The organism is Streptomyces sp. NPDC002104 (genome assembly GCF_053593795.1).
Genome location: NZ_JBSFDF010000001.1, coordinates 1 through 55,246, shown reverse-complemented (window position 1 = coordinate 55,246; position 55,246 = coordinate 1). Strand labels below are relative to the sequence as shown.

53 protein-coding genes and 1 pseudogene (1 of these 54 cut by a window edge) are annotated in these 55,246 nt (G+C 73.7%); 23 read left to right on the top strand and 31 right to left on the bottom strand.

The features are described from left to right. Both ACWCP2_RS00270 and ACWCP2_RS00265 read left to right on the top strand, forming a co-directional pair. Nucleotides 1-598: the 3' portion of a response regulator gene (locus ACWCP2_RS00270; protein WP_450906323.1), read on the top strand. Its footprint begins 53 nt before the window's first position; only the last 598 of its 651 coding nucleotides appear in the window; its start codon lies beyond the left edge, outside the window; it ends in the stop codon at nt 596-598. A gap of 131 nt (nt 599-729) precedes the next feature. Then, nucleotides 730-1,887: an ROK family transcriptional regulator gene (locus ACWCP2_RS00265; RefSeq protein ID WP_450906322.1), complete on the top strand. Its 1,158-nt coding sequence runs from the start codon at nt 730-732 to the stop codon at nt 1,885-1,887. A gap of 139 nt (nt 1,888-2,026) precedes the next feature. Here ACWCP2_RS00265 and ACWCP2_RS00260 read toward each other — a convergent pair whose 3' ends face one another. Further along, on the bottom strand, nt 2,027-2,785 hold the full coding sequence (locus tag ACWCP2_RS00260) for a GntR family transcriptional regulator (RefSeq protein WP_450906321.1): 759 nt from the start codon (nt 2,783-2,785) through the stop codon (nt 2,027-2,029). 305 nt (nt 2,786-3,090) lie between these two features. Between ACWCP2_RS00260 and ACWCP2_RS00255 the strand changes: the two genes are divergently transcribed. From ACWCP2_RS00255 to ACWCP2_RS00245, 3 genes are all read left to right on the top strand, one after another. After that, nucleotides 3,091-3,930: an alpha/beta fold hydrolase gene (locus ACWCP2_RS00255; RefSeq protein WP_450906320.1), complete on the top strand. Its 840-nt coding sequence runs from the start codon at nt 3,091-3,093 to the stop codon at nt 3,928-3,930. A 137-nt stretch (nt 3,931-4,067) separates the two neighbouring features. Further along, nucleotides 4,068-5,666, top strand: coding sequence for an alkaline phosphatase D family protein (locus ACWCP2_RS00250; protein WP_450906319.1), 1,599 nt, complete (start codon nt 4,068-4,070; stop codon nt 5,664-5,666). A 187-nt stretch (nt 5,667-5,853) separates the two neighbouring features. After that, the gene (locus ACWCP2_RS00245) at nt 5,854-7,350 is read left to right on the top strand and encodes a GNAT family N-acetyltransferase (RefSeq protein ID WP_450906318.1); all 1,497 of its coding nucleotides are present in this window, start codon (nt 5,854-5,856) and stop codon (nt 7,348-7,350) included. Here the strand turns inward: ACWCP2_RS00245 and ACWCP2_RS00240 are convergent. Then, a complete protein-coding gene (locus tag ACWCP2_RS00240; protein ID WP_450906317.1) occupies nt 7,274-8,578 on the bottom strand; it encodes a trans-sulfuration enzyme family protein in 1,305 nt (434 codons plus the stop codon). The two genes, ACWCP2_RS00245 and ACWCP2_RS00240, sit on opposite strands and share 77 nt — an antisense overlap. Nucleotides 8,579-8,638: 60 nt before the next feature. Here ACWCP2_RS00240 and ACWCP2_RS00235 point away from each other — a divergent pair, with 60 nt between their 5' ends. Together ACWCP2_RS00235 and ACWCP2_RS00230 are read left to right on the top strand one after the other, a co-directional pair. Continuing rightward, entirely contained in the window at nt 8,639-9,121 is a 483-nt protein-coding gene (locus tag ACWCP2_RS00235; RefSeq protein WP_450906316.1) for an Lrp/AsnC family transcriptional regulator, read from the top strand. Between the two features lie 94 nt (nt 9,122-9,215). Continuing rightward, a complete protein-coding gene (locus tag ACWCP2_RS00230; protein WP_450906315.1) occupies nt 9,216-10,952 on the top strand; it encodes a DUF885 domain-containing protein in 1,737 nt (578 codons plus the stop codon). 113 nt (nt 10,953-11,065) lie between these two features. Here ACWCP2_RS00230 and ACWCP2_RS00225 read toward each other — a convergent pair whose 3' ends face one another. From ACWCP2_RS00225 to ACWCP2_RS00215, 3 genes are all read right to left on the bottom strand, one after another. Then, a complete protein-coding gene (locus ACWCP2_RS00225; protein WP_450906314.1) occupies nt 11,066-14,077 on the bottom strand; it encodes an AAA family ATPase in 3,012 nt (1,003 codons plus the stop codon). Continuing rightward, complete coding sequence (locus ACWCP2_RS00220; RefSeq protein WP_450906313.1) at nt 14,074-15,246, bottom strand: exonuclease SbcCD subunit D; 1,173 nt, start codon at nt 15,244-15,246, stop codon at nt 14,074-14,076. The genes ACWCP2_RS00225 and ACWCP2_RS00220 overlap by 4 nt, the downstream gene beginning before the upstream one ends. 154 nt (nt 15,247-15,400) lie before the next feature. Next, nucleotides 15,401-16,027 (bottom strand): YigZ family protein, encoded by a 627-nt coding sequence (locus tag ACWCP2_RS00215; protein ID WP_450906312.1) that lies wholly within the window; start codon nt 16,025-16,027, stop codon nt 15,401-15,403. A gap of 117 nt (nt 16,028-16,144) precedes the next feature. Here ACWCP2_RS00215 and ACWCP2_RS00210 point away from each other — a divergent pair, with 117 nt between their 5' ends. Next, nucleotides 16,145-16,549, top strand: coding sequence for a CoA-binding protein (locus tag ACWCP2_RS00210; protein ID WP_450906311.1), 405 nt, complete (start codon nt 16,145-16,147; stop codon nt 16,547-16,549). A 34-nt stretch (nt 16,550-16,583) separates the two neighbouring features. Here the strand turns inward: ACWCP2_RS00210 and ACWCP2_RS00205 are convergent, their stop codons facing one another. Then, on the bottom strand, nt 16,584-17,165 hold the full coding sequence (locus ACWCP2_RS00205) for a helix-turn-helix domain-containing protein (RefSeq protein ID WP_450906310.1): 582 nt from the start codon (nt 17,163-17,165) through the stop codon (nt 16,584-16,586). A gap of 103 nt (nt 17,166-17,268) precedes the next feature. On the opposite strand from ACWCP2_RS00205, the gene ACWCP2_RS00200 reads away from it, so the two are divergent. Then, nucleotides 17,269-18,138, top strand: a complete 870-nt coding sequence (locus ACWCP2_RS00200) for an EamA family transporter (protein WP_450906309.1) — start codon at nt 17,269-17,271, stop codon at nt 18,136-18,138. A 190-nt stretch (nt 18,139-18,328) separates the two neighbouring features. Here ACWCP2_RS00200 and ACWCP2_RS00195 read toward each other — a convergent pair whose 3' ends face one another. Further along, on the bottom strand, nt 18,329-19,087 hold the full coding sequence (locus ACWCP2_RS00195; protein ID WP_450906308.1) for an acyltransferase: 759 nt from the start codon (nt 19,085-19,087) through the stop codon (nt 18,329-18,331). A 125-nt stretch (nt 19,088-19,212) separates the two neighbouring features. Between ACWCP2_RS00195 and ACWCP2_RS00190 the strand changes: the two genes are divergently transcribed. Then, on the top strand, nt 19,213-19,758 hold the full coding sequence (locus ACWCP2_RS00190; RefSeq protein ID WP_450906307.1) for a gamma carbonic anhydrase family protein: 546 nt from the start codon (nt 19,213-19,215) through the stop codon (nt 19,756-19,758). 56 nt (nt 19,759-19,814) lie between these two features. Here ACWCP2_RS00190 and ACWCP2_RS00185 read toward each other — a convergent pair whose 3' ends face one another. The 4 genes from ACWCP2_RS00185 to ACWCP2_RS00170 form a co-directional block, all read right to left on the bottom strand. Continuing rightward, nucleotides 19,815-20,543, bottom strand: coding sequence for a DedA family protein (locus ACWCP2_RS00185; protein WP_450906306.1), 729 nt, complete (start codon nt 20,541-20,543; stop codon nt 19,815-19,817). Between the two features lie 60 nt (nt 20,544-20,603). Continuing rightward, nucleotides 20,604-23,123 carry a beta-glucosidase gene (locus tag ACWCP2_RS00180; protein WP_450906305.1) on the bottom strand — a complete coding sequence of 840 codons (2,520 nt, stop codon included), beginning with the start codon at nt 23,121-23,123 and terminating at the stop codon, nt 20,604-20,606. Between the two features lie 128 nt (nt 23,124-23,251). Continuing rightward, complete coding sequence (locus ACWCP2_RS00175) at nt 23,252-23,404, bottom strand: DUF2191 domain-containing protein (protein ID WP_450906670.1); 153 nt, start codon at nt 23,402-23,404, stop codon at nt 23,252-23,254. A 100-nt stretch (nt 23,405-23,504) separates the two neighbouring features. Further along, nucleotides 23,505-23,957, bottom strand: coding sequence for a DUF4442 domain-containing protein (locus ACWCP2_RS00170; RefSeq protein WP_450906304.1), 453 nt, complete (start codon nt 23,955-23,957; stop codon nt 23,505-23,507). A 95-nt stretch (nt 23,958-24,052) separates the two neighbouring features. On the opposite strand from ACWCP2_RS00170, the gene ACWCP2_RS00165 reads away from it, so the two are divergent. After that, complete coding sequence (locus tag ACWCP2_RS00165; RefSeq protein ID WP_450906303.1) at nt 24,053-25,111, top strand: hypothetical protein; 1,059 nt, start codon at nt 24,053-24,055, stop codon at nt 25,109-25,111. Between the two features lie 70 nt (nt 25,112-25,181). Beyond that, nucleotides 25,182-26,528, top strand: a complete 1,347-nt coding sequence (locus ACWCP2_RS00160) for an MFS transporter (RefSeq protein ID WP_450906302.1) — start codon at nt 25,182-25,184, stop codon at nt 26,526-26,528. 113 nt (nt 26,529-26,641) lie between these two features. Here ACWCP2_RS00160 and ACWCP2_RS00155 read toward each other — a convergent pair whose 3' ends face one another. From ACWCP2_RS00155 to ACWCP2_RS00140, 4 genes are all read right to left on the bottom strand, one after another. Continuing rightward, nucleotides 26,642-27,433, bottom strand: coding sequence for a spermidine synthase (locus tag ACWCP2_RS00155; RefSeq protein ID WP_450906669.1), 792 nt, complete (start codon nt 27,431-27,433; stop codon nt 26,642-26,644). 67 nt (nt 27,434-27,500) lie between these two features. Continuing rightward, entirely contained in the window at nt 27,501-28,412 is a 912-nt protein-coding gene (locus ACWCP2_RS00150; protein ID WP_450906301.1) for a patatin-like phospholipase family protein, read from the bottom strand. Between the two features lie 119 nt (nt 28,413-28,531). Then, nucleotides 28,532-29,713 carry an elongation factor Tu gene (tuf, locus tag ACWCP2_RS00145; RefSeq protein ID WP_450906300.1) on the bottom strand — a complete coding sequence of 394 codons (1,182 nt, stop codon included), beginning with the start codon at nt 29,711-29,713 and terminating at the stop codon, nt 28,532-28,534. A gap of 295 nt (nt 29,714-30,008) precedes the next feature. Continuing rightward, nucleotides 30,009-30,743, bottom strand: coding sequence for a DNA alkylation repair protein (locus tag ACWCP2_RS00140; protein WP_450906299.1), 735 nt, complete (start codon nt 30,741-30,743; stop codon nt 30,009-30,011). A 49-nt stretch (nt 30,744-30,792) separates the two neighbouring features. Between ACWCP2_RS00140 and ACWCP2_RS00135 the strand changes: the two genes are divergently transcribed. From ACWCP2_RS00135 to lnt, 5 genes are all read left to right on the top strand, one after another. Next, nucleotides 30,793-31,530, top strand: a complete 738-nt coding sequence (locus ACWCP2_RS00135; RefSeq protein WP_450906298.1) for a TVP38/TMEM64 family protein — start codon at nt 30,793-30,795, stop codon at nt 31,528-31,530. Nucleotides 31,531-31,578: 48 nt separating this feature from the next. Continuing rightward, a complete protein-coding gene (locus ACWCP2_RS00130; RefSeq protein ID WP_450906297.1) occupies nt 31,579-32,457 on the top strand; it encodes an undecaprenyl-diphosphate phosphatase in 879 nt (292 codons plus the stop codon). A 113-nt stretch (nt 32,458-32,570) separates the two neighbouring features. After that, the gene (locus ACWCP2_RS00125; protein WP_266876352.1) at nt 32,571-32,747 is read left to right on the top strand and encodes a hypothetical protein; all 177 of its coding nucleotides are present in this window, start codon (nt 32,571-32,573) and stop codon (nt 32,745-32,747) included. A gap of 69 nt (nt 32,748-32,816) precedes the next feature. Beyond that, complete coding sequence (locus tag ACWCP2_RS00120; RefSeq protein ID WP_450906296.1) at nt 32,817-33,296, top strand: nuclear transport factor 2 family protein; 480 nt, start codon at nt 32,817-32,819, stop codon at nt 33,294-33,296. Between the two features lie 102 nt (nt 33,297-33,398). Beyond that, complete coding sequence (lnt, locus tag ACWCP2_RS00115; RefSeq protein WP_450906295.1) at nt 33,399-35,093, top strand: apolipoprotein N-acyltransferase; 1,695 nt, start codon at nt 33,399-33,401, stop codon at nt 35,091-35,093. Here the strand turns inward: lnt and ACWCP2_RS00110 are convergent. Continuing rightward, the gene (locus ACWCP2_RS00110; protein ID WP_450906294.1) at nt 35,017-35,922 is read right to left on the bottom strand and encodes a Gfo/Idh/MocA family protein; all 906 of its coding nucleotides are present in this window, start codon (nt 35,920-35,922) and stop codon (nt 35,017-35,019) included. The two genes, lnt and ACWCP2_RS00110, sit on opposite strands and share 77 nt — an antisense overlap. 82 nt (nt 35,923-36,004) lie before the next feature. On the opposite strand from ACWCP2_RS00110, the gene ACWCP2_RS00105 reads away from it, so the two are divergent. Then, nucleotides 36,005-36,529: a DinB family protein gene (locus ACWCP2_RS00105; protein ID WP_450906293.1), complete on the top strand. Its 525-nt coding sequence runs from the start codon at nt 36,005-36,007 to the stop codon at nt 36,527-36,529. Between the two features lie 72 nt (nt 36,530-36,601). Beyond that, nucleotides 36,602-37,201 carry a hypothetical protein gene (locus tag ACWCP2_RS00100; protein ID WP_450906292.1) on the top strand — a complete coding sequence of 200 codons (600 nt, stop codon included), beginning with the start codon at nt 36,602-36,604 and terminating at the stop codon, nt 37,199-37,201. Nucleotides 37,202-37,256: 55 nt separating this feature from the next. Here the strand turns inward: ACWCP2_RS00100 and ACWCP2_RS00095 are convergent, their stop codons facing one another. From ACWCP2_RS00095 to ACWCP2_RS00045, 11 genes are all read right to left on the bottom strand, one after another. After that, nucleotides 37,257-37,757 (bottom strand): hypothetical protein, encoded by a 501-nt coding sequence (locus ACWCP2_RS00095; RefSeq protein WP_450906291.1) that lies wholly within the window; start codon nt 37,755-37,757, stop codon nt 37,257-37,259. A 97-nt stretch (nt 37,758-37,854) separates the two neighbouring features. Continuing rightward, on the bottom strand, nt 37,855-38,523 hold the full coding sequence (locus tag ACWCP2_RS00090; protein WP_450906668.1) for a uracil-DNA glycosylase: 669 nt from the start codon (nt 38,521-38,523) through the stop codon (nt 37,855-37,857). Between the two features lie 185 nt (nt 38,524-38,708). After that, the gene (locus ACWCP2_RS00085; protein ID WP_450906290.1) at nt 38,709-40,292 is read right to left on the bottom strand and encodes an ABC transporter substrate-binding protein; all 1,584 of its coding nucleotides are present in this window, start codon (nt 40,290-40,292) and stop codon (nt 38,709-38,711) included. Nucleotides 40,293-40,444: 152 nt separating this feature from the next. Further along, a complete protein-coding gene (locus tag ACWCP2_RS00080; RefSeq protein WP_450906289.1) occupies nt 40,445-41,206 on the bottom strand; it encodes an SDR family oxidoreductase in 762 nt (253 codons plus the stop codon). Between the two features lie 19 nt (nt 41,207-41,225). After that, nucleotides 41,226-41,987, bottom strand: coding sequence for a 3-oxoacyl-ACP reductase FabG (fabG, locus tag ACWCP2_RS00075; protein ID WP_450906288.1), 762 nt, complete (start codon nt 41,985-41,987; stop codon nt 41,226-41,228). A 120-nt stretch (nt 41,988-42,107) separates the two neighbouring features. Continuing rightward, entirely contained in the window at nt 42,108-42,491 is a 384-nt protein-coding gene (locus ACWCP2_RS00070) for a DUF3037 domain-containing protein (protein ID WP_450906287.1), read from the bottom strand. Next, the gene (locus ACWCP2_RS00065; RefSeq protein WP_450906286.1) at nt 42,488-43,327 is read right to left on the bottom strand and encodes a HipA family kinase; all 840 of its coding nucleotides are present in this window, start codon (nt 43,325-43,327) and stop codon (nt 42,488-42,490) included. Before ACWCP2_RS00065 ends, ACWCP2_RS00070 begins: the two co-directional genes overlap by 4 nt. 79 nt (nt 43,328-43,406) lie before the next feature. Beyond that, on the bottom strand, nt 43,407-45,554 hold the full coding sequence (locus tag ACWCP2_RS00060) for an MMPL family transporter (RefSeq protein WP_450906667.1): 2,148 nt from the start codon (nt 45,552-45,554) through the stop codon (nt 43,407-43,409). 329 nt (nt 45,555-45,883) lie between these two features. Further along, nucleotides 45,884-46,564, bottom strand: coding sequence for a permease prefix domain 1-containing protein (locus ACWCP2_RS00055; RefSeq protein ID WP_450906285.1), 681 nt, complete (start codon nt 46,562-46,564; stop codon nt 45,884-45,886). Continuing rightward, nucleotides 46,561-46,884 carry a PadR family transcriptional regulator gene (locus ACWCP2_RS00050; protein ID WP_450906284.1) on the bottom strand — a complete coding sequence of 108 codons (324 nt, stop codon included), beginning with the start codon at nt 46,882-46,884 and terminating at the stop codon, nt 46,561-46,563. The genes ACWCP2_RS00055 and ACWCP2_RS00050 overlap by 4 nt, the downstream gene beginning before the upstream one ends. Nucleotides 46,885-46,951: 67 nt before the next feature. Beyond that, complete coding sequence (locus tag ACWCP2_RS00045) at nt 46,952-47,566, bottom strand: cysteine hydrolase (RefSeq protein WP_450906283.1); 615 nt, start codon at nt 47,564-47,566, stop codon at nt 46,952-46,954. Between the two features lie 91 nt (nt 47,567-47,657). Here ACWCP2_RS00045 and ACWCP2_RS00040 point away from each other — a divergent pair, with 91 nt between their 5' ends. Further along, nucleotides 47,658-48,116: a pyridoxamine 5'-phosphate oxidase family protein gene (locus tag ACWCP2_RS00040; RefSeq protein ID WP_450906666.1), complete on the top strand. Its 459-nt coding sequence runs from the start codon at nt 47,658-47,660 to the stop codon at nt 48,114-48,116. On the opposite strand, the gene ACWCP2_RS00035 is transcribed toward ACWCP2_RS00040, so the two are convergent. Next, nucleotides 48,113-49,096 (bottom strand): LysR family transcriptional regulator, encoded by a 984-nt coding sequence (locus ACWCP2_RS00035; RefSeq protein WP_450906282.1) that lies wholly within the window; start codon nt 49,094-49,096, stop codon nt 48,113-48,115. The genes ACWCP2_RS00040 and ACWCP2_RS00035 overlap by 4 nt on opposite strands. Nucleotides 49,097-49,171: 75 nt before the next feature. Here ACWCP2_RS00035 and ACWCP2_RS00030 point away from each other — a divergent pair, with 75 nt between their 5' ends. Continuing rightward, the gene (locus ACWCP2_RS00030; RefSeq protein ID WP_450906281.1) at nt 49,172-50,194 is read left to right on the top strand and encodes an EamA family transporter; all 1,023 of its coding nucleotides are present in this window, start codon (nt 49,172-49,174) and stop codon (nt 50,192-50,194) included. Between the two features lie 84 nt (nt 50,195-50,278). On the opposite strand, the gene ACWCP2_RS00025 is transcribed toward ACWCP2_RS00030, so the two are convergent. After that, nucleotides 50,279-51,610: an aminotransferase class I/II-fold pyridoxal phosphate-dependent enzyme gene (locus ACWCP2_RS00025; RefSeq protein WP_450906280.1), complete on the bottom strand. Its 1,332-nt coding sequence runs from the start codon at nt 51,608-51,610 to the stop codon at nt 50,279-50,281. A gap of 37 nt (nt 51,611-51,647) precedes the next feature. Between ACWCP2_RS00025 and ACWCP2_RS00020 the strand changes: the two genes are divergently transcribed. Beyond that, nucleotides 51,648-52,373 carry a pyridoxamine 5'-phosphate oxidase family protein gene (locus tag ACWCP2_RS00020; protein ID WP_450906279.1) on the top strand — a complete coding sequence of 242 codons (726 nt, stop codon included), beginning with the start codon at nt 51,648-51,650 and terminating at the stop codon, nt 52,371-52,373. On the opposite strand, the gene ACWCP2_RS00015 is transcribed toward ACWCP2_RS00020, so the two are convergent. Beyond that, nucleotides 52,360-53,409 (bottom strand): DMT family transporter, encoded by a 1,050-nt coding sequence (locus ACWCP2_RS00015; protein WP_450906278.1) that lies wholly within the window; start codon nt 53,407-53,409, stop codon nt 52,360-52,362. The two genes, ACWCP2_RS00020 and ACWCP2_RS00015, sit on opposite strands and share 14 nt — an antisense overlap. A 164-nt stretch (nt 53,410-53,573) precedes the next feature. Next, entirely contained in the window at nt 53,574-54,536 is a 963-nt protein-coding gene (locus tag ACWCP2_RS00010; protein WP_450906277.1) for an EamA family transporter, read from the bottom strand. Between the two features lie 214 nt (nt 54,537-54,750). On the opposite strand from ACWCP2_RS00010, the pseudogene ACWCP2_RS00005 reads away from it, so the two are divergent. Then, a pseudogene (locus ACWCP2_RS00005) lies at nt 54,751-55,152 on the top strand (type II toxin-antitoxin system Rv0910 family toxin); the annotation flags it as partial. Nucleotides 55,153-55,246 lie beyond the last annotated feature (94 nt).

Here is a 55,246-nt window from a genome sequence, read left to right as displayed (position 1 = left end):
GCGCGCCGTCCTGGACGCCCAGCCCGACATCGAGGTGATCGGCGAGGCCGCCGACGGAGCCGCGGTGGTTCCGCTCGTGCGGCAACTGCGCCCCGATGTGGTGGCGATGGACGTACGGATGCCGCTGCTCGACGGGATCGAGGCGACGCGGGCGGTCCTGCGGAGCGTGGACTCCCCTCCGAAGATCCTCGTGGTCACCACCTTCGAGAACGACGAGTACGTCTACCAGGCGCTGCGGGCCGGCGCGGACGGGTTCCTGCTGAAGCGGGCCCGCCCCTCGGAGATCGTGCACGCGGTCCGGCTGGTGGCGGAGGGCGAGACGCTGCTCTTCCCCTCGGCGGTGCGCAAGCTGGCCGCCGAGTACGGCAACCGCCGGGCGCGGACGGCACTGGAACGGGCGGCGCTGACCGAGCGCGAGGAGGCCGTGCTCCGGCTGATGGCCAAGGGGCTGACCAACATCGAGATCGCCCGCGAGCTGATCGTGGGCACGGAGACGGTGAAGTCCCACGTCAGTGCGATCCTGGGGAAGCTGGGGGCGCGCGACCGCACCCAGGCCGTGATCAGCGCGTACGAGTCCGGGTTCGTCGCTCCCGCGTGAGCCGCCCCCGCGAGGCCACGAGGGGCCACGACGGGAAGGCCGGACTCCGGCCGACGGGGGCCGCTTCTCGCCGCCGCGGCCGGTGCGCAGTACGATCCGGCTGACAAGCTCGCTCGCTGGGAGGACACACGTTGGGGCAGCTGACCGGCGGGGACCCCTCTCTGCTGCGGCGGATCAACTCCGCCGTGGTGCTGCGGGCCCTGCGCGCGGCCGAATCGCCGACCCTCACCGACCTCACCCGGGTCACCGGCCTCTCGCGGCCCACCGTCGAGGGTGTCGTCGAAGGACTCATGGGGACGGGCCTGGTCGTCGAGGCGGACGCCGAGGAGGGTGCCCGGCGCCAGGGGCGCCCGGCCCGGCGGTTCCGCTTCCGCGCGGAGGCGGGACACCTGCTCGGCGTGGAGATCGGCGCGCACCGGATCGCGGTGCTGCTGTCCGGGCTGGACGGCCGGGTGATCGGCGCGGGCACCAAAGAGGTGGCCGAGACGGCCTCCGCCGACGAGCGGCTCGAACGGGTCCGCGGTGCGGTGGCCGACCTGCTGCGCCGTGCCGGGGTGCCCCGGGACTCGCTGCGGGCGGTCGGCGTGGGCAGCCCCGGGATCGTGGAGGCAGACGGCACCGTCCGTCTCGGCACGGCCCTGCCCGGCTGGACGGGGCTGCCGCTCGGGGAACGGCTCCGGCGCTCGTTCCGCTGCCCGGTGCAGGTGGAGAACGACGCCAACGCCGCGGCGGTCGCCGAGCACTGGAAGGGCGCCGCGACCGACACCGACGACATGGTCTTCGTGATGGCCGGGCTCAGCCCCGGAGCGGGCTCCCTGATCGGGGGCCGGCTGCACCGCGGTTTCGGCGGGGCGGCCGGGGAGATCGGCGCGCTGCACCTGCTGGGGCGCGAGGCCACGCCCGAGAAGCTGCTGTCGACGACGAGCGAACCGCTGCACCCGCTGGACGAGCGGGCGGTGGCGGAGGTCTTCGCGAAGGCCCGCCGCGGGGACGTGGGCGCGGTGGCGGCGGTGGAGCGTTTCATCCAGCGGCTGGTCCACGACGTGGCGGCGCTGGTCCTGGCCATGGATCCGGAGCTGGTCGTGGTCGGCGGCTGGGCCGCCGGGCTGGACGGCGTACTGGACCCCCTGCGCCGGGAGCTGGAGCGGTACTGCCTGCGCCCGCCGCGCGTGGCGCTGTCCCTGCTGGGTGAGGCGGCGGTGGCCACGGGGGCGCTGCGGCTGGCGCTCGACCACGTGGAGGAAGAGCTGTTCGCGGTGGAGAAGACGGTCACCGCCCGCCGCCGCTGATCCCCTCCGGGGCCGCGGGAGCACCGGCCGGGCACACGCACGAGCGGGGCCACCACGATGTGGCGGCCCCGCTCGGCAAAGGGTCAGGCAGCAGGTCCGACGGCGGTCCGACGGCGGTCCGACGGCGGTCGGACTGCGGTCAGGACGCGACCCGCGTGTCGTGCGTGATCTGCACGTCGCCCGAGTCGCCGAAGGTCAGCCGGCAGGTGTCCGCCCGGTAGGTGGCCACGGAAACGGCCGCGGTGCCCGCCGCCGTGAAGTAGCGGGTGGTGACCAGCAGGACCGGGGCGCCGGGCAGGCGGTCCAGTTCCTTCGCGTCGTCGGCGCGGGCGGAGCCGAGCTCCACCGAGCGGTCCTGTCCGTCGAGGGGCAGCTTCTGCAGCTCGCGCATGACGGCGCGGGCGCGGGCCGGACCGGCCGGGGTGTCGATCGCGGAGAGGCCCTGCACCGAGGAGGCCGGCACGTAGAGCAGCTCGGCCGCGAGGACCTGGCCCTGCTCCACGCGGCTGCGGCGCACCGCGAGCACCAGCTCTTCGGGGGCCGTTCCGAGGAGCTTGAGGACGGCGGCGGGCACGACGGCCTCCCCCGCGTCCACCGGCTCCCATCCGTCGACGCTCTCGCCGGGCCAGCTGTGCTGGGCGCCGCCCACGTCGACACCCACGCGCGGCGGGGCGACGGTGGTGCCGACCCCGCGGCGGCGCTGGAGGCGGCCTTCGAGCTCGAGCTGTTCCAGGGCCTGGCGCAGGGTCGCCCGGGCGACACCGAAGCGGGCGGCGAGCTCGCGCTCGTTCGGCAGGATCTCGCCCACGGCGAAGTCCTGGTCGAGCGCCTCACTGAGGACGGTCTTGAGGTGCAAGTACTTCGGCTCCGGCACCGATTCGAGCTGCATGGTCCCCACCCTGACTCCTCCTGCAATCGCCGCACTCGCCGTGTTCCAGCGTGAGTTCCGCGCCTTTGTTTATTAAAGGTTCCTGCACTATGCCTGCGACGATAGGACGGCGCATCCCCTTGGTCAAGACCAATGCTCAGCGCTTTACCGGGCAGATCGGGCATATGCATCAAGCTGTTCACGGGATGTTCGCGCGCGCCGCACGAGCCGAAGTTCTGCCTCCAGGGGCTACCGGTCGGTAACCGGTCGGGAGACACTACTGACAAGCCGTCTCACACGGCCGCCGAAGCCGCCCGACCCCGACGAGGAGCAGCATGACCGCCACGGTCTCCTTCACGATCGATTCGCCGCTGGGCCCCCTCACCGCCACCGCCGCGTACGAGCGCAAGGGCGCGGGCGAGCCGCTCCTGCTGCTCCACGGCATCGGCCACCACCTCCAGGCCTGGCACCCGGTGACCGGCATCCTGGCCGCCGAGTACGACGTGATCGCCGTCGACCTGCCCGGCTTCGGCGTCTCGGAGCCGCTGCCGCACGGGATTCCGTACGACCTGGACACCATCGCCCGGGCGCTGGGCGCGCTCTGCGCGGCGCTGGGCATCGAGCGGCCGCACGTCGCGGGCAACTCCCTCGGCGGACTGCTCGCCCTGGAGATGGGGCGCGTCGGCCTGGCCCGCTCGGTCACCGCCCTCTCCCCCGCCGGGTTCTGGTCGCAGAGCGAGCGCCGCTACGCCTTCACCGCGCTGCGCGCCATGCGCGCCGGCGCCGCCGCACTGCCCCGGTCCGCCGTGGAACGGCTCGCCCGCAGCTCCGCCGGCCGCACCGCCCTGACCGGCAGCATCTACGCGCGCCCGGGACGGCGTTCGCCCGGCTCCGTGGTCGCCGAGACCCTCGCCCTGCGCGAGGCCACCGGTTTCGAGCGGACCCTGGCCGCGGGCGGCTCCGTACGGTTCACCGCGGATCTGCCCGGCCTGCCGGTCACCATCGCCTGGGGCAGCCGCGACCGGCTGCTCCTGCGCCGCCAGGGCGTCCGCGCGAAGCGGACCATCCCCGGCGCCCGCCTCGTCAGCCTCCCCGGCTGCGGCCACGTCCCCATGAACGACGACCCGGCCCTGGTCGCCCGCGTCATCCTCGACACAACCAGGCTCGCCCGATGAGGTGTTGACCGGGCGTCAGCAACGCGCACCAGAGTTCACGCATGGTTCGCGTGCACGACGTGGGCGGTCCGGTGTGCGGCCGGTGTACGGCAGCACACTGGTCCGACCCGTCCCCGCCGGCCTCTGGAGACGCACCGATGGCACCTCTGCCGCACACCCGACGCTCCCTGCTCGGCGGTTCCCTCGCCGTTCCGGTGGGGCTCGCCCTGTCCAGCGCCCTCACGGGCGCCCTGAGCACTCCCGCCCGCGCGGCGGTGCCCGCCTTCGTCCGCTCGGACCGGCCGAACGCCTTCTGGGGCGTCCAGTCCGGTGAGATCACCGCCCACTCCGCCACCGTCTGGACCCGTGCCGACCGCCCCGCGCGGATGTACGTCGAGACCTCCCCGAGCGAGTCGTTCCGCTACGCCGTCCGCCGCCACCGCGGCCCGCTGCTCGGCCCGGACACCGACTTCACGGGCACCACCACGCTGCGCGAACTCCCGCCCGGACAGCAGGTCCACTACCGGGTGGTCCTCGCCGACCCCGACGATCCGCGCCGCAGCGGCGAGCCGGTCCACGGCACCTTCCGCACCACCCCCGCCTCGCGCCGCCGCGACGTGCGCTTCCTGTGGTCCGGGGACCTCGCCGGCCAGGGCTGGGGCATCAACCCGGAGCTCGGCGGCTACCGCGTCTTCGACGACATGCGGCTGCGGGACCCCGACTTCTTCCTCTTCAGCGGGGACACCATCTACGCCGACGGCCCGATCCAGGCCTCCGTGCCGCTGCGCGACGGAACCCTGTGGCACAACGTGACCACCGAGGAGAAGGCGAAGGTCGCCGAGACCCTCGCCGAGTACCGGGGCAACTTCCGCTACAACCTGCTCGACCGCAACCTGCGCGATTTCAACGCCCAGGTACCGGTCCTCGCGCAGTGGGACGACCACGAGGTGCGCAACAACTGGTACCCGGGCCAGATCCTCGACGACCCCCGCTACACCGTGAAGGACGTCGACACCCTCGCCGGCCGGGCCCGCCGGGCCTTCGGCGAGTACTTCCCGGTCACCGACCTGCGCGGCGGCCGCGCCGAGGGCCGGATGTACCGCGTGATGCGCTACGGCCCGCTGCTCGACGTCTTCGTCCTCGACATGCGCACCTACCGCAACGCGAACTCCCCCGGCCGCCAGAGCGACGACCCCGTCGGCATCCTCGGCCCCGAGCAGCTGGCCTGGATCAAGCGCGAACTGTCGCGTTCCCGCGCCACCTGGAAGGTCATCGCCGCCGACATGCCGCTGGGCATCGTGGTGGCCGACGGCACGGCGAACTTCGAGGCCGTCGCCCAGGGCGACCCCGGCGCACCGCTCGGACGGGAACTGCAGATCGCCGAGCTGCTGCGCCACGTGAAGCACCAGCGCATCACCGGCACCCTCTGGCTCACCGCCGACGTCCACTACACGGCCGCGAACCACTACGCGCCCGAGCGGGCCGCCTTCACCGACTTCGCCCCCTTCTGGGAGTTCGTCTCCGGCCCCGTCGGCGCGGGCGGGTTCCCGGCCGGCCGGCTGGACGCCACCTTCGGCCCGGAGACCGTCTACGTCCAGTCCGCACCCTTCGCCAACATGTCCCCGGCCGAGAACCCCCCGTACTACGGCGAGGTCGAGATCGACGGGGAGTGCGGCGAACTCACCGTCCGGTTGCGCCGCCAGGGAGGCGGCGTACTCTTCTCCCGGACCCTGCAGCCCGGGCGGGTGGGCCAGTAGGCGGCCCTCCGGCCCTTGCGGCCCTTGCGGCCCTTTCGGCCCTCCGGCCCTCCGGCCCTTACGGCCGCCGACCGGCCGGGATCTGAAATCGGCCGGAAAACAGGGCGAAATCGGCCAGATGGATCCTTAACCAGTCGGTCACAGATCGTTCGTGATCACGCAACACCCCTGGGTCACAGTGGTCTGCATGACTGAGCCCATGACTGCCTCCTCCCAGCGTCCCCACCGCCACCACTGGCGCCGCGACGTCGTCGAACTCGCCGCCCTCTTCTGCGCCGTCGCGGTCGCCGACGGCATCGCCAATCTCGTCGTGCACGGCCCCCGGGGCCCCGTCCTGCTCGTCGCCTCGGCCGTCGCACTCCTGGTCACGGCGGCGTTCCACACGTGGTGGGCACGCCGCCACAGCCATGCGCCGCCGCCCACGGACACCGCCGTCCCGGACCCGGCAACGGGTACCGGGACGGTCGCGGCCCTGGCCGCGGCCACGGTCACCGGGACCGAGCCCACGGCCGGTACGACCGACACACCCGGTACGGACGGGCCGCCGGCCGCCGCCCTGTGGCGGATGCGGACGACCGTGCGCGACGAGCCCGGCAGCCTCGCCGCGCTCTGCACGGCCCTCGCCGGCCGCGGGGTCGACATCCTGACCCTGCAGACGCACCCCCTCCCCGAGGGCGGCACGGTGGACGAGTTCCTGCTGCGCGCCCCGCAGCAGCTCCCCTCCGCCGACCTCACCCGGGCCATCGCCGGCGCCGGCGGCCACAGCACCTGGATCGAACGCGCCGACGCCCACGACCTGGTCGACACCCCGACCCGGGTCCTGGGCCTGGCCACCCGCACCGCGCTGGACGCCGCCGAACTGCCGCTCGCCCTGCGCCAGCTGCTCGGCCGCTGCACCATCCACTCGATCCCGGCGACCACCCTCTCCGGGCGGCCCAACGCCGGCGCCGACGCGCCCGTCGAAGGCGTCCTGGAAGCCACGGTCATGAAGCTGCGCGATCCCTCCGGCGGCGCCATCACCATCGAGCGGCCCTACCTGCCCTTCACCCCGACCGAGTTCGCGCGCGCCCGCGCGCTCGTCGAGCTGGACGCACGGCTCGGGCCGCGGGTCCCGCGGAGCCGGGACATCCTGACCCTCCCCGAGGGCAACGAGATCACCGTCCGCCGCGCCGACGGATCCGACCTGCCCGCGGCCCGTGCCATGCACGACCGCTGCTCGGAGCGCACCCTCGGCCTGCGCTACCACGGCCCCGTCGCCGACGCCGACCGCTACCTCGGCCACCTGCTGAGCCCGCGCTTCGGCCGCACCCTCGCCGCGACCACCGCCTCCGGCAAGCTCGTGGCCCTCGGCCACCTGCTCTGGGACGGCGACGAGACCGAGGTGGCGCTGCTCATCGAGGACGACTGGCAGCGCCGCGGCATCGGCTCCGAGCTGCTGGGCCGGCTGATCGGGATGGCCGTCGAGGCCGGATGCGACAGCGTGTACGCCGTCACCCAGGCCTCGAACACCGGCATGGTCGCCGCGATGCGCGGTCTCGGCCTCCCCCTCGACTACCAGATCGAGGAGGGCACCCTGGTGATCACGGCCCGGCTGGACGCGACCCCGGTCAGCTCCCGGCTCCCGTACGAGATGCCGTACGAGCTCCCGGGCGAGTCCCGCGGACTGCCCCGCGGCCGGCAGTGAGCCGGCCGCCGGCCCCGACGCCGACCCCGACGCCGGCCCCGACGCCGGTCCCCGTCTCCACCCCGGCAGGAGCCCCCTCCCGGGCCATCGCCCGGTCCAGCGCCTGGTCCAGATCGGCCCACAGGTCGTCCACGTCCTCCAGCCCGACCGACATGCGCAGCAGCCGGTCGCTCACGCCCGAGGCGTGACGGTCCCCCTCGGCCACGATGCGGTGGCTGATGGAGGCCGGGTGCTGGATGAGGGTGTCGACACTGCCCAGGCTGACGGCCGGGGTGATGAGCCGTACGGAGGCGATCACCTCGTGCGGGTCGCCGGCCGTCTCGAAGGCCACCATCGCTCCGCCGATCCCCGGGTAGTGCACCCGCAGCACCCGAGGATCGGCAGCGAGCCGCGCGGCGAGCTCCGCGGCCGCAGCGGAGGCCGCCCGGACCCGTACGGGGAGCGTCGAGAGCCCACGGAGCAGCAGGTACGCGGCCAGCGGGTGCAGGACCCCGCCGGTGGCGAACCGCACCTGGCGGAGCTGCCGGGCGAACTCCTCGTCACAGGCGACGACCCCGCCGAGCACGTCCCCGTGGCCGCCGAGGTACTTGGTGGCGCTGTGCAGCACCAGCCGGGCCCCGCTCTCGGCCGGCCGCTGCAGGACGGGCGTCGCGAAGGTGTTGTCGACGAGCAGCGGGACCTCCCCGCACGCCTGCGCGGCGCGGCCCAGGTCGATCTCCGCGAGCGTCGGATTGGCGGGCGACTCGATCATGACGAGACCGGTGCCGGGCCGGATGGCGCCGGCGATGCCGTCCGGATCCACCCAGGTCACGGTGGTTCCCAGCAGCCCGCTGGTCAGCAGGTGGTCGCTGCACCCGTACAACGGCCGTACGGCGACCACGTGACGCAGTTCCTTCATCCCCCGCACCAGCAGGCACGCCGACAACGCGGCCATCCCGCTCGCGAAGGCGACGGCGCTCTCGGTGCCTTCGAGCCGGGCCAGGGCCGTCTCGAAGCGGGCGCTGGTCGGATTGTCCAGCCGGGAGTAGACCGGCGGGCCCTCGGGGCGCGCTCCCGTCGTGGCGAACGCGTCGATGCGGGCGGCCTCCGCCCGGCTGTCGTACGACGGGTAGGTCGTCGACAGATCGAGCGGAGGCGCGTGCAGTCCGAGCCCGGCGAGGTCCTCGCGTCCGGCATGAACCGCTTCTGTGGCCAGTGACCGGCGTACGGTCGGGGCGTTCGTCTCCATGGGCCGTACTGTGCTCAGCGCGACGGCTCCGGCGGGAAATCTCCGTGCTACGTTCGGCCGATGTCCGAATCCGTCGCTCTGGACCCGGTCGATCTGCAGATTCTGCGCCATCTGCAGAACGACGCCCGGACCACGTACCGCGATCTCGCCGCCGGGATAGGAATCGCCGCGTCGACCTGTCTGGACCGCGTGGCCCGGATGCGCCGCTCCGGCATCATCCTCGGCAACCGGCTCCGGCTGGATCCGGCCAAGCTCGGGCGCGGGCTGGAGGCGCTGCTCCTCGTCCAGGTGCGCCCGCACCGCCGCGAGCTGATCGGCCCCTTCGTCGAACGCGTGCGCTCGCTGCCGGCCTCCCGGGCCGTCTTCCATCTGACGGGCCCGGACGACTACCTCGTCCACGTGGCCGTTGCCGACCCCGGCGAGCTCCAGCGGCTGGTCCTGGACGAGTTCACCTCGCGCCGGGAAGTCGCCCGCGTGGAGACCCGGCTGATCTTCCAGGAGTGGGACTGCGGGCCGCTGCTGCCGCCCACGGCAGCCGGCTGACCATCCCCACCGTGACGGGCCGACGCTCTTCACGTCAGCAGGCTGACGCTCTTCACTGATGACGCGGACCCTTCCCGCATACGAAGATGTCCACATGCCAGACATCATCACCAGTGACAACACCGCGCGGCTGCCCCGTCAGGTAGCCGACGCCTATGTCGACGACCTCATCGCCATCGATCCGATCACGGGCACCTACCTCGGTGTCGCCGCCAGCTCCGGCAAGCTCCCGGACCTCTCCCCGGCGGGCCGTGCGGCGGCCGCCGATCTCTCCCGCGCCACCCTCGCGAAGCTCGACGCCGCCGAGCGGCTGCCGGGCGCCGACAGCGATGTCGAGCGCCGCTGCGCCCGACTGCTGCGCGAGCGGCTCACCGCCGAACTCGCCGTCCACGAGGCCGACGAGGACCTGCGCGCGGTCAGCAACATCCACTCCCCCGCGCACTCGGTCCGCGAGGTCTTCTCCCTGACCCCGGCCGACACCGACGAGGACTGGGCCGCGATCGCCGAGCGGCTGCGCGCCGTACCGGCGGCGTACGCGGGCTACCGCGAGTGCCTCGCGCTCGGCCTGGAGCGCGGCCTGTTCGGAAGCCCGCGCCCCACCGCCACCTTCATCGAGCAGCTCACCGCGTGGGCCGGCCAGGGCGAGGGCGGGACCGAGGGTGCCGAGGGCGAGGGCGGGGGCAAGGGCGACTACTTCACCGAGTTCGCCGCCGCCGGCCCCCGGGCGCTGCGCGGCGAGCTCGACGAGGCAGCCGCCGCGGCGACCGCCGCCGTCGTGGAACTGCGCGACTGGATGCGGGACGTGTACGCCCCCGCGGTCGAGGGGAAGCCCGACCCGGTGGGCCGCGAGCGCTACGCCCGCTGGTCGCGCTACTTCAACGGCACCGACCTGGACCTGGACGAGGCGTACGCCTACGGCTGGTCGGAGTACCACCGGCTGCTGGCGGAGATGAAGGCGGAAGCCGCCAAGATCCTGCCCGGCGCCGGTCCCTGGGAGGCGCTCAAGCACCTGGACGAGCACGGCACGCACATCGAGGGCGTGGACGAGGTCCAGGCCTGGCTGCAGGGCCTGATGGACGAGGCCATCGAGAACCTCGACGGCACCCATTTCGAACTCGCCGAGCGCGTCAAGCGCGTGGAGTCGCGGATCGCCCCTCCGGGCGGCGCGGCGGCCCCGTACTACACGAGCCCCTCGGAGGACTTCTCCCGTCCGGGCCGCACCTGGCTGCCGACGATGGGCCAGACCCGCTTCCCCGTCTACGACCTGGTCTCCACCTGGTACCACGAGGGCGTTCCTGGCCACCACCTCCAGCTGGCGCAGTGGGCGCACGTCGCCGACCAGCTCTCCCGCTACCAGGCCAGCGTCGGTCTTGTCAGCTCCAACTGCGAGGGCTGGGCGCTGTACGCGGAGCGCCTGATGGACGAGCTGGGCTACCTCAAGGACGCCGAGCAGCGGCTCGGTTACCTGGACTGCCAGATGATGCGCGCCGCGCGCGTCATCGTGGACATCGGCATGCACCTCGGCCTGGAGATCCCGGCGGATTCGCCGTTCCACCCGGGCGAGCGCTGGACGGTGGACCTGGCGCAGGAGTTCTTCGGCCTGCACAGCGGCCGGCCGGGCGACTTCGTCGAGAGCGAGCTGACCCGCTACCTGTCGATGCCGGGTCAGGCGATCGGCTACAAGCTGGGCGAGCGCGCCTGGCTGCTGGGCCGTGACAACGCGCGTGCCGCGCACGGCGATTCCTTCGACCTGAAGGCCTGGCACATGGCGGCGCTGTCCCAGGGCTCGCTGGGCCTGGACGACCTGGTGGACGAGCTCTCGAAGCTCTGACCGCCGGACGGACCAGAAGGCGGACGGGCCGGCTCCCCCTGGTGGAGCCGGCCCGTCCGTGCGTGCACGCGGCGGCCGGTGGTCGCCAGCCGCGGGCGGCGGAGCCAGGTGCGTCAGCCCGCGCCCGCCGCCGTGCGGTGCCGCACCACCGAGCCTCCGCGCTGCTTGACGATCTCCAGCTGGGCCTGCACCCGTGTCCGCAGGTCGGCGACATGGCTCACGATGCCGACGCTGCGGTCGCGTTCGCGCAGCGAGTCCAGGACGTCGAGCACCTCGTCCAGCGCCTGGTCGTCGAGGCTGCCGAAGCCCTCGTCGATGAAGAGGGTGTCGAGCCGCATGCCGCCCGCCTCGTCGGTGACCACGTCGGCCAGACCCAGCGCGAGGGCGAGCGAGGCGAAGAAGGTCTCGCCGCCGGACAGCGTGGCGGTGTCCCGCTCGCTGCCGGTCCAGGCGTCGACCACGTGCAGCCCGAGCCCGGAGCGCCCGCGCCCGCTCGCCCTGGCGTCGGAGTGCAGCAGGGTGTAGCGGCCGCCGGACATGCGCAGCAGCCGTACGGTCGCCGCGGCGGCGACCTGCTCCAGCCGGGCCGCGAGCACGTAGGCCTCCAGCCGCATCTTGCGCTCGTTGTCCGCGGAGGTGCCCGCGGTGAGTCCGGCGAGCCGGGCCACCCGTTCGTAGGCTTCGCGCAGCGGTCCCAGGGAGCGCAGCTCCCGTTCGGCCTGGAGGGAGAGCCCGTCGAGGTCCTTGCACCGGACCCGGGCCGCGTCCACGGCGGACCCGGCCGTACGAAGCTTCGCGGCGGCCAGCGCCGCGTACGCCTCGGCCGCCTCCGGCGCGGCCGGGGGCAGGGCCGCCGCCGCGGCGGTGTCGGCCTCGCCGAGGCGGTCGGCCAGCATGGCCTCCTCCGCCTGCCAGGCGTCGGTGCGGCGTTGGAGCGCGCTGCGCTCGTACTCGGGGAGCACGGCGTCGGCCGCCTCCTCGGTGGTGTCGAAGCCGGCCTTGAAGGCGGCGTCGGCGAGCTGGTCGTCGGCCTCCTTCAGCCGGGCGGCGGTGGTCTCGGCCCGGCGCAGCGAGGCGGCCGCCGCCGTGACCATGCGGACGCGGTCCTCCAGGACTCCGGCGCGGGCCGCGACGCTGGGGGCGTCCGCCCGCACGAGGGCCAGCTCCGCCTCCAGCGAGGCCTGTTCCCGGTCGAGCGCCTCGCGCCGCGAGGCCCTGGCGGCGCCCCGGGCCTCGGCCTCGCTGCGCTCCGCGCTGCGCACGGCGTGCTCCCGCTCGGCGCGGGCCAGCCGCTCCCGGGCGGTGTGCAGACCGGCGGCCGCGGCGTGTGCCTCGGCATGACGGGAACTCAAGTCAGAGGTGCGTTCCAGGAGTTCGGCGGTGGTGGCCTCCCCCGCGGCGGCCGCGGCCTCGGCGCGGGCCTCCCGTACGGCGGCCAGCCTGCGCTCGACGCCGGCCCTGCGCTCCTCGGCCCCCTCGAAGCGGGCGTGCGCCGCCTCCTCCGCGGCCCGGTCGACATGACCGGGGGCGGGCCGGGCGGGAGCGGGGTGCTCCGCGGCCCCGCAGACGGTGCAGGGCTCGCCCGCCACCAGGGCGGCGGCCAGCTCCGCGGCGATCCCGCGCAGCCGGGTCTCCTTCAGTTCCAGCCAGCGCTCCCGCGCCACGGCCGACTCCTCGCGCGCGGTGAGCAGTTCGCCCTGGGCCTGCTCCGCGTCGGCGTCCAGGGCGTCGCGCCGGCGGGCGGCGTGCAGGTGCAGCCGGGCGGGTTCCAGCTTGCCCGCGAGCTGCTCGGCCAGGGTCGCGGCCTGCTGGGCGGCGTCCGCGCGGCCGGCCAGCTCGGTCCGGGTGGCGTCCCAGCGGCCGAGCCACTCGGCGGTCTCCTGCTGCTGCTCCTCGGCGGCCCGGGACTCCCGTTCCAGGTCGGCCCGTTCGCGGCCGATCTCGGCGCTGCGCTGCTCGGCGCGGCGGGCGGCTCCGAGTGCGCCCAGATCCTCGCGCAGCCGCTGCTCGACCGCGGCCAGCTGCTCGACGCCGGCCTCGGCGAGCTGCGGCGGCAGCTCCGCCCGGGCCCGCGACTCCGCGTGCGCGGCGGCCATGTGGGCGCCGGCCGCGGCTCCGCGCAGCTCCAGGGCGGGGGCGACGAGGGCTCCGCGCCGGGCCCGGTCGAGGAGGGAGCGCACCCGCTCCCGCTCCGGACCGGCCTCGGTGAGCAGGGCCGCCCGGCGGGTGGTCTCCGCGTGCCGGTGCTGCAACCGGTCGAGCTCCCGCGCCTCCTCGGCGGCCCGCCGGGCGGCGTGGTAGCGCCCCTCGACGGCGGCGAGGGCGTACTCGGCGACGGTGAGCCGCTCCCGGGCGGAGCACCGCGCGACGGCGGCCCAGGCGCGGATCGCCCCGGCCAGCCCGGGGTCGCCCGGCTGGTGCCGGGGCAGCGGCCAGGCGCGCAGGTCGGCGGCGTTCCCGGCGGCCTGGGCGAGGCGCTGGGCGGTGTGCAGCACCTGCTCGTCACCGGCGCGGACCTTGGCCTCGGCGGCCCGGCGGCGTTCACCGAGCAGGGTTTCGACGGCGGCGAAGCGCCGGGTGTCGAAGAGCCGCCCCAGCAGCCGCCCCCGGGCCGCCTCGTCGGCCCGCAGGAAGCGCGCGAACTCCCCCTGCGGCAACAGCACGACCTGGCAGAACTGCTCGCGGCTCATGCCGAGCAGCTGCTCGATCTCCTCGGCGATCTCCTGATGGGACCGGCTGAGCGCGGTCCAGCCTTCCCCGTCGAACTCGCGCAGCCAGCTCTGCGCCTTGTCCTTGGTCGTCCCGGTGCCGCGCTTCTTGGGCCGGTCCTGCTCGGGGCGCCGGGTGATCTCCAGGCGCCGCCCGCCCGCGGTGAGTTCGAGGGTGATCTCGGTCGGGGTGTCGGACGCCGCGTGGTCGCTGCGCAGGCTCGTCCCCGGGGCCTGCCGGGCGCCGGGCACGGACCCGTAGAGGGCGTAGCAGACGGCATCGAGCACGGAGGTCTTGCCCGCGCCGGTCGGGCCGTGCAGCAGGAAGATCCCGGCGCCGGAGAGGGCGTCGAAGTCGATCTCCTGGGGTTCGGCGAAGGGCCCGAAGGCGGTGATGCGCAGCCGGTGCAGCCTCATCGGTGGGTCTCCTGCCGGCTGTCCTCGGCCCGTACCTCGTCGAAGGCGCCCTGGAGCACGTCCCGTTCGGCCTCGTCGGAGAAACCGCCGCCCCCGCGGACGTGGGCGACGAAGTCCTCGGCGATCTCCCGGTCGCTGCGCCCCCGGAGCCGCTGGGCGTACGAGCCCGCGGCGTCCTCGGTGCGTCCCTCGGGATCGAAGGCCAGGCTGAGGGTGTGCGGGAAGCGGACGGCGAGCCGGGCCATGGGGTCCTCGGGCCGGACGGGGTCGGTGAGGGTGGCCTCCAGCCAGCAGTCCTCGTAGCGGGCGTACGCACTCCCGGAGAGCAGCTCCTCCAGCGGTCCCCGGACCCGGGCGAGGCCGCGCGGCACGGGGGTGTCGACGTGCTCGGCGCTCACGACCTCCCCCTCCGCGCCCAGCTCCACGAGCCACATGCTCTTGCGGTGGTCGGCTTCGGAGAAGGAATAGGCGAGCGGGGAACCGGAGTAGCGGACCCGTTCGTTGATCGTCTGGCAGCCGTGGAGGTGGCCGAGGGCGGCGTAGTCGACCCCGTCGAAGACGGAGGCCGGCACGGCCTCGACCCCGCCGACGGTGATGTCGCGCTCGCTGTCGCTGGCCTGCCCGCCGGTGACGAAGGCATGGGCGAGCACGACCGACCGCGTGCCGGGCGTCCGCGCGGCCAGATCGCCCCGGATCCGGTCCATGGCGGCTCCGAGCACGGCCTCGTGGCTCACCTTCGCGGCTCCGAACTCATCCCTCACGAGCGCGGGCTCCAGGTACGGGAGCCCGTAGAGCGCCACGTCGCCGTGTGCGTCGGCCAGCACCACGGGGTCGGCGCACCCGGCGGGATCGGTCCTGAGGTGAATGCCGGCCCGCCCGATCAGCCCGGCTCCGACACCGAGGCGGCGGGCGGAGTCGTGGTTCCCGGAGATCATCACGGTGGGCACGCCGAGGTCGGCGAGCCGGTGCAGGGCCCGGTCGTACAGCTCGACGGCGGGCAGCGGGGGCACGGCGCGGTCGTAGACGTCACCGGCGACGAGGACGGCGTCGACCTCGTGCTCCCGGACGGTGTCGACGAGGTGGTCGATGAAGGCGGCCTGGGCGCCGAGCAGGTTCACCCGGTGGAAGCTCCGGCCCAGATGCCAGTCGGAGGTGTGCAGGAACTTCACTCGCCGGCACCGCCGCGCATACCGTCTCCCCCTGCTGGATGACCCCGCCGGCCGGACCGCGCGGGCCGGACCCTGAACCCCTCTACGCTAACGCCTCCCCGGCGCCGCCCCGCCCCGTTCGCCCCTTCGTGCACGCGGTCACGCCCCCGGGTGCTCAGGCCGCGTACGTCTCCCCGCCCGGGGTGAGGGTGGCGCTCCCGGCGGTGCTGTCGGCGAGCCAGGCCCCGAAGGCGGGCAGATCGGCCTCGGGCAGCGCGACCTCGATCTCCACGGCGGCTCCGTAGCGCACGTCGATCACGGCCCTGCCCGTGGAGCGCAGGTCGTTCTCGGTCTTGCCGGCCCGCTGGTGGTCGACGGTGACGGTGACCAGCCGGTACCGGTGCCGGGTCACCGTGCCGAGCGCGTCGAGCGCCTCGCCGACGACCCCGCCGTAGGCGCGGATGAGCCCGCCGGCGCCGAGCTTCACTCCGCCGTAGTAGCGGGTGACGACGGCGACGGCGTAGCGGATGTCCCGGCGCGTGAGCATCTGCAGCATCGGCACCCCGGCGGTGCCGCCGGGCTCGCCGTCGTCGCTGGCCTTCTGCACGGAGGCGTCGGCGCCGATCACGTAGGCGTAGCAGTTGTGCGAAGCGGTGGGGTGCTCCTTGCGGATCCGGGCGACGAACTCCTGCGCCTCCCGCTCCGTGGCCGCGGGCGCGAGCGCGCACAGGAACCGGGAGCGGTTGATCTCCGACTCGTGCACACCCTCACGGGCCACCGTCACGTACTGGTCTGCCTTCACCCGTCCACCCTACGGGGAATCCGACATGCGTCTTTTCCGTTGATCGAGCTGGCGGCAACCAGCGGCCAAGCGCAGCACCAGTAGCACCAGTAGCACCAGCACCAGGAGGCGGCACACGTGTACGGCGATCCGGCAACCATCCGCAAGGTCCTCACCGAGCTCGGCGACACCTGGGCCGTGGTGGGCCTCTCCAACAACCGGGACCGGGCCGCGTACCGCGTGGCCGAGGTGCTCCAGCGGTACGGCAAGCGCGTGATCCCCGTGCACCCCAAGGCGGAGACCGTCCACGGCGAGCAGGGCTACCCCTCGCTGGAGGCGATCCCGTTCAAGGTGGACGTGGTGGACGTCTTCGTGAACAGCTCCCTGGCGGGCGCGGTCGCCGACGAGGCCGTCGCGAAGGGGGCGGAGGCCGTCTGGTTCCAGCTCGACGTGATCGACGAGGCCGCCTTCGCCCGTACCCGCGCGGCCGGACTGGACATGATCATGGACCGCTGCCCGGCGATCGAGATCCCCGCCCTCTAGGGGGTGTCCGCAAAGTCCCGCCCGCCCCCTGCGGTCAGGTGCGGGCGGTCACCGGTGGGATGGAGACCGCCATCGTCATCTCCATCGGACCGGCCCCCTCGTTGCGGTAGGCGTGCGGGGCGTCCGCCTCGAAGGAGACGGCCCCGCCGGCCGGTACGGCGTACGCCTCGCCCGCCACCAGCAGCGTCAGCTCCCCCTCGGTGACGTGCAGCATCTCGAAGGTGCCCGGCGGGTGCGGGTCCGAGGCGGTGCCCTCGCCGGGCTCCAGCCGGTAGGTCCACATCTCCACCGGCCCGCGCCGGTCGTCGCCGAGCAGCATGCTCGCGGCGCTGCCGCCCTCGGTGGACCACATCCGCACCCCCTGCCCCGGCAGGACCACCTGCACCCGCGGACCGCGGTCGTGGTCGAGCAGGGTGGTGATGCTGACGCCGAGCGCGTCGGCCAGTTTGACCGTCGTGCCGACGCTGGGGTTCGTACGGGCCTGCTCGATCTGGATGATCATGCCCCGGCTCACCCCCGCGCGGGCGGCGAGGGCCTCCAGGGTGAACCCGCGCTCCCCGCGCCAGCGCTTGAGGTTGCGGCCGAGCGCCTGGGTGAGCTGTTCGAGGTCCGACACCGTTCCATCCACTCCGTACAATATTTTGGATGACAGGGTTCATTGCACTGAACTATGGTGCGTTGTACTCCACCGTTCAACGCACTGTACTGCGAGGCACCCCATGACCGCCCTGTTCGCCCTGGCCACCGCCGTCCTGTGGGGCCTCGCCGACTTCGGCGGCGGGCTGCTGACCCGCCGGATACCGGCCCTGACGGTGGTCGTCGCCTCCCAGATCCTCGCCGTCCTCGTGCTCGGCGCGGTGGTCCTGGGCACCGGCGCCTGGCGGGAGGCAGGACCGCAGCTCTGGTTCGCGGTGGGGGCGGGCCTGGTGGGCCCGGTCGCGATGCTCAGCTTCTACAAGGCCCTCGCCCTCGGCCCGATGGGCGTGGTCTCCCCGCTCGGATCCCTCGGCGTGGTGGTGCCGATGGCCGCCGGACTGCTGCTGGGCGAGCGGCCCGGAGCCGCCCAGTTCGCGGGCATCGCGGTCGCCGTGGTGGGCATCGTCCTCGCGGGCGGACCCGAACTGCGCGGCGCTCCCGTCCAGCGGCAGGCCGTCGTCCTCACCCTGGTCGCCGCCTTCGGCTTCGGCGCGGTGATGGCCCTGATCGCCCCCGCCTCCTCCACCGTGCCCGGCCTGTTCCTCGCGCTGTTCGTCCAGCGCGTCACCAACGTCGCCGTCGGCGGCACGGCCCTGTGGGTGCGGACCCGGCGCGGAGTCCCGGCCCTCCCGGCCGGTACGGGCGGCCGGCGGATCCTGTGGAGCCTGCTGCCGGCGCTCGCCTTCGTCGGACTGGCCGACGTAGCGGCCAACGGCACCTACTCGATCGCCGCCCAGCACGGCCCGGTCACCACCGCCGCCGTGCTCTCCTCCCTCTACCCGGTGATCACGGCCCTGGCCGCCTTCGCCGTCCTCAAGGAACGCCTGCGCCCCGTCCAGGCGGCAGGAGCGGGCCTGGCCCTGGCGGGCACGGTCCTCCTCGCGGCGGGCTAGGCCGTCTCTTCCGGATCTTGCCGGGCCCGCGACGCCCGGCACCGCGCCTGGCCGCACTGCCGAGGCGACCACGTACGCCCAGTACGCGAACGCCCCGGCAGCACGCCCAGGCACGGCACCAGACGCCGCGGGCTCGGCCGACAAGATCCGAAAGAGACGACCTAGGCCGCAGGTGCGCGAGGTGCGCCCCTCACTCCGGATCCGACACGTCCGCCAGGGCGCGCAGTTGCTCCGGTGTCACCCCGTCGGGGATCGGGACCGGCGCCGGGGTGCGCAGCGGCGGCTGCCAGCCGGCTTCGGGGTCCCAGCGGCGGACGACACGGGCCGGCGCCCCCGCCACCACGGCGTGGTCCGGCACTTCGCCCCGTACGACGGCTCCCGCCGCCACCACGACGTTGCGGCCGAGGCGCGCCCCGGGCAGGATCACCGCGCCGGTCCCCAGCCAGCAGCCCGGGCCTATCTCCACCGGGGCGCTGCGCGGCCACTGCTTGCCGACGGGCTCGTGCGGGTCGTCGTAGCTGTGGTTGGTGGAGGTGATGTACACCCCCGGTCCGCAGAAGGTGTCGTTGCCGATCGTGATCCGGGTGTCGGCGATGACGTGGCTGTCGCGGCCGATGACCACGCCGTTGCCGAGGACCAGCATCGGCTCCGCGCCGAGGTCGAGGTCCGGCATCATGCCGGCGGTGAGCGTGACCCGCTCCCCGATGATGCAGTGGTCGCCGAGCCTGATCCAGGGCTCGCCGAAGACCGTGCCCTGCGGGAAGGCGAGCCGGGTGCCGTGCCCGATCGCGCCGAAACGCAGCCCTCCGGGGGTCTGGGCGGTGACCGCGCCGGCCCGCTGCATCCAGCGCCAGCCCGCGTGGACCGCGCGCCCGGCGAGCCGGCGGCGCAGGGCCGTCAGGGAAGAGAGCGCCGTCTGAGAAGAGAACGTGTTCTGGTTCTTCGCCACCGGGTCACCTTAAGCGCCGGGAGCCGGGGCCGGGCCGTGATCTTCACCCCATTCCCGGGGGCGCGGACGGCGTGGCCTACGGTTCCGGTAGCGCGACGCGACGTACCGGAAGAGGAAGAGAACACATGACGCAGCAGGCGGCCCAGGCACTGGTGATGGGGGTCAACGGGAAGAATCCCGAGATCGACCCGACGGCGTTCACCGCTCCGACCTCCGTCGTCGTCGGGGACGTGCGCCTCGGCGCGGGCGCGAGCATCTGGTACTCGGCCGTGCTCCGCGCGGACTGCGGTCCGATCACCCTCGGCGCCGACAGCAACGTGCAGGACAACTGCACCGTGCACGTGGACCCGGGCTTCCCGGTCTCCATCGGCGAGCGCGTCTCCATCGGTCACAACGCCGTCGTGCACGGCTGCACGGTCGAGGACGACTGCCTCATCGGAATGGGCGCCACGGTCCTCAACGGCGCGGTGGTCGGCGCCGGCTCGCTGGTGGCCGCCCAGGCACTGGTCCCGCAGGGGATGGTCGTCCCGCCCGGCTCGCTGGTCGCGGGCGTACCGGCGAAGGTGCGGCGCGAGCTGACCGCGGAGGAGCGCGAGGGCATCAAGGTCAACGCCCTCATGTACACCGAGCTGGCCAAGCAGCACGGCGCCTCGGTGGCCGCGGACGCGTAACGGGCATCAGCCGGTGGACGTGTTCCCCGCCCGGGGCCGGGCGGGGAACAGGCCCCTCAGTCGGTGAGTACGGTCGGGGAGGCCTCGGCCTGCCCCGGCACCGCGGCCGCGTCGGCGCCCACGGCCTCGCCCACGGCCTCGCCCACGGCCTCGGCCGCGGCGGCCTCTTCCCGCGCCGCCGCGGCCGCCTTCTTCATCCGCCCGCGCACCACCAGGGTCATGGCGAGCCCGAAGACGAGGGCCAGGGCGAGCGCCACCCACGAGAACCCCTTGAGCCACGGCTCGGCGACGATCCCGATCGAGTAGATCACGGCCGTCGTCCCGCCCGCCCACAGGATCCCGCCGAGGACGTTCGCGATCAGGAACCGCCAGTAGGGCATGTGCAGGACGCCCGCCAGCGGCCCCGCGAAGATCCGCAGCAGCGCCACGAACCGGCCGAAGAAGACGGCCCACATGCCCCACTTCTCGAAGGACCGCTCCGCGAGGGCCACCTGGTCCGGGCCGAAGTGCTTGGGGAAGCGCCGGCCCAGCCGCTCCAGGAGCGGCTTTCCGCCCTTGCGCCCGATCGCGTAGCCGATCGAGTCGCCCACGATCGCCCCGGCGGTCGCGCAGATGCCCAGCACCACGGGGTCGATGTGCCCCTGCTGGGAGGCCAGCAGCGCCGAGCTGACCAGGACGATCTCCCCCGGCAGCGGGATGCCGAGGCTTTCCAGTCCGATGACGAGCCCCACCAGGAGGTAGATGCTGACCGCCGGAATCGTCTCCAGCCATTCCTGGATGTGCACCGGTACGTCCTCCCGAGTTCTCCCCCCGGCCCGCCCCCTGTGGCGGACCGAACGGGCAGCCTATCCGGTCGCCACCACAGCCTTTGCGCGCAGCGGCAGTTCGCGCGAGGAACGACCGGCGAACACTTCGCGGCGGCCCGTCCCCACCACCCACGCGTTCCGCTCGGGATCCCAGGAGGACAGCGTGCGCGCGTCGATATCCAGGACGACCCGCCGCGCCTCGCCGGGCTCGAGGGTGAGCCGCCGGTATCCGGCCAGCGCCCGCACCGGCTGGTCCAGCTTCAGGTCCGGGGACGGCCCCACGTAGACCTGGGCCACCTCGGTGCCCGTGCGGCGTCCGGTGTTGCGGACGGTGAACTCCACGCGCAGCCCGCCGTGCTTCCCGTGCGCGCCGCCGCGCCGGACCGCCAGCTTCTCGTAGGCCCAGGTCGTGTACGAGAGCCCGTGCCCGAAGGCGAACAGCGGAGCCACCCGCTGCTGGTCGTACCAGCGGTGGCCGACGTGCACGCCCTCGGTGTACTCCTGCCGCCCGCCGACCCCCGGATAGCGCACCGGGTCCGCGCCGGCCGGGGTCGCCCGCTCGTCGGCCGGGAAGGTCTGGGTGAGGCGGCCGCCCGGGTCCGCGTCGCCGAACAGCACCTCGGCGGTGGCGGCCGCGCCCTCCTGTCCCGGGTAGTACATCTGGAGGACCGCCCCGGTGCGCGGGAGCCACGGCATGGCCGTACCGGAGGAGGTGTTGAGCACCACCGTGGTGCGCGGGTTGGCGGCGGCGACCGCCTCGATCAGCGCCGCCTGGCCGCCGGGCAGCGCCAGCGAGGTGCGGTCGCTGCCCTCGGTGGCGTCCTCGTAGGCGAACAGCACCACGCTGCGGGCCGCCTTGGCCGCCGTGACGGCCTCGGCGAGATCGGCGGCCCGGGTCGCCTTCGTCGTGTGCCGCAGCCGCAGCCGCTGCCCCTTCGGCCCGCCCTCGGCGAAGACGGCGAGGCGGTGTTCGCCCGCCTTGAGCGCGAGGGTGCGGCGGCGCACGGTGCGGCCGTCGGGCGCGGCGCCGAGCAGGCCGCCGGCGAACCGCTCGGCCACGCCCTGCCGTACGGGGAAGAGTTCCTCCCCGTCGAGCCGGACGGCCGGCCGCTTCCCGGTGTAGTGGACGAGCAGGGTCCACTCGTCGTCGGCGGCCAGCCGGAAGGTCCCCTCGTAGCCCCAGGTGCGCCCGGGGGCCACCGCCCGGTCCTCGAGACCCGCGTCGGGCGCGAGCAGGTGCGCCGGCAGCGGGCGGCCGTACAGGTCCTCGCCCAGTGCGTAGGTCACCGCGGAGCCGCTCCCGGCCCGCCGCCGGATCTCGTCGAGGGGGGCGGCGGCCGCGTCCGGGACCACGTGGGCGCTGCCGCCGCCGCCGACGAAGGGGGTCCGCCCGGTGGGGCCGATCACGGCGATGGACCGGGCGGCGGGGCCGGCCAGCGGCAGGGTGGCCCGCTCGTTGCGCAGCAGGACCGCTCCGGCGGTGGCGATCTGCCGCGCGGTACGGGCCCCGGCGGCCGCGTCCCGGACGGGCCGCGCGGCGGGGTGCTCGGCGAGCAGTCCGAAGCGGTCCATGGTGGTCAGGATCCGGCGTACGGCTAGGTCCACGGTGTCCTCGTGGACGGAGCCGCCGCGCACCGCCTCGCGCAGCGGGGCGCCGTAGTGGGTGCCCGCGGGCATCTCCATGTCGAGGCCGGCGCCGATCGAGGCGACGGTGCTGTGCGTGGCGTCCCAGTCCGACATCACCCAGCCGTCGAACCCCCAGCGTCCGCGGAGCAGTTCGTCGAGGAGCGGCCTGTTCTCGCAGGCGTAGACCCCGTTGACCTTGTTGTAGGCGCCCATCACGGCGCCGGCCCCGGCGGCCACGGCGGCTTCGAAGCCCCGTAGCTCCGTCTCGTGGAGGGTCTGTTCGGCGGCGATCACGTCGACGGTGTCGCGGCCCTTCTCCTGGTTGTTGAGCGCGAAGTGCTTGACGGTGGCGATGAGGCCCTCGTCCTGGATGCCGCGGACGACCTCGGCGACCAGGTCGGCCGTCAGCTTCGGATCCTCCGAGAACGTCTCGAAGTTCCGTCCGGCGTACGGGGTGCGGATGAGGTTGGCCATCGGCGAGAGCAGCACGTCGATGCCGAGCGCGCGGCCCTCGCGGCCGATGACCCGCCCGTACGCGCGGGCGAGCGCCGGGTCGAAGGCGGAGGCGAGCAGGACCGGCGCGGGCAGTGCGGTGGCGGGCCGGGCGACGCGGACCCCCGCCGGGCCGTCGGCGAGGCGCAGCGCCGGGATGCCCAGGCGCGGGATGCCCGGCACGTAGCCGGCCTGGCCGAGCGGCTCCGGGTCCGGGCCGCCGTGCAGCAGGACGGTCTTCTCCTCCAGGGTGAGCCGGTCCAGCAGGGCGTCGACCCGGGCGGCGCTGCCGGCGGCGGGCGCGGCGGCTCCCGCGGAGGCGGAGGCCTTACGGGGCTGCGTGCCGGGCGGCGGCGCCGGTACGCAGCCGGCCGCGCCGAGGGCGGCGCCCATCGCCCCGAGGAGGCGCATCGCACGGCGTCTGGACACGGCCTCGCTCATGGGCGCTCCCTGCGGCGTGGGCATCGGCGTCAGGTGGCGGGAGCGGCCCGCGCCGGACCGCTCCCGCCCCCACTGTGCGCCGCGCCTTGCGCGGGCCCGCCTCAGGCGCGCCACCAGGAGGCCGATGTTCAGCCCTGCGGCGGCTGTCCGCCGAGGTCCACCTCGCGCCGGGGCTCGTCCGGGAGCTGGATCCGCGCCTCGGTACGGTGGCCGCGCTCGATGTAGTCCCGTACGACGGCCTCGACCGCGTCCTGGGGCGACCCGATCCCGGCGAGGACCATCACCTCCACCACGAGCTCGGCGTCGAGGCTGATGCTGATCTTGGCTCGGCCCGGCACGGGACCCCCTCCACGCGTCGTCGGAGGAGGGACTCTAGCGGGATCAGGCGTTGGGCCGCAGCGTCCAGACCACGGTCATCTCGCCCGTCACGGCCTCGTCCTCGCGCTGGATGGCGATGGTGACGGGGAACTCGGGGCGGCCGCCCGCGTCGAGTTCGGCGACGACGTCGGCGGCCGGGCGGCCCAGGGTGGCGGTGGCCGTGACGACGCCCTTGGCGAGCTTCTTGTAGCCGATCTCCGCGCTCACCGCGAGGGGCACCGCGCGCGAGAGCTGGTCGCCGAAGGCGGCCAGGACGATCGCGCCGCTCGCGGACTCGGCGAGGGTGAACATGGCGCCGGCGTGCGGGCCGCCGAGGTGGTTGTGGAAGTCGGGCTGGTCCGGGAGCCGGACGACGGCACGCTCGGGGGTGGTCTCCAGGAACTGGAGGTTCAGGGTCTTGGCCATCGGCACGGTCGCGGCGAGCAGTTCGCCCACGTTCATCTGTTCAGTGCTCATGACACGCGATGTTACCCACGAGTAGTAGGCCTTGGCCATAGCGGCCCGGGGGCGGCCGTGGCTCCCCGGCCCCGCTCCCACTATCGTTACCGGCCATGTGGCCAGGACAGCAGCAGCCGCCCGGGGGAGAACCCAACCCCCAGGACGCGCATCAGAACCCGTACCAGCAGCAGCCGGGAACGCCGAACCCGTACCAGCAGCAGCCGCCGACGGCGGCGTACGGGGAGCAGCAGCCCGGCTACGGGTACCCGCAGCAGCCCCCCGCGCCCCAGGGGTGGGGCCAGCAGCCTCCGACCGTTCCCGTGCCCCAGTGGGGCGGCACCCCGCCGCCCCCGCCCCCGCGCGGCGGGAGCCCCTTCGCGACCAGGACCGTGGCCATCGTGGCGGCCTCGGCCGTCGTCGTGGCGGCCGCCGCCACCGGGGCGTTCGTCCTGACCCGGGACGACAAGGGCTCCAACCAGGCGGACGACAAGCCGAGCTCCTCCCCCTCCGCCCCGGCGTCCTCCGCCGCGCCCGCCCCGGCGAGCCCGAGCTCCAACCCGCGCGGCGGCTCCGAGGTCAAGCCGGTGATCCCCGGCTGGAAGGTGGTCCTCAACCCCAAGCGCGGCACCGCCTTCGACGTCCCGCCGGACTGGGAGGTCAAGTCCTCGGGCCTGTCCATCGGCTTCGGGGACGAGTCGAAGAACGACGGCTCGGCCATCGTCATGATGAGCGCGCCCGCCATCCTCAAGGAGGAATGGTGCAAGGTCGACGCCGACAAGGACGGCAAGGAGGACACGACCTCGCTGGCCGCCATCGGCACCAAGGGCGGCATGGGCGCGAAGGACACCGCCGAGGCCGCCTACAACGAGGCCGGCAACTGGGCCTTCGCCGCGTACGCGCAGAAGGCGCCGAAGGGCACCACCAAGATCGTCAAGGCGAAGGAGTACACGACCTCCTCCGGCCTCAAGGGCCACATGGCGACCGCGACCGTCAGCGGCCTGCCCAAGGAGAACAAGTGCGCCTCGGACGGCAAGTCCGTCGCCTTCAGCTTCACGACCACCAACGGTGACCTCGCCACCTGGGTCCTCTACGGCGCCGCGAACGTCCCGGGCGAAGTGAGCAAGGAAACCTACGAGAAGATCCTGAGCACCGTCCGCCTCACCGCGGGCTGATCTCCGCCGCCCCCGCCCCCGGGCCGGATATCCGTTTGGATTCCCGGCCCGGGACGGGGATAGTCCGGGGGTGAGTTCTTCGCCCTCCCCCGCTTCCGCCGCTCCGCTCTCCCCCCGCCGCAGGCCGGAGTGGGCCGGCCGCAACTACACCCTGCTGACGGGTGCCGCGGTCATCACGAACCTCGGGAGCCACGGAGCGCTCATCGCGACCGCCTTCGCGGTCGTCCAGGCGGGCGGCTCCGCCGGGGACGTCGGCCTGGTGGCCGCCGCCCGTACGCTGCCGCTCGTCCTCTTCCTCCTCATCGGCGGAGCCGTCGCCGACCGGGTCCCCCGCCACCACGTGATGGTCGCGGCCAACGCCCTCAACTGCCTCTCGCAGGCCGCCTTCGCCGCACTCGTCCTGACCGGTGATCCGCAGCTGTGGCAGATGATGCTGCTCACGGCGCTGTGCGGCACCGGTACGGCCTTCTTCAACCCGGCCGCCGAGGGCATGCTCATGGCCACCGTCTCCGGCCCGCAGGCCACCCGCGCCTTCGCTCTCTTCCGGATGGCGATGAGCGGCGCCGGCGTCGGCGGAGCCGCCCTCGGCGGAGCCATGGTCGCCTTCATGGGACCCGGCTGGGTCCTCGCCGTGGACGCGGCCGCGTTCGCCGCCGCCGGAGCCCTGCGGGCCTTCCTCGACGTCGGCCACATCGCCGAACGCGCCCCCGGCGGCGGGCTGCTGTCCGATCTGCGCGCGGGCTGGGTGGAGTTCCGGAGCCGTCCCTGGCTGTGGAGCATCGTGCTCCAGTTCTCCGTCGTCGTGGCCGTCATCGGCGCCGCCGAAGCGGTCTACGGTCCCCTGGTCGCCGTGGAGCGACTGGGCGGGGCGGCTCCCTGGGGCGTGGCCCTGGCCTTCTTCGGCATCGGCACCATCGGCGGGGCCGTCCTGATGACCTTCTGGAAGCCGCGCCGGCTGCTGCTGGTCGCCACCCTGTGCATGTTCCCGTCGGCGCTCCCCGCGGCGGGACTCGCCGTCCCGCTGCCGGTGTGGGGCCTGTGCGCGGCGATGCTCGTGAGCGGGGTGGGCATCGAGATGTTCGCCGTGAACTGGATGTCGACGATGCACCAGGAGATCCCGGAGGAGATGTTCTCCCGGGTCTCCGCCTACGACTGGTTCGGCTCGCTGTCGATGCTCCCGCTGGCCACGGCGGTGGCCGGCCCGGTCGAATCCGCGATCGGCCGCACCTCGGCCCTCTGGGGCTGCGCGGCCCTGGTGATCATCGCGACGGCCGCCGTCCTCCTGGTCCCGGACGTCCGCAACATGACCCGCAAACCGCCGGCCGGCCTCACCGCATCCAGTACTCCCGGCTCCGGCCCCGCCGAACCGGCCCCGGTACCCGCCCGCTCCGGCGAATCCAGTCCCGCCGCCGTGTGACGCCCAGGCTGCTCCACCCCGGACGGAGTCCGGGAGACGGGTCCGGGCCGTGCCCGGGGAACGGGCGAAGGGCGGGTGGGGGACGTCGCCCCCCGCAGCGGCCGGCAAGCCCCTCAGCCCAGGCTGAACGCCCCCTCCGGCGGCTCGGGCGAAGCCACCGCGTCCGCGTCGGACACCGGCAGCGCCCCCCGCATCAGGCGGGCGAGGGCCGCCCCCACCTCCACCCGCGCCGGGAACGCGTCCCCCGCGCACGCCCGCGAGAGCTCCGCCACCGGCAGCTCCCGCCGCGAGGCCAGCAGCACCGCGTTCCCGAACCGGCGCCCCCGCAGCACCCCCGGCTCCGCGATCAGCGCCAACTCCCCGAAGGCCGCCCCGAAGTTCGCGAGCTGCCCGCGCAGGAATCCGAACGGCGCCCCGTCGGCGAGGTTGGCCACGTACACCCCGCCGGGCCGCAGCACCCGCGCGACCTCCCGCGCGTACTGCGCCGAAGCCAGCGAGGCGGGCACCCGGGATCCGCCGAAGACATCGCCCACCACCACGTCCGCGCTCGCGTCCGGCGCCGCGGCCAGCCAGGCCCGCGCGTCGGCGACGTGCACCGTGATCCCGCTCCCGGCGGCCACCGGCAGGAACTCCCCGACCAGCGCGACGAGCCCGGCGTCGAACTCGACCACGTCCTGCCGCGACCCCGGCCGGCCCGCCGCCGCGTAGCGCGGCAGGGTCAGCGCGCCGCCGCCCAGGTGCAGCAGGTCCAGCGCGGCCCCCGGCTCGCCCACGCAGTCCAGGACGTGCGCGAGGCGGCGTACGTACTCGAACTCCAGGTGCTCCGGGTCGTCGAGGTCCACGTACGACTGCGGGGCCCCGTCCACGGTGAGCAGCCAGGCCCGCTCCCGGTCGATGTCCGGCATCAGTTTGGCGGTGCCCTGGGCCACGTCCCGGATCACCGGGATCTGTTCGTCACTCACCGCACCATTGTCAGGCCCCCGCGGCCGCCCACACCGCGCGCGCCTGCTCCACGTGCTCCGCGGCCTGCTCCAGCCCCGCCCGCGCGGCGGGATCGCGGCGCGCGGGGTCCAGTACGTTGCGTCCGAAGACCTTGCGGGCCCGCGGCGACGGGGTGATCAGCAGCACCTTCGCGCCGGCCTCCCGCAGCCGGGCGGCCTGCGCCGCGGGCGAGGGGATCAGCCCGGCGCCGGCGGCCATCGGCGCGAGGATCACCACCCGGCCGTAGCCGGAGGCGAGGTCGGCGTTGGTCGCGGAGCGGATCCCGCCGTCGACGAACCGCCGGCCGGCGACGGTCACGGGCGGCCACACCCCGGGTACGGCGCAGCTCGCCGAGACGGCGTCGACCAGACCGGCCTCGCTCCCGCGCTCGAAGGCGGCGAGTTCGCCGGTCAGCGCGTCCACCGCGGTGACGACGAAGCGCCGCTCGGGCCAGTCGTGCGACACCAGCCGGCCCTCCAGCACCTTGCGGCGCACGCCCTCCGGCTCCGTGTCGGCGGCGAGCGCGAAGGCGCCGATCCGGCGCCGGTAGGACTTCGCGTCGCGGGAGCGCACCATCGCGACGGCGTACCGCCCGATCAGGGAGGCGCCCAGTTTCGCGGGGAGTTCCCCGCCGGGGTCGCCGAGCTGGCGCTCGTACAGCTCCTGCGGGGTGAGCAGCCCGGAGGTGAGCTGCGCGCCGACGACCGAGCCGGCCGAGGTCCCGACGACCAGGTCGGCGCCGGTCAGGTCGACGCCCGCGCGGGCGAGCCCGTAGAGCATCCCGGCCTCCCAGCCGACGCCGGTCAGCCCGCCGCCGCCGAGCACCAGAGCCGTGCCCTTGCCTTCGCCGCTGCCGCCGCCGCGTTCGCTGCCACTGCTGCCGCCGCTGCCTTCGCCGCCCATGAACCGCTCCCTCCCCGCATGCCTGTGGTGACGGCAGTCTGGCGCAAGCCGACCACCGCCACCACAGGGGGTACCACCCGCCCGCACCCGCTCCCGGGCCGGGGCCCGGGCCGGGGCCGCTAGCCGACCTCGGTCACCGTCCCGGCACCGACGGTGCGCCCGCCCTCACGGATCGCGAAGCCGAGCCCGCTCTCCAGCGGGACGTCCCGGCCGAGCTCCACGGTCATGGTGACCGTGTCCCCCGGCCGGGCCGCGCCCGCCTCGCCCAGGTCGACGTTCCCCACCACGTCGGCGGTGCGCAGGTAGAACTGCGGCCGGTAGCCGGTCGCCACCGGCGTGGTACGGCCGCCCTCGCGGGCGGACAGCAGGTACACCCGCGCCGTGAAGCGGCGCCCCGGTACGACGCTGCCGGGCGCGGCCACCACGTCCCCGCGGCGCACCGCGTCGCGGGGCACCCCGCGCAGCAGCAGCGCGACGTTGTCCCCGGCCTCGGCGGACTCCATCGGCTTCCCGAAGGTCTCCAGCCCGGTGACCACGGACTCCGCGGCCGCACCGCCGACGGCGCCGAGCAGCGCGACGCGGTCCCCCAGGGACACGGTGCCCCGCTCGACGGCGCCGGTGACGACGGTGCCGCGGCCGGTGATGGTCAGCACGTTCTCCACCGGCATCAGGAACGGCGCGTCGGTGTACCGCACGGGCGTGGGCACGTACGTGTCCACGGCGTCGAGCAGGGCCCCGATCGCCGAGGTCCAGCGCGGGTCGCCGTCCAGTGCCCCGAGCCCGGAGACCCGTACGACGGGGGCGCCGTCCCCGCCGTAGCCGTTCGCGGTGAGCAGCTCGCGGACCTCCAGCTCGACCAGGTCGGTGAGCTCGGGGTCCCCGGCGTCGGCCTTGTTCAGCGCGACGACGATGTGGTCGACGCCGACCTGCCGGGCGAGGAGCACGTGCTCGGCGGTCTGCGGCATCACCCCGTCGAGGGCGGAGACGACGAGGATGGCCCCGTCGAGCTGGGCCGCGCCCGTGACCATGTTCTTGATGTAGTCGGCGTGGCCCGGCATGTCCACGTGGGCGTAGTGCCGGGTGTCGGTCTCGTACTCGACGTGCGTGAGGTTGATGGTGATGCCGCGCCGGGCCTCCTCGGGGGCCCGGTCGATCCGGTCGAACGGCACGAAGGAGGCGCCGCCGCGCTCGGCGAGGACCTTGGTGATGGCGGCGGTCAGGGTCGTCTTCCCGTGGTCGACGTGACCCATGGTGCCGATGTTGAGGTGCGGCTTGGTGCGCACGAAGGCCGTCTTGGCCATGATGTCTTCCCGTGTGGTTCCGAAGCTGAGACTCGAACTGCGGGACCCCCTGAGCGAACCGACCCTCCCCCTGTGGGGTCCGCCGGACGATCCGGGAAGGGTCAGCTTCGGGCGCCGCCGAATGCGGGTGCGCCCGCGGGTGCACCTGCGGCGAGCTGTGCGGGGGCGGCAGCCTTCGGCGCGTCCGCGACTGCGGACGGCGCTGCGGGGAAGGTCTGCCTGGACATGGGGCCGATCCTGCCGGAGCGCGTGCGCCGGGGCCACCGAATTACCCGCCGGCCCGCCGCCGGCGCCCCTACGCCCCGCCGGTGTTCTTCAGCGCCTCGCGCACCGACAGCGGGGACAGCGACTCCCGTTCGGCGGTGACGAAGGCGCGTACGGCGCCGGGGTCCGTCCTGGCGTACTCGCGCAGGCACCAGCCGATGGCCTTGCGGACGAAGAAGTCGGGGTGGCCGCCCTGCCGGCGGCAGTACGCGAAGAGCCGCCCGGTGTCGGTCGCCGCCTTGTACCGGAGCTGGTGGAGCAGGGCGGTGCGCGCCACCCACAGGTTCTCGTCGCCGATCCACTCGTCCATGACGGCGCGCAGCGCCGGGTCGGCCGCCACGAGCGGGCCGACCGTGTGCGCGGCGAGCAGGTCGACGGTGTCCCACCAGGGGTCGGTCACGATCAGCTGGCGGACCACGGGCAGGAAGCCGGAGGAGCAGCGCGGGACGTGCCGGCGCAGGTAGTCGACGGCGAAGTACCGGTACTCGCGCTCCGGAAGCTCCCAGCAGCGCAGTGCGAGGGCCGCGCAGTCCGCTTCGGACGGTTCCGGGGTGTCCTTGGTCACGGCCCGGGACAGCTCGCGGCGCAGCGGGGTGGGGATCCCGAGGAAGGGCGAGACGTCCTTCATGTACGTGGCCATGGCCGCGGCCCGCTCCCCGTCGGCCGCGGCGCCGTAGGACTCCGTGAGCCGCTCCACCACCAGCTCGGCCAGGTCGCTGTGCGGGCCCCCGGCCTCTGTCCGTGGCCGCCGGTCGTTCGGCTGCATGAGGCCCAGATTACGGCGCGCGGACAGGGGGGTCGGTTAGTCTCCCGGAATGTCCCTCCTCCTCGCGCCGTGGACGCGGCTCTCGCTGCTCGTCGTGCTGCTCCTCGCGGCCGGCGTCTGCGTCGTGCTGTACGAGCCCCAGCGGCTGCTCTCGGAGGGCTGGCCGCCGGGGCTCCCGGTGGGCACCGCCGTCCTGCTCTTCGCCGCGGTGTACGGGGTGTGCACGGCGGCCCTGGTGCCCCGTCCGCTGCTGAACCTGGCCGCCGGGGCCCTCTTCGGCTCCTCGTTCGGCCTGCTCGCCGCGGTCGGCGGCTCGGTCGTCGGCGCGGGCATCTCCTTCGGCCTGGGCCGGATGATGGGGCGCGACGCCCTGCGTCCGCTGATCCGCGGCCGCTGGCTGCAGGCGGCCGACGACCAGCTGGCCCGGCACGGCTTCCGTTCGATGCTCGCGATCCGGATCTTCCCCGGTCTGCCCTTCGCGATGGCCAACTACGCCGCCGCGCTGTCCCGCTGCGGCTGGGTCCCCTTCCTCGCCGCCACCGCGATCGGCGTGGTCCCGAACACCGCCGCGTACGTGGTCGCGGGGGCCAGCGCCTCCTCGCCGACCTCCCCCGCGTTCCTCGCCTCGTTCGGCTTCATCGCCCTGTCCGCGGTGGGCGCGGGGGTCGTCGCCTGGCGCAAGCGGCACCGGCTGGCGCCCGTACGCAGGCCCGAGCGGCCCGTGCCGGCGCGGGAACTGACGGCCGTACACCCCCCTGTGGTCACGGCGGCACCCCACGGGCCCTAGCATCGGACCCGAACTGCCCAACGATCACAAGGACGAGCGCACCCCGACATGAACTGGATCGAATCCCTCATCCTCGGTCTCGTCCAAGGACTTACGGAGTTCCTCCCGATCTCCTCCAGTGCCCATCTGCGGCTGACCGCGGCGTTCGCCGGGTGGACGGACCCGGGAGCGGCCTTCACCGCCATCACGCAGATCGGTACCGAAGCCGCCGTACTGATCTATTTCCGCAAGGACATCGCCAAGATCATCTCCACGTGGTTCCGCTCGCTGTACACGAAGGCGCTGCGCTCCGAGCAGGAAGCCAAGATGGGCTGGCTGGTGATCGTCGGATCGATTCCGATCGGTGTCCTCGGCCTCGCCTTCAAGGACCAGATCGAGGGCCCGTTCCGCGACCTGCGGCTGATCGCCACCACCCTGATCGTCATGGGCATCGTGCTCGGCGTGGCCGACCGGCTGGCCGCGCGCGACGAGGAGGGCGGGCGGCACCGCGCCATCCGCGAGCGCAAGACCCTGAAGGAACTGGGCGTCAAGGACGGCCTCATCTTCGGTCTCTGCCAGGCGATGGCCCTGATCCCGGGTGTGTCCCGGTCCGGTGCCACGCTCTCAGGCGGTCTGCTGCTGGGCTTCACCCGCGAGGCGGCCGCCCGCTACTCCTTCCTCCTCGCGATCCCGGCCGTGCTGGCCTCCGGCCTGTTCGAGATCAAGGACGTGATGGAGGACCCGGGGCACATCGAATGGCCCCAGACGATCTTCGCCACGGTCATCGCCTTCCTCGTCGGCTACGCGGTCATCGCGTGGTTCATGAAGTTCATTTCCTCGAAGAGCTTCATGCCGTTCGTGATCTACCGGGTCCTCCTCGGCATCCTGCTGTTCGCCCTGATCGGCATGGGTGTCCTCAGCCCCCACGCCGGCGAGTCGGCCGGCTAGCACGGTCGCGCTCACCGCTTCGCGTGAATCGGAGGTCGCCGGGGAACGTTCCCGGGCGGCCTCCGCGTCGTTGTGGAGGGAGAGACCTGAAGACGAGCAGCAGGGGGTGTCCCATGGGTCGAGTGGTGCTGGAGCGGTTTCCGGCCGGAAGTCCGAGGGGGAGCTGGCCGGCCGAGGAGTACGCGGCGCAGCGGACGCGCGAGGGCGTGCCCGCGGAGGTGGTGATGGATCTGGCGAGCGACGCCTACCTCGTGGTGGTCCGTCCACGGGAGGCGCGTTCCGGTCACTGATCCGCGGCCGGGGCATCCGGGCCGCGCACACCTCTTGGCCTCCGCGGCCCGCGCCCCCACACTGACCCGATGACGCAGCGTGTGGACCTTGCGGGCGTGATGGACCGACTGGCGATCGACGAGCTGGTCACGGGGTACGCCGTCGCCGTGGACGACGGCGACTGGGACGCGTACCGCGCCCTGTTCGCCCCGGGCGGGCGGGCCGACTACGCCTCGGCGGGCGGGATCGAGGGCCCGGCCGGGGAGGTCGCGGACTGGCTCGCGGAGACGATGAAGCTGTTCCCGGTGCGCCAGCACCTCATCGTGAACCGGCTGATCCGCATCCCGGACCTGGGCGGCTCCCCCGGTGACACGGCGGAGGTCCGGGCCGACTTCCTCAATCCCATGCGGCTGGCGGGGGAAGAGCCCGATGACGGCGGCGTGCCCGTGACCGCGCCCAACTTCGTCGCGGCGGGCCGCTACACCTTCGGCGTCGCCCGTACCGCGCAGTCCGGCTGGCGGCTCTCGCGGGTCACCGTCCACGAGAAGTGGCGGCACATGTCGTTCTGACGGTCCGGCGACACGGCTGGACGGCCCGACGGTCCAACGGCTCGACGGCTCGGCGGCTCGACGGGCAGGGCCGTCCCACACGGGAAGCGGAGGCCCTGCGCGATGCTGACGGTCTTTACGGTCCCGCCGGTCCCGGCGGTCCCGCAGCGGGTCCCGTGGTGGCGTGCGCCGGCGGCCGTCGCCGCGGGGGCCCTGCCCTGCCTCGCTTTCCCCGCCCCCGCGCTGTGGTGGTTCGCCTACGTCGCCCTCGTGCCCTGGATCCTGCTGCTGAGGTCGGCCCCCACCGGCCGGCGTGCGGCTGTGGAGGGCTGGCTCGGCGGCGCCGGCTTCGTCTTCGCCGTGCACCACTGGCTGCTGCCCAGCCTGCACGTGTTCCTGTTCGCCCTGGCGGCGCTGCTGGGCCTGCTCTGGATCCCCTGGGCTCTGCTGGTACGGGAGTTCCTCGGCGGGCGGCCCGGCGGGGTCCGGGCGGGCGCCGCGCTGGTCCTCGTACCGGCGGGCTGGCTGCTGTCGGAGCTGGCCCGGTCCTGGCAGGGGCTGGGCGGGCCGTGGGGGCTGCTCGGTGCCAGTCAGTGGCAGGTGGCGCCCGCCCTGCGGCTGGCTTCGGTGGGCGGGGTCTGGCTGGTCGGCCTGCTGGTCGTGGCGGTGAACTGCGCGCTGGTCCTGCTGATCACGGCTCCGGGGGCGCGGGCGGCAGGGCTGGCCGGGGTGACGGGCTGTGCGCTGCTGACGGGGGCGGTGTGGCTGTGGGCGCCCCGTCCGGAGGTCTCGGGCACGCTGCGCGTGGCCGTCGTCCAGCCGGGCCCCGTCGAGGACGGCCCGGACAGCGCGGAGCGCCGGTTCGCCGTCGGGGAGCAACTGACCGGGACCCTGGCCGCGACCACGACCGGAACCCTGTCCGGAACCCTGGCCGGAACCACGACCGGAGCCCTGGCCGGGCCCCCGGCCGCGACGCCGGCCGGGCCGCGTCCCGACCTCGTGGTGTGGGGGGAGAGCAGTGTCGGCGAGGACCTGACGGCCCGCCCGGACCTGGCCCGGCGGCTCGCCGCCCTGTCGGCGCGGGTGGGGGCTCCGCTGCTGGTCAACGTGGACGCGCGGGCCGCCGACCGGCCGGGGATCCGCAAGTCGGCGGTGCTCGTCGGTCCCGCCGGCCCGACCGGTGACCGGTACGACAAGATGCGCCTGGTTCCCTTCGGGGAGTACGTGCCGGCCCGCGAGCTGCTCGGCTGGGCCACCTCGGTCGGCAAGGCGGCGGACGAGAACCGCGTCCCGGGCGACGCACAGGTCCTGATGGACCTGCCCGGCCGGGCGGACGTCCGCCTCGGCCCGCTGGTCTGCTTCGAATCGGCGTTCCCCGACATGAGCCGCCGCCTGGTCCGCGACGGAGCCGCCGTGCTGATCGACCAGTCGGCCACGTCCAGCTTCCAGGACGGCTGGGCCCCGGCCCAGCACGCCTCGCTGTCCGCGCTGCGGGCCGCGGAGACCGGCCGGCCCGAGGTGCACGCCGCCCTGACCGGGATCAGCGCGGTGCACGGCCCGTCCGGCGAGCGGATCGGGTCCGCGCTGTCCACCTCGGCGCGGACGGCGCGGGTGTACGAGGTCCCGCTCGCCCGGGGCACGACCCTCTACGTCCGCTTCGGGGACTGGGCGGTGGGCGCGGCGCTGGCCGCCCTGGCCGCGTACGGTGCGGTCGCGGGCGCCCGCACCGTACGGGAGGCGCTCAGGACGCCTGCTCCAGCGCCGAGCGCACCACCCGCTCGCACAGTTCGTGGGTCAGCAGCGCGTCGCGCGCGCTGAGGACCGTGCCCGTGGCGACGGCCTCCAGGAAGGAGTCGACGACCTGCTCGATGCCGCGCTGGCGGGCCACCGGCACCCAGTCCCCGCGCCGCCGGACCGTGGGCTGGCCCTTGTGGTCGATGATCTCCGCGAGGTTGACGACCTGGCGCTTGGTGTCCTGCCCGGAGACCTCCAGCACCTCCTCCGTGGAACCGGAGAGGCGGTTCATGATGCCGAGCGCGGTGAAGCCCGTACCGGACAGCTGGAGCACGACCTGGCTCATCAGGCCGTCCCGGACCACGGCCCGTACGTCGACCTGGTCGGCCTCGCCGGGCAGCAGGAAGCGCAGCGTGTCGACGACGTGGATGAAGTCGTCCAGCACGAAGGTCCGTACGTCCTCCGGCAGGCCGACCCGGTTCTTCTGCATGACGATCAGGTCGCGCGCGTGATCGGCGCACTGCGCGTAGCCGGGCGCGTGGCGCCGGTTGAAGCCGACGGCGAGGGAGACACCGCGTTCCTCGGCCAGTTCGACCAGGCGGCGCGATTCCGCGAGCTCGTAGGCGATCGGCTTGTCGACGTACGTCGGCACTCCCGCGTCGAGCAGCCGTTCCACGATCTCGGGGTGGACGGCGGTCGGGGCGTGCACGAAGGCCGCGTCGAGCTTCTGCGCGAGCAGCGCGTCGAGGTCGGTGTGCAGCTGTGCGGCCGGGACCCGGTGCTGGGCGCCGACCCGTTCGAGGGTGGCCGGGGTCCGGGTCTGCAGGTGCAGTTCGAGCCCCGGGCGGGTGGTCAGGACGGGCAGGTACGCCTTCTGCGCGATGTCGCCGAGTCCGATGCAGCCGACCTTCACCGGGACCTCCAGGTTCGTTCCTTGTGGGAGTGAGCAGCCTAATCGGTGGTGACCACCCTTCGTGTTCGACCAGGATGGGCCCATGACGATCAGTACTGGATCCCACCGAACCGAACCCTCCACCACGGCCGGCGAGCGCGAGATGCTCGACGGCTGGCTCGACTACCACCGCTCCACCCTCGCCTGGAAGTGCGAGGGGCTCTCCGACGCGCAGTTGCGCACCACCGCCCTGCTGCCGTCCGGGCTCAGCCTGCTGGGGCTGGTGCGCCACATGGCGGAGGTGGAGCGGTACTGGTTCCGGGAGATCATGCTGGACGAGGACCTGCCCGAACTGTTCAGCAGCCACGAGAACCCGGACGGGGACTTCCAGTTCGCCGACGGGGACACCTGGGCCGACGCCGAGCGGATCTGGCAGACCGAGATCGAGCTGGCCCGGCAGGCCGCGGCCGGGCTCTCCCTGGAGCTGGCCTCCAAGCCCGAGAGCCACCGCCGGGGCGAGGTGTTCAGCCTGCGCTGGGTCTACACCCACATGATCGAGGAGTACGCGCGCCACAACGGCCATGCCGACCTGCTGCGCGAGCACCTGGACGGCGCCACGGGCGAGTAGCCGTCACCCGTGCGGGGTGAATATCGGCTCCGGGTTTTCGCAACGGTGCCCTCGCACAGCAGAGTTGTGTGAGTGCATCCAACCCGAACCACGACAAAACTGCTGCTCGGCGTCGCCTGTGCGGTCTCGGCCGTGTCCGGCTGCGTGAACGTGAGCCCGGCCCCCGTGCAGCCGGCGGCCGCCCCCGGTCCCGGCACCCGGGGGGCGCCGCCCCGGCACGAGCCCCTCGGCGGGCAGGCGGCCGCGCCGGTGGTCGTCCGGGCACCCGCCCTGGAGGCGCTGGAGGCCGTGGAGGCCGCGCCGGGGCGACCGGCCGGGCCGGCCCCCTCCACGTCCGGCCGGGCCGCCGTCCCGCGGGCCGCGGACCCGGCCGCGGACGCGAAGGCGGCCGGGGACGGTCGGCGGGGCGGGCACGGAGCCCCGGCGGCCGCCGCGCCGGTCCCGGACATCCCGGAGCCCCGGCAGCCCGGCGCGCACCGGGAGCACGCCGGCGGACGTCCCGGCGGACAGCACCCCGGGCAGCCGCGCGGCGAGCGCGGCGAGGTGCCGCGCGAGCTGGTGCGGGAGCTGCCGGTGCGGCCGGCCGACGTGTGCGCGCTGGGCCGCCGGCACGGGCGCTGGCATCCCGACAGCCCGGAGGCCCGTATCTGCGCGGGCGTCCAGGGCGGCTGACCGCCCGGCCGAGCCGCGCCCCGGCGTCCCGCCGAAGGACGCCGCCCGCGCCCCGCTACTGGTTCTGCTCCGGGAACGGCCTGCGGCCCTCGGCCGGTTCCGCCGCGAGCCGGCGCTCCAGCCGGGCGATGGCGGCCCGTACGCCGTTCCCGTACCCGTCGTCGGCCAGGGCGCCGGTGGCGGCGCGGGCCCGCGCCAGGTGGATCCGGGCGGCCTCGGGACGCCGCAGCTTGACGTAGTCGGCGGCCAGGCTCAGGTGCAGAGAGGGGTAGAAAACCCGTACGGCCGCCGGCGGGCCGGGGCCGTCGGTGTCGGTGTGCGCGGCGGTCAGGGCGCGCAGGTCCCAGGCCAGCTCCTCGGCGGGGTCGTCCTGCGCGTCCGCCAGATAGTGCGCGAGCGTGCAGCGGTGCAGGGAGTCGCCCTCCGTGCCGAGCTCGGACCAGAGCTCGCCGAGGCGGTTGCGGGCCTCCTCGCGGTCGCCGGCGTGCAGCAGGATGACGGCTTGGCCGATCCTGGTCATGACGGCGTCCTCAGACGCCTCCTGCTGCTCCGTCAACGCGGCCTCCGGCTGTGTTCCCGTCAGACCTGCTCCGGTCCGATCATCAAGACGCTAGCCGCAGGCACCTGCAATGCCGCCTAGGCGCGGTCGGCCGTCAGCCCAGGTCCGGAATCCGCCAGTCGATCGGCGCATGACCCTGGGCGGCGACGGCCTCGTTGATCTGGGTGAAGGGCCGGGAGCCGAAGAACTTCTTGGCCGACAGCGGGGAGGGGTGGGCGCCCTTGACGACGACGTGCCGCTCCTCGTCGATCAGCGGGAGCTTCTTCTGCGCGTACGCCCCCCAGAGGACGAAGACGGCCGGGTCGGGGCGCTCGGCCACCGCGCGGATCACCGCGTCGGTGAACTTCTCCCAGCCCTTGCCCTTGTGCGAGTTGGGCTCGGCCTCGCGGACGGTGAGCACCGCGTTGAGCAGCAGGACGCCCTGCTCGGCCCACGGCATCAGATAGCCGTTGTCCGGGATCGGAGTGCCGAGCTCGGCCTGCATCTCCTTGTAGATGTTGCGCAGCGAGGGCGGGGTCTTCACGCCGGGCTGCACGGAGAAGCACAGCCCGTGGCCCTGGCCCGCGCCGTGGTAGGGGTCCTGGCCGAGGACCAGGACCTTCACCTGGTCGAACGCGGTGGCCTCGAGGGCCGCGAAGACCTGCTCGCGGGGCGGGTAGACCGGCCCGTTCGCCCGCTCCTTCTCGACGAACTCGGTGAGTTCCCTGAAGTAGGGCTGGTCCAGTTCCCCGCCGAGGACGGGGAGCCAGGACTCGGGCAGCATCTGGGTCACGGCGACAACCTCCGGTACACGTTCTTCGACACGTCACGTCCGCTCGCGCAACTGCTTCGCGCGGCTGCTCCAGAACCTACCGGTGCCCACTGACAACGCGACGCCCGCCCGCCCCGCCCGGGTGGGCGGTGCGGACGGGCGAGGCGGAGAACGGCCCGGTTCCGGGTCCGGGCCTGCTACCAGCTGGTCTTGCGGTACAGCTCCCACACCTGCATGACGGTCTGCGGGTCGAGCGCCCGCTCCGCGCCGGCGATGTCGTCGCGGGCGGCGACGTACAGCTTGCCCTGCCACAGGGGCAGCAGCCGGACGTCGTCGGCGAAGATCTGCTGGGCCTTCTCGAACTCGTGGACACCGGCCGACCGGTCGCTCTCGCGGCGGGACTTGGGCAGGATGACGTCCACGATCTCCTTGGACTCGTACGGGGTGCCGACCGCGTTCTCCTTGCCGACGAACGGCGCGATGAAGTTGTCCGGGTCCGGGAAGTCGGGGAACCAGCCGCGGCCGAAGACCGGGTACTCGCCCTTCTTGTAGCCCTCCTGGAAAGCCTTCCAGGGCTGACCGCGCAGGGTGATCTTGAAGAGCCCGCTCTCGTCGAGCTGGCGCTTGAGCTCGGTGAACTCGTCCGCCGTGGAGGCGCCGTAGCGGTCGGTGGTGTACCAGAAGGTCAGGGGCACCGGCGTCGGGATCCCGGCGTCCTTGAGGGTCTTCTTGGCCTTGGCCACGTCCGGCTGGCCGTAGGAGTCGTAGAACGGCGTGCGGTGGCCGACGACCCCCTTGGGGACCATCGAGTAGAGCGGCTCGGCGGTGCCCTGGTAGACCTTCGAGACGAGCGCCCCGCGGTCGACGATCTGGGCGATCGCCCGGCGCACCTCGGCCTTCGCGACCTGCGGGTCCGAGGGGTTGAAGACCAGGTAGCGGATCTCCGAGCCGACGTTCTCCACGACCTGGACGCCCGCGTCGTGCGAGGCGGGGGCCTGGAGGTCCTTGACCTCGTCGGCGGAGAGGCCGCGGTAGGTCGCGTCGATCTCCTTGCCCTTGAGGGCGGCGATCATCTTCTTGGAGTCCGCGAAGTAGCGGATGGTGACCCCGCCGTTGCGGCGGTTGGCGAAGCCGTTGTAGCTCTCGTTGCGGTTCAGGACCGCCTCGCCGGCCTCCTTGTACGACTCCAGGGTGTACGGCCCGGAGCCCGTGACCGCGTCGCCCTCGCGGAGCTTGTCGGCCGGGTACTGCTTCGGCGAGACGAGCGACGCGGCCGGGGAGCCGAGCACGAAGGGGAAGGTGGCGTCCGGGGTCTTCAGGTGGAAGACCACCGTCTGCGCGTCCGGGGTCTCGATCTTGTCGAGGCTGCCGAAGAGGGCCTTGGGGCCGGACGGGGCGTCGATGGTCCGGATCCGGTCCAGCGAGTGCTTGACGGCCTTGGCGTCGAGCGGCTCGCCGTCGGAGAACTTCAGGCCCTTGCGCACGATGCAGCGGTACGACTCGTTCCCGGAGTCGGTGAACTCGCAGCTCTGGGCGGCGTCCGGCTGGGGCTTGGTGGCACCCGTGGGGAACGCCAGGAGCGTCTGGTAGACGTTCCGGTAGAGCTCCCAGGAGCCGTCCCAGGCCGCCGCCGGATCGAGGGTCGTGGGGGCGCTCGTCGTTCCGACGACAATCCGCTGGTCTCCATTGCCGCCGTCGTCCGAGAACAGGCCGCATCCGGAGATCAGGGATATGGACGCAAGGGCCGCAGTGATCTGCAGGCATCTGGTCCGGTTGAACACGTGCACGCTCCTCGATCAGCCAGGGGTGCGGCAGACCCTACCGCAGAGCATCACGAAACCAATGGGTAGGTTTCATGCGGCACTTGACCGATTACGTGCCCATTCGGTACGCATTTGCCTCCCCCTCGGAGGCAAATGCGTCCGATTATCGGTCAGTGCACTCCGGCATTGAGGAACATTCCCCCGTCAACGACGAGAGTTTGTCCTGTGATCCATTCCGCTTGTGCAGATGTAAGAAAGGCCGCGGCCCCTCCGATGTCCTCCGGGACCCCGAGCCGGCCCAGCGGATAGGCCGCCGCGGCCTCCTGCTCGCGGCCCTCGTACAGGGCCTGCGCGAACCTGGTCTTCACCACCGCGGGCGCGATCGCGTTGACCCGGACCCCCGGAGCCATCTCGTGGGCGAGCTGGAGGGTCAGGTTGACCATGGCCGCCTTGCTCATCCCGTACGCCCCGATGAAGGGCGAGGCGGAGACCCCGGCGATGGAGGCGATGTTGACGATCGCGCCGCCGTTCTCCTTCTGCCAGGCGTGCCAGGTCCGCTGGGCGAAGCCGAGCGCGGAGATCACGTTGGTCTCGAAGACCTTGCGGGCGATCCCCAGGTCCAGGTCCGCGATCGGACCGAAGACCGGGTTGGTCCCCGCGTTGTTGATCAGGAAGTCGACGCGCCCGAAGGCCTCCATCGTGCGTTCCACGGCGACGGCCTGATGGGCCTCGTCGTGCGCCTTGCCCGCGACCGAGATCACCCGGTCCGCGCCCAGCCGCTCGACGGCCTCCTTGAGGGCCTCCTCGTTGCGGCCGGTGATGCAGAGCCGGTCCCCGCGTGCCACCAGTGCCTCGGCGATGCCGTAGCCGATGCCCCGGCTCGCCCCGGTGATCAGCGCGACCTTGCCGCTGTCCGTTCCGTCGTACGTCATGGCGTGCGCCTGCCTCTCGTCAGCTGAGCGGGCCGCCGGCCACGTACATGACCTGGCCCGAGACGAAGCCGGAGGCCTCGCCGGTGAAGAACGCGATGGCGTTGGCCACGTCGTCCGGGCGCCCGACGCGCTGCACCGGGATCTGGGTGGCGGCCGCGGCCTGGAAGTCCTCGAAGTCCATGCCGACCCGGGCGGCCGTGTGCGCCGTCATCTCGGTGACGATGAAGCCGGGGGCGACGGCGTTCGCGGTGATGCCGAACTTGCCGAGTTCGATGGCCAGGGTCTTGGTGAAGCCCTGCAGACCCGCCTTGGCCGCCGAGTAGTTGGCCTGGCCGCGGTTGCCGAGCGCGGAGCTGCTGGAGAGGCTCACGATCCGGCCGAACTTGGCTGCCACCATGTGCTTCTGACAGGCCTTCGACATCAGGAACGCACCGCGCAGGTGGACGTTCATGACGGTGTCCCAGTCGGTGTCGCTCATCTTGAACAGCAGGTTGTCCCGCAGCACACCCGCATTGTTGACCAGGATGGTCGGGGCGCCCAGCAGGCTCACCACCCGTTCGACGGCGGCCTCCACCTGCGCGCTGTCGGACACGTCGCAGCCGATCGCGACGGCCGTGCCGCCGGCCGCCGTGATCGTCTCCACGGTGTCCTTGCAGGCCGCCTCGTCCAGGTCGAGTACGGCGACCGCCCGGCCTTCGGCGGCCAGGCGTACGGCGGTGGCCGCGCCGATGCCCCGGGCCGCCCCGGTCACGATCGCGACGCGCTGCTCGGTGGTGGACATGCTGGATCTCCTCGCACTGGGAAAGCGGCCCCTCGGAGGTGAGCAACCGCTTAGTAGCTTCAGCTGAGGAGACGCTAGGAGCCCTGGCACTCCGTGTCAACGGGGAGCGGACCCGGCCGGCTACCGCACCAGCAGGTCCAGCAGCCGCTCCACCTCCGCCGCGGGGTCGGCCGTCAGGCCGGTGTGCACCGGGCCCGGCTGCACCACCGTGCTGCGCGGCGCGATCAGCCACCGGAACCGCCGCCCGGCGTCGTCGCCCGCGGCCTGCCCGGCCGACTCCCCGCCGGCGCACACGCCCTCGACACCGCGCAGGGCGGCCCGTACCCCGGCCACGTCGGCCTTCGGGTCCAGGGCGAGGAGCTTGGCCTCGTCGAGGTGGGTGCGGGCACGGACGTAGGAATGCGCCCGGCAGTAGACGATCACGCCGGCGTTGAAGCACTCGCCGCGCTCCATCCGGGGCACCACGCGCACCAGCGCGTACTCGAACACGTCCCGCTTGATCACTCGCTGTCGCTCTTCATCTTCCGGGGACGGGGGTCGAGGCGGTCGGCGAGCCAGCCGGGCGGACCCGTCCGGACCTTCGCCTCGGCCTCCATCGTGATCCTCTCGTGGATCGTGGCCGCGCGCGGCAGCAAGGCCTCCACGTAGGCGCGGCGCAGCGCGTCGGTGGAGTCGAAGCCCGGCTCGTCGACCAGCCATTCGTCGGGCACGTCGGCCGCGACCTCGGTGAGCAGCTCCTCGGTGACCAGCGGAGCGAGCGCGGCGGCCGCGGCGGCGATGTCCGGGCCGGCCGGGGCCAGTACGTGGTCGGAGGCGTTGTACGGCTTGGCGGCGGCGCTCCGGGCGGTGGGCCAGTTGTGGTGCCAGATCATGGTGGCGCCGTGGTCGATGAGCCAGAGGTCCCCGTGCCAGACGAGCATGTTCGGATTGCGCCAGGACCGGTCGACGTTGTTGATCAGGGCGTCGAACCAGACCACGCGCCCCGCCTCCACGGGGTCCACCTGGTACGCGAGCGGGTCGAAGCCGATCGAGCCGGGGAGGTAGTCCATCCCGAGGTTCAGCCCGCCGCTGGCCTTCAGCAGCTCCTGGACCTCCTGGTCGGGCTCGCCGAGCCCGATGACCGGATCGAGCTGCATCTGCACCAGCCGGGGGACGCGCAGCCCCAGCCGCTGGGCCAGCCGGCCGCAGATGACCTCGGCGACCAGGGTCTTGCGGCCCTGGCCGGCTCCGGTGAACTTCATGACGTAGGTACCGAGATCGTCGGCCTCGACGATCCCCGGGAGCGAGCCGCCCTCGCGCAGCGGCGTCACGTAGCGGGTCGCGATCACTTCTGTGAGCATTTCCCCAGGCTAACGGGCGGCCGGACCGGGAACCGGTCCGTGGTGACGCAGCGGTCCACGGGTGCGGTCGGCCGCGCGGTCATGAGGGGTTTCCCTGCCGGTCGCCCCGTCCGGGGGGCGCGGCCAGGAGCCCGCCCAGGGCGTCCGGGAACCACCAGGTGGACCTCCCCAGGAGTGTGACCAGCGCCGGGGTGAGCAGACCCCGCACCACGGTGGCGTCGATGACGATGCCCGCGGCCAGCGCGGTCGCGAACACCTTCACATCGGTGACCGGGATGCTCGCCAGTGCGGTGAAGGCGAGGAAGAGGATGAGCGCCGCGGAGGTGACCAGCCGGCCGGTCCGGCTGATGCCCGTCACGACCGAGGGGACCACCGTGTCGCGCACCCCCTCGGCGGTCAGCTCCAGATGGGTTTCGCGGATGCGGTGGAGGATGAACACCTCGTAGTCCATGGACAGCCCGAAGAGGAAGGCGAAGACCGCCATGGGGATCCAGATGGTCACCGCCCCGACCGCCGGAGTCCCGAACAGGGCCTCGCTGCCGTGGCCCTCCTGCCAGACGAGCACGACCACGCCGTACGCCGCGCAGGTGGACAGGGCGTTGAGGAGCAGCGCCTTCAGGGGCAGGACGACCGAGCGCAGGGTCCGGGCCAGCGCGAGGAAGGTGAGCAGGGCGACGAGGACGAGGATGGGCCCGAGGGACCCGTAGACCGCGTCGATGAAGTCGACGTCCTGCGCGGGTCCGCCGCCGACGAGGGCGCCGGGGGTCTCCCCCGCCGCGTCCGCGACCGCCGCCACCGTCTCCCGGCCGGCGCCGCTCGACGGGTCGGCCCCGGTCCACACGTCGACGACGCGCTGTCCGCCGCGCTCCCACTCCGCCGAGGCCACGGACCCCGCGACGCCCTCGAGGCCACCGAGGCGGCTGTTCACCGCGTCACCGGAGCCGGCTTCCACGACGACTTCGAGGGGGCGTGCGATGCCCTCCCCGAAGCCCGCGTCGACGATCCGCTGGAAGGCCGCCGCGGGCCGGCCGCCCTGGGCGAGCGTGACGGTGGCCGGCTGCCCCAGGCGCAGGGCCAGTACGGGCGCGGCCAGGGCCAGCAGCAGCGCGCCGCTGATCAGGGCGGTGAGCGCGGGACGGCGTGTGGTGACCCCCGCTATCCGGCCCCACATCCGGCTGTCCGGGCGGTGCGCCCGGTGCGGCCTGTCGAGCCGGTCGCCCCACGCGTACAGCAGGACGGGCAGCAGGCTCAGCGCGACCGCGACGCTGACGAGGGGGATCAGCAGGCCCGCGTAGCCGACGCTGCGCAGGAAGGGGACGGGCAGGACCACGAGCGCGGCGAGCGAGATCGCCACGGTGGCGCCGCTCAGCGCGACCGCGCGGCCGGCCGTGGCCACGGAGCGTACGACCGCCTCGCGGCGCGCGTCGGGGCCGGGGCCGTCGGCTCCGGGCTTGTGCCGCTCCTCCCGCCAGCGGGTGACGACGAGGAGGGCGTAGTCGATGGCGATGCCCAGGCCGATGAGGGCCACCAAATACTGGACGATGAACGAGACCTCGGTGACCGCGGTGATGCCGCGCACCAGCAGGAACGTGGTGGGGATGGCGACCGCGGCCATCAGCAGCGGTACGACGGCCAGGCCGCTGGCGAAGACGAGCCCGAGCACGGCCAGGGCTCCCAGCGCGCCGATCAGCGTCTCGTGGAGCGGGCTGCGCCGGGCTCCGCCGTCACGGCCGGACAGGACGGGCTGGCCGGTCAGTTCGACCGGGGCGCCCGCGATCCTCGCCCGCTCGACCGTCTGCCGGATCCCCGGGAGCGACTGCTCGTAGGGGGAGTTGGTGCGGTTCGCCGGCGGGTAGACCAGCGCGACGGTGGTCCGCCCGTCCGCGGAGATCAGGGAGTCGTCCCCGGTGTTCGCGTAGGACACGCTGCGGCCGCCCCGCGGGGTGACCTCGGTGATCAGTTCGCCCCAGGCCCTGCGCACGGCCTCGCCGTCGGCGCGCACGCCGTCGGGGACGGTCACCACGAGCAGCAGCGGCGCGTTCTTGCCGCCCGTCCGCGAGAAGCGCTGGGCGAGGGTGTCGTTCGCCACCTGGGCCGGCTGGTCGGGCAGCCGGGACTCGAACGAGAGCTCCTGGATCGTGCTGCTGGACAGCGCGCCCCCGGCCAGGGTGAACACCACCCAGACCAGGACCACGGGCAGCCGATGGGCGAGCACCCATCGCGTCATGCGCTCCACGACACACCTCCTGTAGCGACGCTATTGTGTAGCCACGCTACACATGAGTGGTCAACGTAGCGTCCGGGAGGGGCCCGTGCAACGCAAAGCCGTTGCCCGGCAGAGGAGTTGAGCGGGCCGCGCACCGCCCCCGGACACGCGAAGAGCCCCCGGCGGGGCGGCATCCACGGATGGATGCCGCCCCGCCAGGGGCTCGGATCACGCCGTCCCGACGGGCGCTGGGTGGCCTCGCGCGCCGGCAGGCGGCCTGCGCGGCGGTCAGGCGGCCTCGCCACGGCGGTCAGGCGGCCTCGCGCGGCGTCAGCCAGCCTTGCGCGGCGTTACGCCGGCCCGGCTCCCCGCATGACCGCGAGGAAACCCTTCAGGGCCGGCGCGAAGTAGCCGCCGGCCAGGAGGGTCATGGCCGCCGCGACGGAGACCATCGGCCAGTCCAGGGATTCGGGATGGCTCAGACCCCGGTTCAGCACCAGCAGGATCAGCGCGCCCAGCACGCAGAGCAGTCCGATGAGGGCCGCGAGCGTCCCGGTGGTGACCCCGCGGTCCCGCCTGGCGTCGGCGGCCTCGATGCCGCTGCCCTTGCGGAGCCCGGAGACGGCCCCCGCCAGCGACAGCACGCAGCCGAACACGACGACGGACAGCCCCAGCAGCAGCAACGGCGGATGCCGGTCCTGCCAGGGTCCGGCCGGGCCCCCCAGCATGGCCGAGGCCCAGGTCGCCGCGAGCAGCGGCAGCGCACACACGGCGCGTGCGGAGAGGCGGTTGGCACTGATCCGCAGCGTGGCGTCGTTGTAGGCCCGGGCGACCTCGGTGGGCGTGCCCCACTCCCGGACGGCGCGCCGCGCGGCCTCCTCGGCGTCGGTGCAGAGGTCCAGGTTGTCCTCGGTCGCGCACTCCAGGCCGTCCAGCACCTCGTCGAGGATCTCCGAGCGCCGGGAGGAGGGTCCGACGAGGTGCTCGGCGAGGTGCTCGGCGTAGCGCCGCAATACCGCGGCCTCGGTCACGCCCCGCCCCCGAGCACCACCGAGATGACCGAGGAGACCTCCTGCCAGGCCGTCCGCTTCTCGGCCAGGGCGCGGCGTCCGGCCGGGGTGAGGAAGTAGTTGCGGCGGCGCCGGCCGTTGAAGGTCGACCACTCGCTGCCGACCAGGCCCGCGGCCTCCAGCCGGTGCAGGGCCGGATAGACCGTCCCCGTGGGCAGGTTGATCGCGTCACCGCTGCGCCGCTTGAGTTCCTCGATGACGGCGTAGCCGTGCTGTTCCCCGGGCTCCAGCACGGCCAGCAGCAGGCCTTCCAGGTGCCCTCGCAGGGTCTCTGCCTTCATGTCGCCACACTACACATCGGGGCCGGACCCGGACCGGGCGCTTTCGGCCGGTCCGGGCGTACGGGCGTCAGCGCGCCGGGGCCCACTGGGCGAGGAGGGCTTCGGCCGTGGTGATGGCCGCGACGAGGGAGAGGGAGTTGCGGATCACCTCGGCGGTGCAGGACGCGGGCACCCCGGCGATGGCATCGGAGGGAACCACCACCTGGTAGCCGAGGTTCACCGCGTCGAAGACGGTGTTCGGGATCGCGATGTTGGAGGAGACCCCGGTGACGACGAGGGTGCGGACGCCGAGATTGCGCAGCAGGGCGTCCAGGTCGGTGCCGGCCATCGGGGAGAGCCCGTGCAGCCGGCGCACCACGAGGTCCTGCTCCGCGACGGTGAGGGGCGCGGCGACTTCCACGGCCCGGCTGCCCGTCAGCTGGCGCACCGGCAGCTTCCCCGCGGCCCGGAACAGCCGCGCGTTGATATTGGCCCCGAGCCCGTCCGGCCGCCGCTCGGCGACGGCGTGCAGCACCTGCACCCCGGCCCCGCGCGCGGCCTCGACCAGCGCGGCTACCCGGTCCAGCATGCCGGAGTCCCGTGCCTCCTTCGCCAGTTCGGGGAGTGCGCTCTCCTCGCCGACGACACCGTTCTGGCACTCGACGGTGAGCAGTGCGGTGGTGGCGGGATCGAGATCGGGCATGGCTCCCCCTGGCGTGGCGACGGAAGAGCACGCATGATTCCTGACACACAGTCAGATGTGAAGGGGCGCGGACCACATGGACAGCACACCCGTGGACAGGACGCAGCGGCGGGGCCGCCGCATCATGATGACCGACGAGGAGACGAACGCCTTCCTGCGCGAGCAGCGCACCTGCCGGGTGGCCACGGTCTCCCCGGACGGCCGCCCCCACGTGGGCGCGCTCTGGTTCGTCTGGGACGGCACCTCGCTGTGGCTGTACTCCATCACCCGCAGCCGCCGCTGGTCCGACCTCCGCAAGGACCCGCGGATCTCGGTGGTCGTGGACTCCGGCGAGGCCTACGACGAACTGCGCGGGGTCGAGCTGTCCGGTACGGCCGTCTTCGTGGGCGAGGCCCCCCGTACGGGCGAGCCGTGCGAGGAACTGGCGGAGCCGGAGCGGCTCTTCCCCGTCAAGAACTTCGGCATCACGGAGATGCCGCACGACGGACGGCACGCCTGGATCCGGCTGACACCGGACTCGATCGTGTCCTGGGACTTCCGCAAGATCTAGGACGCGCTCTGAGGCGCCCGGGCCACTCCAGACGGTCCAGGCACTCCAGCCACCCCGGCCGCCCCGGCCGCCCCGGCCGCCCCAGCCGCCCCGGCCACCCCGCGCAGGGCCTCGACAGCGGCCCGGATCGACGGCCGGCGGTCGGCGTCCGCCCGCCAGACCACGTACACGTGACGCCGGACGCTGTCGCACACCGGCAGCAGCCGGACCCCCGGCGGCACGGGTCCGCGCCCCAGCCGGGGAGCCACGCACACGCCCAACCCGGCTTCGACGAAGGCGAGTTGGGTGTGGTGCTCCTCCGCGATGTGCGTGATCCGGGGCTCGATTCCGGTGCCGCGCAGGGTGGAGACGAGCCACTCGTGGCAGAACTGCCCCTCGGTCCAGGAGATCCAGTCGTCCTCGCCGAACTCGGCCAGCGAGATCTCGGCGCGGCCGGCCAGCGGATGCCCGGCCGGCACCGCGATGTCCAGGCAGTCGTCCAGGAGATGGGCCCGCGTGAGCTCGGCCGGTACGGGCATCCGCTTGTTGTGCCAGTCGATGGCGAGGGCCATGTCGAGGTCGCCCCGCACCACGGCCGCCATGCTCTCCTCGGGCTCCTGCTCCCGCACGCGGGGCCGCAGTTCGGGGTGCTCGGCGCGCAACTGCGCCAGCACCTGCGGCAGCAGCCCCCGCATGGCGGTGGGGAAGGCACCGATCCGCAGCTCGCCGACCGCGCACCCGCGCCGGGCCTCCACGTCGGCCTGGGCGAGCTCCACCTGCGAGATGATCCGGGCCGCGTGTTCGGCGAGGAGCCGCCCCGCATCGGTGAGCCGGACCCCGCGCCCGTTCTTGGCCAGCAGCGGCTGGCCGACCTCCCGTTCCAGCTTGGACATCTGCTGGGACACGGCGGAGGTGGTGACGTGCAGCCCGTCGGCGGCGCCGCTGACGGAGCCGTGGCGGGCGAGGGCGTCGAGGGTGCGCAGCCGCTCCAGGTTCAACATGTAAGCGATCCTACGACGTCGCACCCAATAACTTTCGCTTGTCCTACGAAGTCCCGAGGGGCGAAGGTTACGGTCATGAGCGCCCCCAGCACCCCCGCCCCACGCCTGTCCACGGCCACCCCTCCGGTCTCCGCCACACGCTCCGCCACACCCTCCGCCACACCCTCCGCCACGATCTCCACGCCGACCCCCGGCGCGGGAGCCCCCACGAAGGCTCCCGCCGGCGGCCGCCTGGACTGGCGCCTGCGCTTCGCGGTCCTCTCGGTGATCTGGGGCTTCAGCTTCCTGCTGGTCAAGGTGGGCACGGAGGCCTACGCCCCGTTCCAGGTGGCCCTCGGCCGGGTGTTCTTCGGCGCGCTCGCCCTGCTCACCGTGCTCCTGATCCGGCGCGAGCCGCTCCCCCGGGGCCGGCGCACCTGGGCCCACCTGTCGGTGGCGGCGCTGCTGCTCAACACCGCCCCGTTCTCCCTCTTCGCGTACGCGGAGCTGAGCATCCCCTCCAGCCTGGCGGGCATCTGCAACGCCACCTCGCCGCTGTGGGGCATGGCCCTCTCCCTCGTCGCCCTCTCCGAGGACCGCCCGACGCGCCGCCGCTTCGCCGGGCTGGGGCTGGGCTTCCTGGGCGTCCTGACCGTCCTCGGCGTCTGGCAGGGCTTCTCGGGACTCGACGCCAAGGGCACCGCGCTCGCCCTGCTGGCCGCGCTCTGCTATCCGATCGGCTGGATCTACGTACGCCGCACCCTGGCCGCCACACCGGGCTCCCCGGTCGCCCTGACCGGCGCCCAGCTCCTGGTCTCCACCCTCCAACTGGCGGCGGTCAGCTCCCTGTTCACTTCGGCCCCGACCTCGTTCCCGCTCTGGCCGACCCTGTCGGTGATCGCACTGGGCGCCCTGGGCACGGGCATGGCGCTCCAGATGCAGTACGGCCTCGTCACCGAGGTCGGCCCGACCACCGCGCAGATGGTCACGTACTTCATCCCGGTCATCGCGACGACGGCGGGCGTCCTGCTCCTGGACGAGCAGCTCCACTGGAACACCCCGGTGGGCGCCGTGATCGTGCTGGCCGGCGCGGCCCTCACCCAGACCCGGCGCCGCTGAGGACCGCCGGGCCGGATCGGACCCGATCCGGCCCGGCGGGAGCGCACGCCGCCCCCGCCGACGGCCGGGCCGACGGCCGGGCCGTCAGTCCAGCCGCCCCCCGGACGCCGGGCGGACCGCGCAGGCCACCGCCTCCGCCAGCACCGGTACGTCAGCCAGGGACAGCGTCGACATCGTCATCCGCACCGCCGGCCCCGATTCCACCCGGAACCGGGCCCCCGGAGCGACCGCCCAGCCCGCGCCCAGCAGGCGCGTCACCACCGCCGTCTCCTCGGCGACGGGCACCCACACGTTCATCCCGCTCCGCCCCCGCGCGGCCACCCCGCGCCGGGCCAGGGCCGCGACCAGCCCGTCCCGGCGCTCCCCGTAGGACCGCGAGACCGCCGCGAGGTCGACCGCCCCCGCCGTCCACAGCTCCACCGCGGTGTACTGCAGCAGCCTGCTCACCCACCCGGGGCCCAGCCGCTGGCGCCCCCGGACCCGGTCGAGCGTGACCCCGTCCCCGGTCAGCACCGCGATCCGCAGGTCCGGCGCGTACGCCTTCGCGGTGGAGCGGATCAGCACCCAGTGGCGGGTCACCCCGCCCAGCGCGTTCAACGGCAGGTCCACGATGCCGTGCCCGTGGTCGTCGTCGACGACCAGCACCTCCGGGTGTCCGGCGAGCACCGCCCGCAGCCGCGCGGCGCGTTCCGCGCTCACCACCGCCCCGGTCGGATTCTGCGCACGGGCCGTCACGAGCAGCGCCCGTACGCCCTGGGCGAGCGCCCGCTCCACCGCGTCGGGCAGCGGCCCCTCGTCGTCCACGGCCACCGGCACCACCCGCAGCCCCAGCGCCGGGACGAGGTCGAGCACGCTCCCCCACCCCGGGTCCTCGACCGCCACCGCGTCGCCGGGGCGCAGGTGCGCGGCCAGTACCCGCTCGATGCCGTCCAGCGCGCCCGAGACCACCGCCAGCTCCCCGGCCGGCACCCCGTCCGCGTCGAAGGCGGCCCGGGCGAGCCGGGCCAGCTCCGGCACGACCGGGTCCTGGCCGTAGAGCGTGGGCGCGGCATCGTACCGGCGCGCCGCTCCCGCCATCGCCTCACCCAGGGCGGGCAGTAGCCGTACGTCCGGATTGCCGGAGGCGATGTCGCGCACCCCCTCCGGGACGGCCATCCGCAGCTGGTCGCGCGGAGCGGTCGCCGGGCGGGACCGCACCCGGCTGCCGCGGCGCCCGTCGGTCTCGATGACCCCGCGCTCGCGCAGCGTGCGGTACGCGGCGGCCACGGTGTTGGGGTTCACCCCCAGCACACCGGCGAGCTCCCGCATCGGCGGCAACAGCGCTCCCGGCGCGAGCGCGCCCGAGGCGACGCCCGCTTCCACACTCGCGGCGATTTCCGATGCGCGCCGCCCGATGATCAGATACTCTCCTAGCACAAAGCCAAGTATGCACTAGTGCAACGGAGTCCGCACCATGAGCGTCACGCCCGCCACCGAGACCACCACGGAGACGTCCACGGCACCGGCCGCGCCCGCGGATGCCCCGGCCACCGGGTACGCGCCCACCGACCGTACCGTCCCGAGCCGGTACCGCGACCGCGCGCACTACGACGACGAGACCGTGCACTCGATACTGGACGCGGCCTACCTCTGCCACCTCGGCTTCATCCGCGACGGCGCGCCGGTGGTCCTGCCGACCCTCTTCGGCCGGGTCGGCCGGACCCTCTACGTGCACGGCTCCACGGGCTCGCGCCCGCTCCTCGCGGCCGGCAAGGCCGACCCGGGGCTGCCGGTCTGCCTCACCGTGACGCACCTCGACGGCCTGGTCCTGGCCCGCTCCGCCTTCCACCACTCGCTCAACTACCGCTCGGTGGTCGTCCACGGCACCGCCTACGAGGTGACCGACCCCGAGGAGCGCCGGATCGCGCTCGACGCCCTCGTCGACCAGGTCGTCCCGGGCCGCTCGGCCGACTCCCGGCCGGCGAGCGCCAAGGAGCTCGCGGCCACCGCCGTGATCCGCCTGGACCTGAACGAGGTGTCCGCCAAGGTCCGCAGCGGCGGCCCCTCGGACGACGCCGAAGACCTCGGTCTGCCGTTCTGGTCGGGCGTGGTCCCGGTGGCGCCGGCGTACGGGACCCCGGTCCCGGCCGCCGACCTCGCCCCGGGCATCCCCGTACCGGACTACGTCACCGCGCTCTGACGGCCGCCTCGGCGCCGGGGGCGGGCCGGACCTCCGGCCCGCCCTCCCGCACGTCCGGGCCCGCGGCGTCCGCCGGACGCCGCGACTCCGCCGCGATCAGCGCCCCCACGGCCGTCAGCAGCAGTACGGTGCCCAGCGCCACCGCGCCGGTCAGCCGCTCCCCGAGCACCAGGACGGCGATCGCCGCCGCGCCGACGGGCTCGATCAGCATGATCACGGACACCGTCGCGGCCCGTACCGCGGCGGCCCCGCTGAAGTAGAGCGCGTAGGCCAGGGCGGTCGGCACGGTGGCCATGTAGGCGAGCAGCCAGAGCACCCGGACGGGCTCCGCGGTTTCCGGCATCACCCCTTCCACCAGGGCGAACGGCAGCAGGCACACCGTGCCCACCCCCACCGACCAGACGGTGGTGACCAGCGGGTCCCCGCCGGTCCCGCGCCGCCCGAGCAGCCTGGCCCGCAGGGTCATGGCCCCGTAGCCGGCGGCCGACAGCAGCGCCCAGCCGACGCCGAGCGGCCTCACCTCGCCGCCCCCGCCGCCGAGGACGAGCACGGCCAGCCCGGCCAGCGCCCCGCCGACCGCCACCGTCCCGCCCCGGCCGAGCCGCTCCCCCATCCAGTACCGGGCTCCGAGTGCGATGAGCACGGGCCCGGATCCGAGGGTGACCACGGTGGCCACGGCGAGGCCGGTCTCGCGCACGGCGGCGAAGTACGCGGACTGGAAGAGGGTGAACATGAGCCCGGTCGCGATCAGCGAGCCCACCGAGGCCTTGGCCCGGGCGGCACCCGCCGCCGCGCCGGTGCCCCGCGGGCGCCGGCGTACGGCGAGCACCGCGAGCAGCACCGCCAGCCCGCCCGCGCACCGCCAGAACGACAGGGCGAGCGGGCCGAGGTCACTGGCGAGGTAGAGCAGCGAGGCGGCCGCCCCCGCCGTGCCCCAGGCGGTTCCGGCGATGACGAGGTAGAGCAGGCTGCGCCCGGTGGCGGGCGTGTGGTCGGACTGGACCGACTGGACGGATGGGACCGAAGGGATCGACACGAGAGGTCTCCGCGCGTGCGTGAAGGATGAAAGGAACAGGTCATCGCTTCGCGGGCAGCGCGAATCAGCCCGGGACACGGCCCGGGCCGGTTCTCCTGCGAGGTGGCAGCCGCCCGCGCTAGGCGGCGGGAGGCGGAAGCACGGTCATCGGCATGATCGCGAGCCTAGACCTTGCTCGGATCGCGGTCCAGAGCGGCCACCGGCTCGGCGACCCCGGGCGGCGGAGGCTGCCTGGAGGTCTGCGCGATGAAGGCCCCGCCCAGCACCAGCGCGCCGCCGATGATCTGCCAGGTCGAGAGGTGCTCGCCGAGCAGCACCCAGGCCAGGACGGTCGCCACGACCGCCTCCAGGCAGGCCACCACGCCGGCGACCTGCGGGGACAGCTTGCGCACGGAGACGACGCCCGTCAGATACGCGAACACCGTCGCGATCAGCACCACCCAGCCGAGCAGCACGCCCGCGGGCACCGTCAGCTCCCCGAGCGCCGCGTCGCCGCCCAGTACCTGCCAGTCGATCCGCCAGGGCCGGGCGATCACGGTCATCACGAGGGTGCCGACGATCATGCCGTACGCGATCATGCCCATCGGGTCGGGCACGTCGTCGCCGTCGCTGCCCTGGTCGGCGAAGACGAAGTAGAAGGCCTGGCAGCAGGCGGCCGCGAGGCCGAGCAGCACGCCGAGCAGGTCCAGACTCAGCCCGGCCCAGATCTGCACCACGCAGGCGAGTCCCACGACGGCCACGGCGGCGCCGGCCGCGGCGGCCCGGGTCACGGGCTTGCGCTGCACGAAGCGGATCCAGCCGAGCAGCAGCGCGGGGCCGAGGTACTCCAGCAGCAGCGCCACACCGACCGGGATCCGGGACAGCGAGGCGAAGTAGAAGGCCTGGACACCGGCCACGGCGACGAGACCGAAGCCCGCGAGCAGCAGGGGTTTGCGGCGTACGAGATCGCGATGGCGCCAGGCCAGCGGGGACAGCACGAGGGCCGCCCCGGCCACCCTGAGCCAGACCATGTGGAGGGGGTCCAGACCCGCCTCGATCAGCGGCTTCGCCGCCACACCCGAACCACCGAACGCGATTGCCGAAATGAGGGCCAGGCCCAGTCCGGCGTGTCTCCCTGACGCTTGCATTCGGACATCATGGCAGGCCCGGTCAGGAGCGACGAGGCCGTGACACCTGTTGAGACACTCCCGAGACCGAGCCGTCGCCGGCCCGGCTCCGGCGCGGCACCGGGCAGGTCCGTGCCCACCGCCCTCCTCAATATCTGACAGGTCGTCAGTCTTGAATGTTGCGTCCGCCGGGACTACCTTCCGCCGCACGTACCTGACGAGAAGGGGTGGTCGCATGGCTGAAGTCACCGCGGAATCACGCATCGAGGCGTCCGCCGCGAAGCTCTGGTCCCAGTTGACCGACTGGGACGCCTACGGGCAGTGGAGCATGACCCACACCAACTTCCCGAAGGGCGGCCCCGAGACCCTCGCCGTCGGGTCCACGTTCTCCGAGAACATGAAGATGATGGGTTTCCCCGCCGAGGTCCTCTGGACGATCTCGGAGCTGGAGGACGGACACGTCTTCGCGCTGACCGGCAAGGGCCCCATGGGCGTGGCCATCCTGACGCGCTACACCCTGGTCCCGGACGGCGAGGCCACCACCGTCCGCATCGACGGCGAGTTCACCGGCGCCGCGGTCTCCCTCATGGCGGGCAAGCTCAAGGACTCGGCCACCGCCGCCCTGAACGAGTCGCTGCACGGGACCCCGCGTCCCGCCCTGCTGGTGGCGGCGACCGTCACGCTGATCGCGGCCGTGTGGGCGGCCCGGCGCGACGACGGGCTGGACCACC

What these genes read in the sequence shown, in the direction of transcription:
- ACWCP2_RS00255 (WP_450906320.1), top strand. Translation starts at nt 3,091, where the DNA reads ATGACCGCCACGGTCTCCTTCACGATCGATTCGCCGCTGGGCCCCCTC.
- ACWCP2_RS00250 (WP_450906319.1), top strand. Translation starts at nt 4,068, where the DNA reads ATGGCACCTCTGCCGCACACCCGACGCTCCCTGCTCGGCGGTTCCCTC.
- ACWCP2_RS00245 (WP_450906318.1), top strand. Translation starts at nt 5,854, where the DNA reads ATGACTGAGCCCATGACTGCCTCCTCCCAGCGTCCCCACCGCCACCAC.
- ACWCP2_RS00240 (WP_450906317.1), bottom strand. Translation starts at nt 8,578, where the DNA reads ATGGAGACGAACGCCCCGACCGTACGCCGGTCACTGGCCACAGAAGCG.
- ACWCP2_RS00235 (WP_450906316.1), top strand. Translation starts at nt 8,639, where the DNA reads ATGTCCGAATCCGTCGCTCTGGACCCGGTCGATCTGCAGATTCTGCGC.
- ACWCP2_RS00230 (WP_450906315.1), top strand. Translation starts at nt 9,216, where the DNA reads ATGCCAGACATCATCACCAGTGACAACACCGCGCGGCTGCCCCGTCAG.
- ACWCP2_RS00225 (WP_450906314.1), bottom strand. Translation starts at nt 14,077, where the DNA reads ATGAGGCTGCACCGGCTGCGCATCACCGCCTTCGGGCCCTTCGCCGAA.
- ACWCP2_RS00200 (WP_450906309.1), top strand. Translation starts at nt 17,269, where the DNA reads ATGACCGCCCTGTTCGCCCTGGCCACCGCCGTCCTGTGGGGCCTCGCC.
- ACWCP2_RS00190 (WP_450906307.1), top strand. Translation starts at nt 19,213, where the DNA reads ATGACGCAGCAGGCGGCCCAGGCACTGGTGATGGGGGTCAACGGGAAG.
- ACWCP2_RS00180 (WP_450906305.1), bottom strand. Translation starts at nt 23,123, where the DNA reads ATGAGCGAGGCCGTGTCCAGACGCCGTGCGATGCGCCTCCTCGGGGCG.
- ACWCP2_RS00175 (WP_450906670.1), bottom strand. Translation starts at nt 23,404, where the DNA reads ATGGTCCTCGCCGGGATCGGGTCGCCCCAGGACGCGGTCGAGGCCGTC.
- ACWCP2_RS00170 (WP_450906304.1), bottom strand. Translation starts at nt 23,957, where the DNA reads ATGAGCACTGAACAGATGAACGTGGGCGAACTGCTCGCCGCGACCGTG.
- ACWCP2_RS00165 (WP_450906303.1), top strand. Translation starts at nt 24,053, where the DNA reads ATGTGGCCAGGACAGCAGCAGCCGCCCGGGGGAGAACCCAACCCCCAG.
- ACWCP2_RS00155 (WP_450906669.1), bottom strand. Translation starts at nt 27,433, where the DNA reads ATGCCGGACATCGACCGGGAGCGGGCCTGGCTGCTCACCGTGGACGGG.
- ACWCP2_RS00150 (WP_450906301.1), bottom strand. Translation starts at nt 28,412, where the DNA reads ATGGGCGGCGAAGGCAGCGGCGGCAGCAGTGGCAGCGAACGCGGCGGC.
- tuf (WP_450906300.1), bottom strand. Translation starts at nt 29,713, where the DNA reads ATGGCCAAGACGGCCTTCGTGCGCACCAAGCCGCACCTCAACATCGGC.
- ACWCP2_RS00140 (WP_450906299.1), bottom strand. Translation starts at nt 30,743, where the DNA reads ATGCAGCCGAACGACCGGCGGCCACGGACAGAGGCCGGGGGCCCGCAC.
- ACWCP2_RS00135 (WP_450906298.1), top strand. Translation starts at nt 30,793, where the DNA reads ATGTCCCTCCTCCTCGCGCCGTGGACGCGGCTCTCGCTGCTCGTCGTG.
- ACWCP2_RS00130 (WP_450906297.1), top strand. Translation starts at nt 31,579, where the DNA reads ATGAACTGGATCGAATCCCTCATCCTCGGTCTCGTCCAAGGACTTACG.
- ACWCP2_RS00125 (WP_266876352.1), top strand. Translation starts at nt 32,571, where the DNA reads ATGGGTCGAGTGGTGCTGGAGCGGTTTCCGGCCGGAAGTCCGAGGGGG.
- ACWCP2_RS00120 (WP_450906296.1), top strand. Translation starts at nt 32,817, where the DNA reads ATGACGCAGCGTGTGGACCTTGCGGGCGTGATGGACCGACTGGCGATC.
- lnt (WP_450906295.1), top strand. Translation starts at nt 33,399, where the DNA reads ATGCTGACGGTCTTTACGGTCCCGCCGGTCCCGGCGGTCCCGCAGCGG.
- ACWCP2_RS00105 (WP_450906293.1), top strand. Translation starts at nt 36,005, where the DNA reads ATGACGATCAGTACTGGATCCCACCGAACCGAACCCTCCACCACGGCC.
- ACWCP2_RS00090 (WP_450906668.1), bottom strand. Translation starts at nt 38,523, where the DNA reads ATGCTGCCCGAGTCCTGGCTCCCCGTCCTCGGCGGGGAACTGGACCAG.
- ACWCP2_RS00080 (WP_450906289.1), bottom strand. Translation starts at nt 41,206, where the DNA reads ATGACGTACGACGGAACGGACAGCGGCAAGGTCGCGCTGATCACCGGG.
- fabG (WP_450906288.1), bottom strand. Translation starts at nt 41,987, where the DNA reads ATGTCCACCACCGAGCAGCGCGTCGCGATCGTGACCGGGGCGGCCCGG.
- ACWCP2_RS00065 (WP_450906286.1), bottom strand. Translation starts at nt 43,327, where the DNA reads ATGCTCACAGAAGTGATCGCGACCCGCTACGTGACGCCGCTGCGCGAG.
- ACWCP2_RS00060 (WP_450906667.1), bottom strand. Translation starts at nt 45,554, where the DNA reads ATGACGCGATGGGTGCTCGCCCATCGGCTGCCCGTGGTCCTGGTCTGG.
- ACWCP2_RS00050 (WP_450906284.1), bottom strand. Translation starts at nt 46,884, where the DNA reads ATGAAGGCAGAGACCCTGCGAGGGCACCTGGAAGGCCTGCTGCTGGCC.
- ACWCP2_RS00045 (WP_450906283.1), bottom strand. Translation starts at nt 47,566, where the DNA reads ATGCCCGATCTCGATCCCGCCACCACCGCACTGCTCACCGTCGAGTGC.
- ACWCP2_RS00035 (WP_450906282.1), bottom strand. Translation starts at nt 49,096, where the DNA reads ATGTTGAACCTGGAGCGGCTGCGCACCCTCGACGCCCTCGCCCGCCAC.
- ACWCP2_RS00030 (WP_450906281.1), top strand. Translation starts at nt 49,172, where the DNA reads ATGAGCGCCCCCAGCACCCCCGCCCCACGCCTGTCCACGGCCACCCCT.
- ACWCP2_RS00020 (WP_450906279.1), top strand. Translation starts at nt 51,648, where the DNA reads ATGAGCGTCACGCCCGCCACCGAGACCACCACGGAGACGTCCACGGCA.
- ACWCP2_RS00010 (WP_450906277.1), bottom strand. Translation starts at nt 54,536, where the DNA reads ATGCAAGCGTCAGGGAGACACGCCGGACTGGGCCTGGCCCTCATTTCG.